The sequence below is a fragment of the Nocardia sp. NPDC003726 genome (assembly GCF_053586955.1).
On sequence record NZ_JBSFNF010000003.1, the window covers coordinates 1 to 55816 of the forward strand.

Annotated in this window: 57 protein-coding genes (1 of these 57 cut by a window edge); 21 read left to right on the top strand and 36 right to left on the bottom strand. The window is 70.5% G+C overall.

Annotated elements, in window-relative coordinates; all coding sequences use genetic code 11:
- Positions 1-35 precede the first annotated feature (35 nt).
- A complete protein-coding gene (locus ACWDMM_RS04725) occupies positions 36-1163 on the bottom strand; it encodes an NAD(P)H-dependent amine dehydrogenase family protein (protein WP_449936007.1) in 1128 nt (375 codons plus the stop codon).
- 276 nt (positions 1164-1439) lie between these two features.
- Between ACWDMM_RS04725 and ACWDMM_RS04730 the strand changes: the two genes are divergently transcribed.
- The 3 genes from ACWDMM_RS04730 (at position 1440) to ACWDMM_RS04740 (ending at position 5817) form a co-directional block, all read left to right on the top strand.
- A complete protein-coding gene (locus ACWDMM_RS04730) occupies positions 1440-3485 on the top strand; it encodes a hypothetical protein (RefSeq protein WP_449936009.1) in 2046 nt (681 codons plus the stop codon).
- 289 nt (positions 3486-3774) lie between these two features.
- Complete coding sequence (gene erm / locus ACWDMM_RS04735; RefSeq protein ID WP_449936011.1) at positions 3775-4587, top strand: 23S ribosomal RNA methyltransferase Erm; 813 nt, start codon at positions 3775-3777, stop codon at positions 4585-4587.
- 66 nt (positions 4588-4653) lie between these two features.
- Positions 4654-5817, top strand: a complete 1164-nt coding sequence (locus ACWDMM_RS04740) for a lactate 2-monooxygenase (protein WP_449936013.1) — start codon at positions 4654-4656, stop codon at positions 5815-5817.
- Between the two features lie 81 nt (positions 5818-5898).
- Here ACWDMM_RS04740 and thpD read toward each other — a convergent pair whose 3' ends face one another.
- The 7 genes from thpD to ACWDMM_RS04775 form a co-directional block, all read right to left on the bottom strand.
- On the bottom strand, positions 5899-6804 hold the full coding sequence (gene thpD / locus ACWDMM_RS04745; RefSeq protein ID WP_195079275.1) for an ectoine hydroxylase: 906 nt from the start codon (positions 6802-6804) through the stop codon (positions 5899-5901).
- An 8-nt stretch (positions 6805-6812) separates the two neighbouring features.
- The gene (locus tag ACWDMM_RS04750; protein WP_195079274.1) at positions 6813-7211 is read right to left on the bottom strand and encodes an ectoine synthase; all 399 of its coding nucleotides are present in this window, start codon (positions 7209-7211) and stop codon (positions 6813-6815) included.
- Positions 7208-8485, bottom strand: coding sequence for a diaminobutyrate--2-oxoglutarate transaminase (ectB, locus tag ACWDMM_RS04755; RefSeq protein WP_449936017.1), 1278 nt, complete (start codon positions 8483-8485; stop codon positions 7208-7210). The genes ACWDMM_RS04750 and ectB overlap by 4 nt, the downstream gene beginning before the upstream one ends.
- Positions 8482-9084, bottom strand: coding sequence for a diaminobutyrate acetyltransferase (ectA, locus tag ACWDMM_RS04760; RefSeq protein WP_195079272.1), 603 nt, complete (start codon positions 9082-9084; stop codon positions 8482-8484). The genes ectB and ectA overlap by 4 nt, the downstream gene beginning before the upstream one ends.
- A gap of 84 nt (positions 9085-9168) precedes the next feature.
- The gene (locus ACWDMM_RS04765; protein WP_449936020.1) at positions 9169-10299 is read right to left on the bottom strand and encodes a sensor histidine kinase; all 1131 of its coding nucleotides are present in this window, start codon (positions 10297-10299) and stop codon (positions 9169-9171) included.
- On the bottom strand, positions 10265-10975 hold the full coding sequence (locus ACWDMM_RS04770) for a response regulator transcription factor (RefSeq protein ID WP_195079271.1): 711 nt from the start codon (positions 10973-10975) through the stop codon (positions 10265-10267). Before ACWDMM_RS04770 ends, ACWDMM_RS04765 begins: the two co-directional genes overlap by 35 nt.
- A gap of 446 nt (positions 10976-11421) precedes the next feature.
- Positions 11422-11769 (bottom strand): hypothetical protein, encoded by a 348-nt coding sequence (locus ACWDMM_RS04775; RefSeq protein WP_449936023.1) that lies wholly within the window; start codon positions 11767-11769, stop codon positions 11422-11424.
- A gap of 204 nt (positions 11770-11973) precedes the next feature.
- On the opposite strand from ACWDMM_RS04775, the gene ACWDMM_RS04780 reads away from it, so the two are divergent.
- Positions 11974-12270, top strand: coding sequence for a hypothetical protein (locus ACWDMM_RS04780; RefSeq protein WP_195079270.1), 297 nt, complete (start codon positions 11974-11976; stop codon positions 12268-12270).
- Between the two features lie 11 nt (positions 12271-12281).
- Here the strand turns inward: ACWDMM_RS04780 and ACWDMM_RS04785 are convergent, their stop codons facing one another.
- From ACWDMM_RS04785 to ACWDMM_RS04800, 4 genes are all read right to left on the bottom strand, one after another.
- Positions 12282-13067, bottom strand: coding sequence for an RNA polymerase sigma factor SigF (locus ACWDMM_RS04785; protein ID WP_195079269.1), 786 nt, complete (start codon positions 13065-13067; stop codon positions 12282-12284).
- Positions 13057-13488, bottom strand: coding sequence for an ATP-binding protein (locus ACWDMM_RS04790; protein ID WP_195079268.1), 432 nt, complete (start codon positions 13486-13488; stop codon positions 13057-13059). The genes ACWDMM_RS04785 and ACWDMM_RS04790 overlap by 11 nt, the downstream gene beginning before the upstream one ends.
- Positions 13489-13629: 141 nt before the next feature.
- Positions 13630-14313 carry a PAS and ANTAR domain-containing protein gene (locus ACWDMM_RS04795; protein ID WP_195079267.1) on the bottom strand — a complete coding sequence of 228 codons (684 nt, stop codon included), beginning with the start codon at positions 14311-14313 and terminating at the stop codon, positions 13630-13632.
- Positions 14314-14407: 94 nt separating this feature from the next.
- On the bottom strand, positions 14408-14821 hold the full coding sequence (locus ACWDMM_RS04800) for an STAS domain-containing protein (RefSeq protein ID WP_195079266.1): 414 nt from the start codon (positions 14819-14821) through the stop codon (positions 14408-14410).
- Positions 14822-15212: 391 nt separating this feature from the next.
- Here ACWDMM_RS04800 and ACWDMM_RS04805 point away from each other — a divergent pair, with 391 nt between their 5' ends.
- A complete protein-coding gene (locus ACWDMM_RS04805; protein ID WP_195079265.1) occupies positions 15213-16424 on the top strand; it encodes a glycosyltransferase in 1212 nt (403 codons plus the stop codon).
- 15 nt (positions 16425-16439) lie between these two features.
- On the opposite strand, the gene ACWDMM_RS04810 is transcribed toward ACWDMM_RS04805, so the two are convergent.
- The gene (locus ACWDMM_RS04810; protein ID WP_449936029.1) at positions 16440-16952 is read right to left on the bottom strand and encodes a DUF6328 family protein; all 513 of its coding nucleotides are present in this window, start codon (positions 16950-16952) and stop codon (positions 16440-16442) included.
- On the bottom strand, positions 16939-17364 hold the full coding sequence (locus tag ACWDMM_RS04815) for a ChaB family protein (protein WP_449936030.1): 426 nt from the start codon (positions 17362-17364) through the stop codon (positions 16939-16941). Before ACWDMM_RS04815 ends, ACWDMM_RS04810 begins: the two co-directional genes overlap by 14 nt.
- 142 nt (positions 17365-17506) lie before the next feature.
- Here ACWDMM_RS04815 and ACWDMM_RS04820 point away from each other — a divergent pair, with 142 nt between their 5' ends.
- Genes ACWDMM_RS04820 through ACWDMM_RS04830 form a run of 3 tightly spaced genes read left to right on the top strand, consistent with a single transcriptional unit; the run spans position 17507 to position 19065 of the window.
- Positions 17507-18070 carry a nucleotidyltransferase gene (locus tag ACWDMM_RS04820; protein ID WP_323124063.1) on the top strand — a complete coding sequence of 188 codons (564 nt, stop codon included), beginning with the start codon at positions 17507-17509 and terminating at the stop codon, positions 18068-18070.
- Positions 18071-18340, top strand: a complete 270-nt coding sequence (locus ACWDMM_RS04825) for a BON domain-containing protein (RefSeq protein ID WP_323124064.1) — start codon at positions 18071-18073, stop codon at positions 18338-18340.
- Between the two features lie 5 nt (positions 18341-18345).
- Entirely contained in the window at positions 18346-19065 is a 720-nt protein-coding gene (locus ACWDMM_RS04830) for a metallophosphoesterase family protein (protein WP_195079263.1), read from the top strand.
- Positions 19066-19077: 12 nt separating this feature from the next.
- Here ACWDMM_RS04830 and ACWDMM_RS04835 read toward each other — a convergent pair whose 3' ends face one another.
- Positions 19078-19494, bottom strand: a complete 417-nt coding sequence (locus ACWDMM_RS04835) for a CBS domain-containing protein (protein WP_195079262.1) — start codon at positions 19492-19494, stop codon at positions 19078-19080.
- 195 nt (positions 19495-19689) lie between these two features.
- On the opposite strand from ACWDMM_RS04835, the gene ACWDMM_RS04840 reads away from it, so the two are divergent.
- The 5 genes from ACWDMM_RS04840 to ACWDMM_RS04860 are packed head-to-tail and all read left to right on the top strand — an operon-like array spanning position 19690 to position 23352.
- Positions 19690-20031 carry a hypothetical protein gene (locus ACWDMM_RS04840; RefSeq protein WP_323124065.1) on the top strand — a complete coding sequence of 114 codons (342 nt, stop codon included), beginning with the start codon at positions 19690-19692 and terminating at the stop codon, positions 20029-20031.
- 58 nt (positions 20032-20089) lie between these two features.
- Positions 20090-20548, top strand: coding sequence for a hypothetical protein (locus tag ACWDMM_RS04845; RefSeq protein ID WP_357102998.1), 459 nt, complete (start codon positions 20090-20092; stop codon positions 20546-20548).
- On the top strand, positions 20545-20862 hold the full coding sequence (locus ACWDMM_RS04850; protein WP_195079260.1) for a hypothetical protein: 318 nt from the start codon (positions 20545-20547) through the stop codon (positions 20860-20862). The genes ACWDMM_RS04845 and ACWDMM_RS04850 overlap by 4 nt, the downstream gene beginning before the upstream one ends.
- Positions 20859-21794 (top strand): glycosyltransferase family 9 protein, encoded by a 936-nt coding sequence (locus ACWDMM_RS04855; protein ID WP_449936034.1) that lies wholly within the window; start codon positions 20859-20861, stop codon positions 21792-21794. Before ACWDMM_RS04850 ends, ACWDMM_RS04855 begins: the two co-directional genes overlap by 4 nt.
- A 52-nt stretch (positions 21795-21846) precedes the next feature.
- Positions 21847-23352, top strand: coding sequence for an FAD-dependent oxidoreductase (locus tag ACWDMM_RS04860; protein WP_449936036.1), 1506 nt, complete (start codon positions 21847-21849; stop codon positions 23350-23352).
- A gap of 16 nt (positions 23353-23368) precedes the next feature.
- Here the strand turns inward: ACWDMM_RS04860 and ACWDMM_RS04865 are convergent, their stop codons facing one another.
- The 7 genes from ACWDMM_RS04865 to ACWDMM_RS04895 all read right to left on the bottom strand — a co-directional run bounded on the left by ACWDMM_RS04865 (position 23369) and on the right by ACWDMM_RS04895 (position 29745).
- On the bottom strand, positions 23369-23896 hold the full coding sequence (locus tag ACWDMM_RS04865; protein WP_357205627.1) for an AAA family ATPase: 528 nt from the start codon (positions 23894-23896) through the stop codon (positions 23369-23371).
- Between the two features lie 53 nt (positions 23897-23949).
- Positions 23950-24810 carry an SDR family oxidoreductase gene (locus tag ACWDMM_RS04870; RefSeq protein ID WP_195079256.1) on the bottom strand — a complete coding sequence of 287 codons (861 nt, stop codon included), beginning with the start codon at positions 24808-24810 and terminating at the stop codon, positions 23950-23952.
- Positions 24811-24845: 35 nt separating this feature from the next.
- Positions 24846-25868 carry a PP2C family protein-serine/threonine phosphatase gene (locus ACWDMM_RS04875; protein ID WP_195079255.1) on the bottom strand — a complete coding sequence of 341 codons (1023 nt, stop codon included), beginning with the start codon at positions 25866-25868 and terminating at the stop codon, positions 24846-24848.
- A 281-nt stretch (positions 25869-26149) separates the two neighbouring features.
- Positions 26150-27187, bottom strand: a complete 1038-nt coding sequence (locus tag ACWDMM_RS04880; RefSeq protein ID WP_449936038.1) for an AraC family transcriptional regulator — start codon at positions 27185-27187, stop codon at positions 26150-26152.
- Between the two features lie 169 nt (positions 27188-27356).
- The gene (locus ACWDMM_RS04885) at positions 27357-28001 is read right to left on the bottom strand and encodes a pentapeptide repeat-containing protein (protein ID WP_357103007.1); all 645 of its coding nucleotides are present in this window, start codon (positions 27999-28001) and stop codon (positions 27357-27359) included.
- 81 nt (positions 28002-28082) lie between these two features.
- A complete protein-coding gene (locus ACWDMM_RS04890) occupies positions 28083-29324 on the bottom strand; it encodes an RNA polymerase sigma factor (protein ID WP_449936040.1) in 1242 nt (413 codons plus the stop codon).
- Between the two features lie 7 nt (positions 29325-29331).
- A complete protein-coding gene (locus tag ACWDMM_RS04895) occupies positions 29332-29745 on the bottom strand; it encodes a YciI family protein (protein WP_195079251.1) in 414 nt (137 codons plus the stop codon).
- Positions 29746-29988: 243 nt separating this feature from the next.
- Here ACWDMM_RS04895 and ACWDMM_RS04900 point away from each other — a divergent pair, with 243 nt between their 5' ends.
- Positions 29989-30333, top strand: coding sequence for an ArsR/SmtB family transcription factor (locus ACWDMM_RS04900; RefSeq protein ID WP_195079250.1), 345 nt, complete (start codon positions 29989-29991; stop codon positions 30331-30333).
- On the opposite strand, the gene ACWDMM_RS04905 is transcribed toward ACWDMM_RS04900, so the two are convergent.
- Together ACWDMM_RS04905 and ACWDMM_RS04910 are read right to left on the bottom strand one after the other, a co-directional pair.
- Positions 30323-31534 carry a cytochrome P450 gene (locus tag ACWDMM_RS04905; protein ID WP_449936042.1) on the bottom strand — a complete coding sequence of 404 codons (1212 nt, stop codon included), beginning with the start codon at positions 31532-31534 and terminating at the stop codon, positions 30323-30325. The two genes, ACWDMM_RS04900 and ACWDMM_RS04905, sit on opposite strands and share 11 nt — an antisense overlap.
- Positions 31531-32859, bottom strand: coding sequence for an MFS transporter (locus ACWDMM_RS04910; protein WP_449936045.1), 1329 nt, complete (start codon positions 32857-32859; stop codon positions 31531-31533). Before ACWDMM_RS04910 ends, ACWDMM_RS04905 begins: the two co-directional genes overlap by 4 nt.
- A gap of 168 nt (positions 32860-33027) precedes the next feature.
- On the opposite strand from ACWDMM_RS04910, the gene ACWDMM_RS04915 reads away from it, so the two are divergent.
- The gene (locus tag ACWDMM_RS04915; protein WP_449936046.1) at positions 33028-34437 is read left to right on the top strand and encodes an FAD-dependent monooxygenase; all 1410 of its coding nucleotides are present in this window, start codon (positions 33028-33030) and stop codon (positions 34435-34437) included.
- Between the two features lie 8 nt (positions 34438-34445).
- Here ACWDMM_RS04915 and ACWDMM_RS04920 read toward each other — a convergent pair whose 3' ends face one another.
- The 7 genes from ACWDMM_RS04920 to ACWDMM_RS04950 are packed head-to-tail and all read right to left on the bottom strand — an operon-like array spanning position 34446 to position 42151.
- Positions 34446-35111, bottom strand: coding sequence for an HAD family hydrolase (locus ACWDMM_RS04920; RefSeq protein ID WP_195079246.1), 666 nt, complete (start codon positions 35109-35111; stop codon positions 34446-34448).
- On the bottom strand, positions 35108-36106 hold the full coding sequence (locus ACWDMM_RS04925) for a ScbA/BarX family gamma-butyrolactone biosynthesis protein (protein ID WP_449936049.1): 999 nt from the start codon (positions 36104-36106) through the stop codon (positions 35108-35110). The genes ACWDMM_RS04920 and ACWDMM_RS04925 overlap by 4 nt, the downstream gene beginning before the upstream one ends.
- Positions 36107-36146: 40 nt before the next feature.
- Positions 36147-37850, bottom strand: a complete 1704-nt coding sequence (locus ACWDMM_RS04930) for an ABC transporter substrate-binding protein (RefSeq protein ID WP_357205634.1) — start codon at positions 37848-37850, stop codon at positions 36147-36149.
- On the bottom strand, positions 37843-39456 hold the full coding sequence (locus ACWDMM_RS04935; protein WP_357103020.1) for an ABC transporter ATP-binding protein: 1614 nt from the start codon (positions 39454-39456) through the stop codon (positions 37843-37845). Before ACWDMM_RS04935 ends, ACWDMM_RS04930 begins: the two co-directional genes overlap by 8 nt.
- Positions 39453-40304: an ABC transporter permease gene (locus ACWDMM_RS04940; protein ID WP_357103023.1), complete on the bottom strand. Its 852-nt coding sequence runs from the start codon at positions 40302-40304 to the stop codon at positions 39453-39455. Before ACWDMM_RS04940 ends, ACWDMM_RS04935 begins: the two co-directional genes overlap by 4 nt.
- Positions 40301-41248: an ABC transporter permease gene (locus ACWDMM_RS04945; protein WP_449936052.1), complete on the bottom strand. Its 948-nt coding sequence runs from the start codon at positions 41246-41248 to the stop codon at positions 40301-40303. Before ACWDMM_RS04945 ends, ACWDMM_RS04940 begins: the two co-directional genes overlap by 4 nt.
- A 6-nt stretch (positions 41249-41254) precedes the next feature.
- Positions 41255-42151: a sulfurtransferase gene (locus ACWDMM_RS04950; RefSeq protein ID WP_195079241.1), complete on the bottom strand. Its 897-nt coding sequence runs from the start codon at positions 42149-42151 to the stop codon at positions 41255-41257.
- 173 nt (positions 42152-42324) lie between these two features.
- Between ACWDMM_RS04950 and ACWDMM_RS04955 the strand changes: the two genes are divergently transcribed.
- The 3 genes from ACWDMM_RS04955 to ACWDMM_RS04965 are packed head-to-tail and all read left to right on the top strand — an operon-like array spanning position 42325 to position 45478.
- Entirely contained in the window at positions 42325-43167 is an 843-nt protein-coding gene (locus ACWDMM_RS04955; RefSeq protein ID WP_195079240.1) for a sulfurtransferase, read from the top strand.
- Between the two features lie 14 nt (positions 43168-43181).
- Positions 43182-44486 (top strand): NtaA/DmoA family FMN-dependent monooxygenase, encoded by a 1305-nt coding sequence (locus ACWDMM_RS04960; RefSeq protein ID WP_195079239.1) that lies wholly within the window; start codon positions 43182-43184, stop codon positions 44484-44486.
- Positions 44483-45478 carry an LLM class flavin-dependent oxidoreductase gene (locus tag ACWDMM_RS04965; protein ID WP_195079238.1) on the top strand — a complete coding sequence of 332 codons (996 nt, stop codon included), beginning with the start codon at positions 44483-44485 and terminating at the stop codon, positions 45476-45478. Before ACWDMM_RS04960 ends, ACWDMM_RS04965 begins: the two co-directional genes overlap by 4 nt.
- Here ACWDMM_RS04965 and ACWDMM_RS04970 read toward each other — a convergent pair.
- Positions 45475-46827, bottom strand: coding sequence for an aminotransferase class I/II-fold pyridoxal phosphate-dependent enzyme (locus ACWDMM_RS04970; RefSeq protein ID WP_195079237.1), 1353 nt, complete (start codon positions 46825-46827; stop codon positions 45475-45477). The genes ACWDMM_RS04965 and ACWDMM_RS04970 overlap by 4 nt on opposite strands.
- A 347-nt stretch (positions 46828-47174) precedes the next feature.
- On the opposite strand from ACWDMM_RS04970, the gene ACWDMM_RS04975 reads away from it, so the two are divergent.
- On the top strand, positions 47175-48338 hold the full coding sequence (locus ACWDMM_RS04975) for a serine hydrolase domain-containing protein (protein WP_195079236.1): 1164 nt from the start codon (positions 47175-47177) through the stop codon (positions 48336-48338).
- 40 nt (positions 48339-48378) lie between these two features.
- On the opposite strand, the gene ACWDMM_RS04980 is transcribed toward ACWDMM_RS04975, so the two are convergent.
- From ACWDMM_RS04980 to ACWDMM_RS04990, 3 genes are all read right to left on the bottom strand, one after another.
- Positions 48379-48603 carry an acetolactate synthase small subunit gene (locus ACWDMM_RS04980; RefSeq protein ID WP_195079235.1) on the bottom strand — a complete coding sequence of 75 codons (225 nt, stop codon included), beginning with the start codon at positions 48601-48603 and terminating at the stop codon, positions 48379-48381.
- Positions 48600-50444, bottom strand: coding sequence for an acetolactate synthase large subunit (locus ACWDMM_RS04985; RefSeq protein ID WP_195079234.1), 1845 nt, complete (start codon positions 50442-50444; stop codon positions 48600-48602). Before ACWDMM_RS04985 ends, ACWDMM_RS04980 begins: the two co-directional genes overlap by 4 nt.
- A 301-nt stretch (positions 50445-50745) precedes the next feature.
- A complete protein-coding gene (locus ACWDMM_RS04990; protein ID WP_357103542.1) occupies positions 50746-53931 on the bottom strand; it encodes an acetyl-CoA carboxylase family protein in 3186 nt (1061 codons plus the stop codon).
- Positions 53932-53987: 56 nt separating this feature from the next.
- Between ACWDMM_RS04990 and ACWDMM_RS04995 the strand changes: the two genes are divergently transcribed.
- On the top strand, positions 53988-54596 hold the full coding sequence (locus ACWDMM_RS04995; protein WP_357103037.1) for a TetR/AcrR family transcriptional regulator: 609 nt from the start codon (positions 53988-53990) through the stop codon (positions 54594-54596).
- A 296-nt stretch (positions 54597-54892) separates the two neighbouring features.
- On the opposite strand, the gene ACWDMM_RS05000 is transcribed toward ACWDMM_RS04995, so the two are convergent.
- Positions 54893-55339, bottom strand: a complete 447-nt coding sequence (locus ACWDMM_RS05000) for a MarR family transcriptional regulator (protein ID WP_195079232.1) — start codon at positions 55337-55339, stop codon at positions 54893-54895.
- 129 nt (positions 55340-55468) lie between these two features.
- Between ACWDMM_RS05000 and ACWDMM_RS05005 the strand changes: the two genes are divergently transcribed.
- Positions 55469-55816, top strand: partial view of an SPW repeat protein gene (locus ACWDMM_RS05005; protein WP_195079231.1) — the 5' portion only. 156 nt of this gene lie beyond the right edge of the window; the window shows 348 of its 504 coding nt (coding positions 1-348); its start codon is at positions 55469-55471; its stop codon lies beyond the right edge, outside the window.

Below are 55816 nucleotides of genomic sequence, written 5' to 3' on the forward strand. Positions count from 1 at the left end.
TGTCCTGTGGGCACTGCTGCGCGACGGCCGCGAATTCAGCTTCGACACGCCGATACCGGTGGCCTCCGCGACTTGACACGGTCATTGAGAGTCCTTCCGAGTTTGCCGACCGCGGGACGCAGTGGGACATCCAGTGCGTCGTAGAGTCCCGGTTCCGCCGCCACCAGCCAGTCGATGGCGCCGACCAGGCGGCCGACGGCCGTGGCGTTTCCGCCCGCGGAGCGATTGCCGTCGTCGTCGGTCGCCTCGACGGTGACTTCGATGCGCGGGTGGCCCTCGATGATCACCCGGTGTGCCCCCGCGCCGCCGTCGGCGGGTGCGGGCCAGTCCGGCGCGCAGGACGGATGGATGCGGGTGACGTGCTCGACGATCAGCCTCGGCTGCCCCGCGACGATGCCCTGCACCTCGAACCGCACGGCGCCCTGGGTGCCGGCAGCGAACTGCCCCATGGAGGTCGTGGTCACGGTGGTGTCCAGGGCGCGCCGGTCCAGCGTCTCGCGGATCTCGTCGAGTTCGACGCCGAGCGCCCGTGCCATCAGCCGAATCTGCCCGCCCCACACCATGGTCGGCACCGACGGCGCGAGCATCGGCGGCTGGTAGTCCATCGACTGGCCCATGCCGACCAGGTAGCGCACCGAATCGGGCTGGTCGTAGGTGGAGTAGTCGAAGATCTCCTGGCAGCGGATCGCCTCTACCGTGCTGCCGAGCCCGCTGATCAGCAGTGGCAGCACGTCGTTGCCCCAACCGGGATCGATGCCGGAGACGAACAGCGATCCGCCGCCCTCGGCGATCGCTGCCAGCACCGGGTCGCGCACCTGCGGCGGTGCGTTGCGCGGATCGTAGAGGGCGTAGAGAGCGGGCGTGACGACCACCGCGCCGGCGCGCAGCGCGCGCACGATATCGGCGAGCGCCTCGTCGGGCCGGATGTCGCCGGACGCCGCGTAGACCACCGCGCCGGGGCGCGCGCCGAGAACGCCGTCGATGTCGCTGTCGGCGGCGACGCCGAGTTCCCGCCCGAGTCCGGCGAGTTCGCCCGCGTCGCGCCCGATCTTCGCGGGATCGCGCACCAGCACCCCGGTCAATCGCAGCGCGGGGTGAGCGTCGACGGCCCGGATGGCCGCCCGGCCGACGTTGCCGGTTCCCCAGACCACCGTGGAGATCATCGATCGAGCGTAGCAAGCGCTTGGTCGGCTGATCGGCGTTCCGGAAAAGCGGTCCCGTGCCCCGCCGGCACGCGCCGCTCGATTCCGTGCGGACGGTCCACGCCCCACTGCGCACCATTGGGAAATAGCGCGAACTCCCCGGTAGCGTTGGGGCTCGGGGCATTACCTACCGCCTCGGGATTGCGGCGCGGTTCCGGTTGGCGGCGAGTACGGTATACCCCGCCGCCCGGCGCGGGGGCGGCGGTCGGGATCGGGTGGAAAGGCAGGCGCGCGACAGTGAACGAGCGGTATTCGTCGTGGGCTGCCCGGAATACGCCCGAAGAGCTGCCGCTGGCCGCGCGTTATCAGAGCGCGGATCCGATCCGCTGGCACGGCAGCATGGTCTACCCGATGTACACCGAGCAGGTCGGCCCCGCGCCCACCACCGTCACCTTGACGATGATCTCCGCCGCACCGCCCGCCGGACTGCGCGGGCTCGGCATGGGACTCTCGGTCGTCGACGGCTATCTGGACCTGCACGGACGCTCGCTCGCCGGAGTCGACGCGTGGAGCGACGCGCTCGCCGCGGGCGTCAGCTTCGACGTCACGCCCACCGCGCCGGTGACCCTGGTGACCCTGACACCGGTCTGGGTGGACGAATTCGGCACGCAGAAGTCGTGGGCAGGCAACTACGGGATCGTCGTCGAACACCGGCCCAACGGTCACGTCGTGTTGTGGTGCAGCATCGGCGAGGGGCCGCCCAACTTCGCAAACCTGGTCGTGGAATTGTCCACCGCTCCCACGCCCGTCGCACCGCAGCCGCCCGCGACCGCCGCGCCGATCGGCACGAACCCGCCCACTGCGCATCCGGTCTCGTCGGCGGGCCCGCCCACCCTGCCGACCATGCCGGTTCCGCGTATCGACGCCGCGAGCCTACCCAGGGCTCGTGCCGAACGGCCCGCCGCGGATCCGTCCGCGGCCGTCGGTGGCGGTCAGGGCAAAACGACGCAGCACGCCCCGCCGCGCCGCGCCGGTAGTCTCTTCGTGAATTTGCAGTCGTCCCGCGCCGCACGCTCCACTCCGGAAACTCCGCATCCTGCTCCCGGCACCCGGACCCGGGACGGCGCGCACCCGGCGCCGAGTTCGCCCGCCGAGGAATTCGTGGCCAGCGCCGCGCACAGCGGGCACGATTCCCGCGCCGGTGACATCGCACCCGAAGCGAATGGCGGGTTCCCGTCGCCCGGATCGCAGCCGCGGGCCGAGATCTCCGCCCAGCATCTCGATCCCCGCCCCAGGACGGCGCCCGAACGGCCCGCGGCGGACTCGTACGGAACCTTCGGACCGCCGGTCGCGCACACGTATCCGCCCGAGGACCCGGCACGCTCCAGTACCGGCCGGCTGCTCGGCACTACGCACCCCGCATCGAGTGCTCCCCTCCCGGTGAACGGCCCGGGCACCGCATCCAGCCCGATCGTCGCGAACCCCTTGACCGCGGACCCGTACCGCGCGCTCGATGCCATCGGCACGCACACCCGGCCTCAGGCGGAACCTCCGCTTCCTCGATCCGGGTCCGTGCCGGTAGGCCCGCAAGCTACTCGAACTGTTCCGGGCCCCGCCGCGATTCCCCCGGCGGCGGACGGTCCGCGCTCCGCGTCGGGCGCGCAGGTCGCGAATTCGCGCGCCGCGCCGGAGCCGTATCGCGCCTTCGACCTCGCGGGCACGCACACCCCGCCCCCGGCGCAGACTCCGCCGTCGGATTCGGAGCCGAATCACACGGCGAGTGCATCGAACCTATCCGCCGGTGCACAAGTATCGCCGGCGCCACCCGCGGCTCGAGAACCCGTCCCTGAGGTGGACACGGCGGTCACCACCGGCAGCCCCGCGGCGAGTGCGCCGAGTACCGGAGCCCTCGATACCGCGTCGGCGCCGGAAGGAATTGCGCAATCCGCCGAACGCCCCGCCGCCCCGGCCGACGCGCCCACGCCTACCGGTGAGTCCGGGCAATCGGGCGACCCGGGCTATCGCGGGGCGCTCTACGACCTCGGTGTCGCGATGTACCGCCGCGGCGAGGAAGAGCAGGCGTGCGGGCTGTGGACGCAGGCCTCCGATGCCGGGCACGCCGGCGCCGCGTACGAACTCGGCATGGTACGGCTACGGCGCGGCGATCCCGTCGGGGCCGAATCCTGGTGGCGCACCGCTGCCGACCGCCGGGAGCCGCGCGCCATCGCCGAACTCGCCGATCTGCTCGACCAACTCGGCAAGCACGCGGAGGCCAAGTCGTGGCGGGTCTACGCCGCCGAGCAGCGAGACCAGGATGTGGTGGGTCAGTCGGCGGCGCGCTGACCCCGATCCGAAAACAAGTGGCGGGCAACCGCGCGGACGTCATACGGTGCCGGACATGTGCGGTAGTCCCGGGATGAGCGGAGCGTACGCGGTCGGCGCGTATTACATCCGGCTGCGTACGGGGGCTCGGGCTCTGCCGGCGCACCGTAGCGCTCCGATCATCTCCTGATCCCTTCGAGCGCGATGCATGCCTGCGACCGATAGCGGTCGCGGGATTCTTCGTGCCCTGGCATGGGTCCGGGCGAATCGACCTTTCCGATTCGACCACTACTCCGTTCGGAGGACACCCATGTCCCGCCATCGCTCCCTTTCGCGCGCCCACGGCGGCGAGAGCCACCCGGCGACCACGCGAAAGCGGCTGTCGCAGAACTTCCTCACCGACGCGCGCGCCGCCCGGCTGATCGTGCGCGCCTCCGGCGTCGCCGCCGGTGACCTCGTCCTCGAAGCCGGACCCGGTGACGGCATGCTGACCAGGCAATTACTGGGCGCGGGCAGCCGGGTCCGCGCCTACGAGAAGGATCGCCGCTACGTGGCGCTACTGCGCCGCCGATACGCGGACGAGCCGCGAATCCGGTTGTACCACCGCGATTTCCGCACTGTGCGCCCGCCGCGGGAGCCGTTCGCGGTCGTGGCCAACGTGCCGTTCGCCGTCACGACCGACATCGTGCGCTGGTGCCTGGCCGCCGACGGGCTCACCTCCGCGACTCTGCTCACCCAGCTCGAATTCGCCCGCAAGCACTCCGGCCACTACGGCCGGTGGACCAAGCTCACCGTGACCTATTGGCCCACGACCGCGATCGAACTCGGGGCGCGCGTCGGCAGGCGCAGCTTCCACCCGGTTCCCGGCGTCGATGCCGCCATCCTGCGATTTCGCACCCGGCCTTCGCCGCTGCTGCCACGCGAGCAGCTCGGCGCTTACCGCAGGCTGGTCGAGCTGGGATTCTCGGGGGTCGGAGGCAGCGTGGCCGCGTCGTTGCGGCGGGAGTTTTCCGCGCGTGCGGTGCGCAGCGCCTGCGGGGCGGCCGGGATATCGCTCGACCAGCCGGTCGGGCTGGTCGCCCCGGATCGCTGGGTCGCGCTGTTCCGCGCGCTGCCCGCCTGAGGAGAACCAACCCGCTACACGAACGTATCGGATACATTCATGCATCGAGACGAGGACAGGAGCAGCGTGACCAACTTCGGCGACTACCAGAACGAGATCTACTTCCAAGGGCTCGGGGGCGTGCTGCCCGATTTCCCCATGACGTACGCCGACCTGGAAGCCAAGGCACAGGCGGCGCTGCCACCGGGCATCTGGTCGTATGTCGCGGGCGGAGCGGGCGACGAACTCACCCAGCGTGCCAATGTGACGGCCTTCGAGAAACTGGGCCTGATCCCCCGCATGCTGCGCGCGAGCAAGACACGCGACCTTTCGATCGAGTTGTTCGGCATGACGCTGCCGACGCCGATCTTCCTGGCCCCGGTCGGTGTGATCGGAATTTGCGCCCAGGACGGGCACGGCGACATCGCCACCGCCAAGGCCGCGGCGCGCACGGGCGTGCCGATGATCGCCTCCACCCTCACCGTCGACCCGCTGGAGCAGGTGGCGGCGGAGTTCGGCGACACCCCCGGGATGTTCCAGCTCTACACCCCCACCGATCGGGATCTCGCGCAGAGCTTGGTGCAGCGGGCGGAGGCGGCGGGATTCAAGGCCATCGTGGTCACCTTGGACACCTGGGTGCCGGGCTGGCGTCCGCGCGATCTGTCCGTGTCCAACTTCCCCCAGCTGCGCGGCCACTGCCTGGCCAACTATTTCAGCGATCCGGTCTTCCGAGCCCTGCTGCCGAGCCCGCCCGAACAGGATCCCAAAACCGCCATCCTGACCTGGATCTCGCTCTTCGGCAATCCGTTGACCTGGGACGACCTGGCGTGGCTCCGGTCGCTGACCGATCTGCCGCTGGTCCTCAAGGGCATCTGCCATCCCGACGACGCGCGGCGCGCCAAGGACGCGGGCGTCGACGGCATCTACTGCTCCAATCACGGCGGCAGACAGGCCAACGGCGGCATCCCGGCGATCGAGCATCTGCCGGAGGTGGCGGCGGCCGCCGACGGCCTGCCGGTGCTGTTCGACTCCGGCGTCCGCACCGGCGCCGACATCGTCAAAGCGCTTGCGCTCGGCGCCACGGCCGTCGGCATCGGCCGCCCCTACCCCTACGGCCTGGCCCTCGGCGGTGTCGACGGCCTCGTGCACGTGGTGCGTTCGCTGCTCGCCGAAGCCGATCTGCTGATGGCGGTGGACGGCTACCCGACGATCGCCGACCTCGGCCCGGAAGCGATCCGGCGGCTGGCCTGAGCAACGGAGAACCCGCGAAAACGCCTCGTGCGGCCCGCCCCACGGAAGGGAGCGGGCCGCACGAGCGAGGCGGTCGGCGGATCAGGCCGACAGCGGCGTGAAGTCGCGGCTGCCGATGTACTCCGGTCGCGGCGCGGGCGCGGCGAACGGCTCGACCAGCGTGTTGTGCACGCTGTTGAACACTACGAAGATGTTCGAGCGCGGGAACGGCGTGATGTTGTTCGACGATCCGTGCATCAGGTTGGAGTCGAACAGCAGCGCCGAGCCGGCCCGGCCGGTGAACTGACTGATCCCGTACCGGTTCGCGAGGGCGGTGATGTCGTCGGTCGTCGGTACGCCGATCTCCTGTTCCTGCAACGACTCCCGGTAGTGCTCGGCCGGAGTGCTGCCCAGGCACGGCACGAAGGTGTGGTGCGAGCCCGGCATCACCATGAGACTGCCGTTGATCGGATAGTTGTCGGTCAGCGCGATCGACAGGCTCACCGCGCGCGGCGCCGGCATGCCGTCCTCGGCATGCCAGGTCTCGAAATCGGAGTGCCAGTAGAAACCGGCGCCGCGGAAGCCGGGCATGTAGTTCACCCGGCTCTGGTGCACGTACACCGGCGACCCCAGCACCTGCTCGGCCAGCCCGAGCACCCGCGGCTGACGCACCAGTTCGGCGACCGCCTCGCTCAGCTTGTGCACCTCGAAGACCGAACGCACCCGGTTCGACGACTTCTCCACGATGACACGGTCGTCGTCGCGCAGTGCCGGATCGTTCGCAAGCCTGCCGATCTCCTCGCTGTACTCGGCCACTTCCGCGGGAGTGAGCAGCTGATCCAGGATGGCGAACCCGTCGGCGTCGAACGACGCCAACTCGGGGCTCTCGATCTCCCCCCACACCGCGGGGTCGGCCCGTTCCAAGTGCGGAGCGGGCGCGCCGAGACGGGTCGGGTAGCGATCGTAGCGAGCCGTCTCGGGCGGTGTTTCGATGTGCTGCAGAACCATAGGTGTGCTCAACCTCCGATCGTCGCGGTGACCAGCGGGTAGACGCCGTTGCTGTCGTGAACCTCCTGCCCGGTGACCGGCGGGTTGAACACGCACATCATCCGCATCCTGGTGCGCGCCTCCAAGCGGTGCCGCTCGTGTCCGTCGAGCAGGTACATCGAGCCGGGCCCGAGTTCGTAGGTGACGTCGTTGTCCAGATCGGTGAGCGTGCCCTCGCCCTCGATGAGCCACACGGCCTCCACATGGTGCACGTAATGGAACACGTGCACCGTCCCGGCGTCGATGGTCGTCTCGTGGAAGGAGAAGCCGACGCCATCGCCCCCGAGGACGATGCGCTTGCTGCGCCAGCCTTCGCCCGCCACGTCGCGCTCGGTATCGGTGATCTCCGCGGTGGTGCGCACGATCATGCCAGCGCCCCCATCCCGCCGCACACCGACTCGACCGCGCCGGTGAGGATCTGCAGGCCCTGGTCGAGTTCGTCGTCGGTGACCGTCAACGGCGGCAGCAGCTTCACCACCTCGTCGGTCGAGCCGGAGGTCTCCACCAGCAGCCCGCGCTCGAAGGCGATCTGGCAGACCTTGCCCGCCTGCGAGGGATCATCGAACACCACGCCCTGCACCAAGCCGCGGCCACGGGTCGAGACGCCCGGGAAGTACTCGGCCAGTTCGCCCAGAGCGCGTGCGACCTTCTCACCCTTGGCCCGCGTCGCCGTCTGCAACGTGTCGTCGGACCAGTAGTGGCGCAGCGCGGTCGTCGCGGTGACGAACGCGGGGTTGTTGCCGCGGAAGGTTCCGTTGTGCTCGCCCGGCGACCATTCGTCCAGTTCCGGCTTGAACAGCACCAGCGCCATGGGCAGCCCGTAACCGCCGATCGACTTCGACAGCGTCACGATGTCGGGCGTGATGCCCGCGATCTCGAAGGAGAAGAACGGTCCGGTGCGGCCGCAGCCCATCTGCACGTCGTCGACGATCAGCAGGATCTCCCGCTCCGCGCACAGGCCGGCGAGGTGGCGCAGCCACTCGGCGCGGGCGACGTTGACGCCGCCTTCGCCCTGCACCGTCTCCACGATCACCGCGGCGGGACGGTCGAAGCCGGAGGAGGTGTCGTCGAGCACCTTCTCCATCCACTGGAAGTCGGCGGTGGTGCCGTCGAAGTAGCCGTCGTAGGGCATGTGCGCGGCGTGCACCAACGGCACACCGGCCCCCGCGCGCTTGGCGGCGTTGCCGGTGACCGACAGCGCGCCGAGGGTCATGCCGTGGAAAGCGTTGGTGAAGCTGACGATGGTCTCGCGACCGGTGACCTTACGGGCCAGCTTGAGCGCGGCCTCCACCGCGTTCGCACCGGTCGGTCCGGGGAATTGGACCTTGTAGTCCAGGCTGCGCGGGGTGAAGAGCGTGTCGCGCAGCGTCTCCAGCAGTTCCCGCTTGGCTCCGGTCGACATGTCCAGGCCGTGGGTGATGCCGTCGCTGGCGATGTACTCCAGCAGCGCGCTCTTGAGCACGTCGTTGTTGTGGCCGTAGTTCAGCGCGCCCGCGCCCGCGAAGAAGTCGAGGTAGTCCTTGCCTTCCTCGTCGCGCAGCCAGCTGCCCTTCGCGGTGGTGAACACGGTGGGCCAGGCGCGGCAGTAACCGCGCACGTTCGACTCCAGACTCTCGAAAACGGTGGTGTCCGCGTTGATCATCGGTGATCCTCCTCGGTGGTGCGGGCGGTCGGGGCGATGCGATACAGGTCTTCGGGTGCGTGGCTGTCGGGGAAGACGCCCGCGTCGAACAACGGGCGCTTGTGCACTTCGGCGCCGCGCGTCGCGGCCACCGACGTGAACAGCGCGACGGAACCGGCGTTGTCCGGCGAGATGGTCGTTTCGAGTACCGAAACCCCCTGAGCGGCAACACTGTTGAGCAACGTATTGAGTAGCTGGGCACCGATGCCGCGGCCGCGCAGCGCGCGGTCCACCGCGATCTGCCAGACGAAGACGGTGTCGGGCGCCTGCGGACGGACGAATCCGATCACGTATCCCACGACGCGCCCGTCCGACTCGGCGACCACCGAGGTGCCGGCGAAATCTCGGCACCACAGCAGGTACGCGTAGCTCGAATTGACGTCGAGCACCGCGGAATCCTTGGCGATCCGCCACATCTGAGCGCCGTCGGCCAAGCGAGGCGTGCGCAGGACCACGGCCGGTCCGGCCCCTTTCCGAGCCGGGGCGGCCCGGAGAGCGGCCGCGGCATTGCCGACGCGCGATCGCTCGATCTCCGCTGGGGACAGGGTTGGCGATGACATACAACTCCCTCGTCTGATCAGCACTACTTATCCAGGCTCGCCAAGCCACTTTGAGGTGAACCTGTCGAGTTCTTTACGGTCGTATTACGGATGGATGTCGCCGAGCCGGGGCAGGCGCACGACGAATCGCGCGCCGCCGCCGGGACGGTCGGTGCAGCGCACCCGGCCACCGTGCGTGGCGACCGTCTCGGCGACCAGCGCCAAGCCGATCCCCGTCCCGTCCGGTGAACGGCGCCCGCTGCGGGCGGTGGCGAATCGTTCGAAGATGCGCTCGCGGTCCGCGGCGGGCACACCGGGGCCCGCGTCGTCGACGGTGAGCACCGCGTCGGTGCCGTCGCGATCGACGGTGACCGCGACCACGCCGCCGCCGTGCCGGTCGGCGTTGTGCAGCAGGTTGGCCACCGCGCGCTCCAGCTCCACCTTGCGGCCGCGCACGGTGACGTCCTGACGCACCGTGAGCAGTTCGGCCGGATAGCGGCGGTCGGCGAGGGTGTGGACCAGCAGGTCGCGCACCGACAGCGGCTCGGCGTCACCGTGGTGCATGCCCGCTTCCACCCGCGCCAGGGCGAGCAGATCGTCCAGCAGCTTGCGCAGGTGCTCGACCTCGGCGGTGACCAGTCCCAGCGCCCGCTGCGAGCGTTCCGGCAGATCGCCCCGGTGCCGGTTGAGCACGCCGACGCCGGCCATCAGGGTGGTCAGCGGCGTGCGCAGCTCGTGGCTGACGTCGCCGAAGAGCCGGTGTTCGCGCTCGATGCGTCGTTGCAGCGAGTCGACCATGGTGTTGAACGACTCGACGGTGATCGCCAGATCCTGGTCCCCGGTCGCGGGCAGCCGCTGGTCGAGGTCGCCGGAGGCGATTCGCGCCGCGGTGCCCGCGAGCTGGTGCAGCGGCGTCAGCACCCGCCTGCTCGCCCACCAGCCGACCGCGGCGCCGATCGAGGTGACCACGACGGCGCAGCAGATGAGCACGTTGCGCAGCAGATCCAGATCGGCGTTGAGATCTCCCGGCGACTCGCTACCCGCGTGCGTTCGCTGCCCTTCCAGGTAGCCGCGGCTGATCACGAAGACCGAAACGACCAGGACCAGCGACATCAGCGCGGCGATGGTCGCGAAGGCGGCGGTCACCCTGGCGCGGAGGCTCCAGGCGTTCGGATTCCAGCGTTCGGCGTCGAGGCAGCGCTCAGCGGCGCACATCGAGGCGATAGCCGAGCCCACGCACCGTCACCACGACGCGCGGATCGGACGGATCCCGCTCGATCTTCGTGCGCAAGCGGCGCATGTGCACGTCCACGATGCGCTCGTCGCCGAAAAAGCCACGGTCCCATACCCGTTCGAGCAACACCGTCCGGCTGAGCACACGGCCTGGCGTCTCGGCCAGCTCACACAGCAGCCGGAACTCGGTGAGCGTGAGCCGGATCTCCTCGTCGCCGCGGCGCACCACCCCGCTGTCGCGGGCCAGGATCAGCGGCGCCGTGTCGTCGGCCTCGAGCACCATCTCTTGTGGCGTCTCCCGCTCGGCGGTCAGCCGGGCGCGGCGGCGCACGGCGCGCATGCGCGCGGTGATCTCCTTGATCTCGAACGGCTTGGTCACGAAATCGTCGGCGCCCGCTTCCAGCGCGGCCACCACGTCGTGGGTGTCGTCGCGAGCGCTGACCACGATGATCGGGACGTCATGGTCGCGGCGGATCTCCCGGATACATTCGAATCCGTCCATGCCGCCGAGCATCAGATCGACGATCATCACATCGGGAACACCATTGCTGCGCAGATGAGTGAGCGCGTCCTCGGCTTCCTCCGCCTCGTCGACGTCGTATCCCTCGTCTTCCATAGCGAGCCGTAACGCACCACGGACCCGGTCGTCGTCTTCCACGATCATCAGGTTTGCGCTCAAGACCTTATCCCTTGCAGACATGCGCAAGCGCGTCACGATGCGGACAACCGCATCCCCATACCGACGCGACTTTCCGCTTTTCGAGCAACCTTTGCTCGGCTACGAGTACCCCTGAGCCCGGCCGGTAAACATCCGGCAGACCGAGACGGGGCCTCGTGGTCGTTCCATCGACGCTATGCGGCCGCCCGATTCCGGCAGCATCGGGGCGGCAGCGCAGTTCGTCTTCCGCGCGCCATCGCATTACACGGAGAACGATTTCGATCGTGAAAGTCGCACGCCAACAGCCTATTTCGAAGGCCCGATCCTGACGGTCCGCACCGGAGCTAACCGCAGGCGCGGCAACGGGACTCGCAAGGCATTCATGTCGTGCGTCACATCGCTTCCGCTGCGCCGTTCACGAACGCGCGGCCGTGACCGGTCTCACGGCCGCGCCAGCGCCCGACCGGCTATCGCGGCGGCTCCAAACGGTTGAAGTTGCTCGGCGGATCCTCGGCATCGCGCTCCACATACCAGAAGCGCAGTTTTCTGGCATCGAACGTGGCGAACCACTCGTCCCACCCCACCCGGCGCAGCACGGCGCCCCCGTAGCCGGGAAAGTCGAATCGCAACACCCCCAGCCGCCCGTCCTGCTCGCTGCCCGGCACCGTCGCGGGCCGCGCTCCGCGCTGGGCGGCCCAGCGGCGGATGACGTCGTGGTTCCTGGTGACGGAGATCCCTCGGGACTGCGTCGACGCCCCCGGCCCACCCGGTCCGAACCGCGGATTCCGGGTGCCTGGGCGGCGCTGGTCGGTCATGACGAGCTCCTCGAGCCATCGGCATCTGTTGTCCGGCTCCTGTCTGACTACCCGTTGGCCAGGATCGGCAAACTGGTCGGCCGCACCGGCGCCGGGCGCGGACCGGTTGGCCCCGTGATCGGTGGGTAACCGGCCGATGATCGGCTGGTCGAGCGCGGTCGCCGACTTCGCGCGAGCCGGTCACCCGAACGAGGAGGAGTTCGCATGTCCACCGACAGCGCGGCACAACCGGTCCCGCCCACGCCCGAGCCGGATCCTGTTCCGCCGATCCCGGAACCCGATCCCGTGCCGCCGATTCCCGATCCCGACCCCATTCCGGAGCCGAGTCCCGTTCCGCCGGAACCCGATCCGTCTCCGCTGCCGCCGGTGCCCGGTCCCGCGCCGCGTCCGCCGGGCCCCGGCCCCACGCCGACCCCGCCGGTGCCGGATCCCGGCCGTCCCTCGCCGGACCCCGGTCTCCCGGGACCGTCACCGGACCCGGCTCCGCCGAATCCGGTGTAGCGGGTCTGCGCTCAGTCGCGCAGCGCCTGCTCGCGCAGCGAAGTCAGGGTCCGGGAAAGAATGCGCGAGACGTGCATCTGCGAGACCCCGAGCCGCTCGGCGATCTGGTTCTGGGTCAGCGACTCGAAGAATCGCATCGTCAGCACCTGACGCTCGCGTTCGGGAAGCTCGCCGAGCAGCGGCCCGACCGCCATCACGTCCTCGACCAGGTGATAGGAGGGCTCCTCGGCGCCGAGGCTGTCCAGGAGCGGCTGCGCGGCGCTCTCGGCGTCCTCGCCGGTGGCCGCGTCGATGGACGAGGACTGGTAGGCGTTGCCCGCGATCAGCGCTTGGGTCACCTCCACCAGGTCGACGTCCAGCTCCGCCGCGATCTCCCTGGCGCGCGGCATCCGGCCCAGTCGCTGCGACAGCGCCTCGACGGTCGGACCGATGCTCAGCTGGATCTCCTTGGTGCGGCGCGGCACCCGCACGGCCCAGGTGTTGTCCCGGAAGTGCCGCCGGACCTCGCCCATGATCGTCGGCACGGCGAAGGACAGGAACGACGACCCGCGCGTGACGTCGAAACGGTCGGCTGCCTGCACCAGCCCGAGGCGGGCGACCTGCAGCAGGTCGTCGAAGTTCTCGCCGCGGCCGGCGAACTTGCGCGCGATGTGCTCGGCCAGCGGCAGGCATCGTTCGATCAGTTCCCGACGCAACGGCTCGCGGCGCGCATCGCCGGGGTCCAGCGCGGCGATCTTCTCGAACAGCGGCTCGATGTTGTCGTAGGTGTCCCCGCGCGACCTCGGTTCACCCGCCATTCGGGGCACCTCGCACCCAGCTGAAGTCGATCACCGTCGGATACCCGCCGAGCACGCTGTCGTAGGAGCCCTGCGCGGCCGCGATCGAGTCGGTCAGCGTGCGCACGATGTGCCAGCCGAGCCCGGCGTGCCCGAGCACCGACTCGGTGACCGCCACCGACGAGACGTGCACGAACATCTTGCCGTCGTCGTAGCTGAACTCGCAGTCGATCGTCGAGCCGGGGGCGGCGTCGATGATGAGCGAGGTCGCCACCTCGTCCAGCGCGAGCCGGATGTCGGTCACCTCGTCCAAGGCGAAGTCCGCGATGAGGGCGACCGTCTCGGCGAGCGCGCGCAGCATGGTCAGCTGTTCCAGCCGGGCGGGCACCCGCACACCGACTGTCGTCGTGTCCGTCGAGGATCGGGAAGTCGACTCCCCCATTGGCCCATCACCACCTTGTCCTCACAGCCACTCCACTGTGGCCTGCGTACCGCACACCCTGGCGCCACGGACTGTGGAGCGGAAATATCGCCACGTTCCTCGTTCGGGGACGTACCCGCCGCGCTGGGATCGAAACGCCGGTCAGGCGTCGTCGATGCGCTCGTGAGCGGTGAGCAGCAGATGATCGAATTCGGTTCGCAGCCCTGCCGTCACGCCGGCCAGACCGGGGAGATCGGCGACCAGCCGCGCGGCCAATTCACGCAGTTTGACATTGGTTTCCTGCGATCGCCAGCTCAGTACCCGGAACGCCTGTTCGGGGCCGACGCCATAGATCAGCATGAGCGCGCCCTTCGCCTGCTCGATCACCGCGCGGGCCGCGTACAGCTCGGGCAGGGCGTCGTCCAGCGTTTCCTGCCGGTGCTCTGCGAGGGTGTCGGTGACGTCGATGTAGTAGCCGGAGGTGCCAACCACCAGCCCGGTGTCATCGATCATCCGGTCGGCGACCAGGATCACGTGGTGCACGGCGCCTGCGGTGTCGATGATGCGGTGGCGACTGGAGAACGGTTCCGCGTCGGCGATCGACCGCGCCAAGGCGCTGGCCACCGCTTCGCGATCGTCGGGGTGTTTGTGCTCGAGCAACAACTCCGTCGTCGGGGTGACCGCCCCGGGCGCGTAACCGTGCATCGATGCGACTTCGTCCGACCATTCCCACCGCTGGCCGGCGAACCAGAAACGAAAAATGCCGACACTCTGCGGCGTCCCGGTACCGATCACCCGGTCCAGCGCGAAGGCGTTCTCGGGCTGGACCGACCTGCTCTCACTCACTGCTGAAGTATCCGATGCCGGTGCGCCCGGTTTGACCGGATCGGCACGGGTCAGTCACACCGGCGAGCACGGCTTCGTGTGGGCGGCCTTCGGCTCAGGCGTCCAACGCTGTGCGCATGGACGGGTAGCGGGGGAACTGCGACCGTACGCCGGTCACTTCCAGTGCCCGCTCCACTCCCGGCCCGCCCGCGACGATCCGCAGATCCGGACGACCCAACCCCTCGCCGCGCAGCGCGCCGAGGCGCACGGCCGCGCGCAGACTCAGGAATCTCGCCCCGCGCAGATCGATCACGACCGCATCGCACGGTGACTGCAACGCACGCTCGACCGTCTCGAAGAATTCGGCCGACACGGCGGCGTCCAACTCGCCTTCGACCCGGACCACCACACATTCGCGACGGCGGTCCACCCGCTGTGCCCACAACCGGTTGTCCCGACGACGTCCCGGTCCCGAACCATTGAGATGCACGCCGTCGGCGTGGTCCCGTAGCAGAGAAATGGCAGACAAGTCGAACCTCCCGTGTAGGGGGTATCCAGTCCTCCGCGACGGCCGGGGAAGGGCGGCGCGAGCGCGAACCGGTTGCCGTGCCGTCCCATCGACCGGCTGCGCCGAATGCGTCGAACCGGGGTCGGCTGTGATCTCAACCTCCCTACAGTGTGGCACGACCGACCCGTTCCCGACAGCGTTCGGTAGGAGAACGTGACCCGCCGCCGAAGGGCCCGCGACCGGGACGAACCGACCGTTCGGCCCGATATCTGACCGCTGACGTGGGGTTTCATCGGGCGGCCTGCGGGCATATCCCGAACATATTCCCGAACGTCACGCGATGCCGGTCGTAGGGCAACCGCGCGTACTCGCGCGTCCGGATGCTGCCCGCGACGAGAGAACGGAGCACCCGGTGAAGATTGCCATGGTTTCCGAAGACGCCAGCCCGCTCGCCGAGGGCAGCCCCGCGGACGGGGGCGGCCGCGGCGCCTATGTAGCGGAATTGTCGGCGGCGTACGTCCGCCGCGGCCACGACGTGACGGTCTACACCCGGCGCATCAGTCCGCGCGCCCCCGCCGAGCTGCTGGCCGACGGCGGCTATCGCGTCGTCCACGTCCCGGCCGGACCGCCGACTCCCCTGCCGAGCGACCGCACGCTGCCCTACCTCGGCGACTTCGGCACGGTGCTGCGGCGGCACTGGAGCACCGAACGTCCGGACATCGCGCACGCGCACTACTGGAAGTCCGGGCTCGCCGCCGAGCTCGCCTCCCGCGCGCACGGCATCCCGGTGGTGCTGACCTTCCACGGGCTCGGCACCGTGCAGCGGCGTTGCGAGGGTCTCGCCGACCCGAGTCCGCGCTCGCGGATCAGGTTCGAGCGGCTCATCGCGACGCGGGCGGCGCACGTGGTGGCGACCTGCTCCGACGAGGTCGCGGAGCTGGCCAGGATGGGCGTGCCGCGTTTCCGGACCTCGATCGTGCCGCACGGGGTCGATCTCACGACGTTCACCCCGGAGGGCGCCGCCGCCGATCGGCACGCCACGCACCGGTTGCTGGCGGCCGGAGAGCTGGTGCGCCGCAGCGGATTCGACCCCGTGATCCGGGCGCTGCCGCAGCTGCCGGACACCGAGCTGGTTATCGTCGGCGGTCCGGCCGCCGACGACGAGGACGACGCCGAAGGCCGCAGGCTGCGCCGGATCGCGTCGGAACACGGTGTGCGGGAACGGCTCCGGTTGGCCGGCCCGGTGTCGCGGCCGATGCTGCCCCGGCTGTACCGCTCCGCCGACGTCGTGGTCTGCACGCCCTGGTACGAGCCGTTCGGCCGGGTGGCGCTGGAGGCGATGGCCTGCGGGAAGCCGGTGGTCGCCACGGCCGTCGGCGGTCTGCTGGACACCGTGGTCGACGGCGTCACGGGACGATTCGTCGCTCCGCCCGAACCCGATGCCATCGTGCGGGCGGTGCGCCCGCTGCTGGCGGACTCGACGTTGCGCGAAACCTGGGGCGCCGCAGGTTATCAGCGCGCCGCCAGCCGCAGTTCCTGGGATCGGGTCGCGGTCGAGACGCTCAGCGCCTATCACCGCGGCGCTCCCGCGCACGCGGGCGAGGTCGTCTCGTGGGCCCGGTGACCCGGTAGCGCCGGCTCAGTAGTGCTCGGCGCGGACGTCCTCGGACGCGCTGCGCCAGCGCCACGGCGCGATCAGCCAGGTGGACACGAACAGCGCGACGGCGGCGACACCGGTCACGATCGCCGCGGCCACGCCGGTCACGTAGTCGACCACGAGGATCACCGCGCCGATCAGCGCGACACCGAGCAGGGCGACGCCCGCCATCGCGCAGCGGTGGGCCGCCGCGACGACATTGCCGAGCCGGTGCCTGCGGAACAGGATCCGGTGCCAGGACACCGGCGCGATCAGGAACACGGTGGCGCCGAGCACAGCGGCCAACGTCGCCAGATACAGCGCTCGCATGCCCGGTGTCAGCGTGCCGAACGACGCCTGAAACGGCAGGACCAGCAGCGCGCCGAACAGGAATTGCACGCCCGTCTGCACCACGCGCAGTTCCTGGACCAGGCTCCCCCAGTTCCGGTCCAGTCGTTCCAGCTCGGTCTCACCGCGCGCACGGCGGGCCCAGCCGTCGTCCTCACTTCCGGGCACGCGCGGCCTCCTGGCGATTGCGCTTCTTGATCGCCTCGACGAGTTCGCCCTTGGTCATCCGCGAGCGCCCGGTGACCTCCAATCGCCGGGCGATGTCCAGCAGGTGCTCCTTCGACGCGTTGGCGTCGACGCCTTCGGCGGTCTCGCCCCGCGCGTCCGGCCCGTGCTGCCTTGCGCGTTCATCCGACGGACCGCGGCGCGCTTTGGGCTCCCAGTGGTCGCCGACTTTCTCGTAGCTGTGTTTCAGCGCGGCGTAGGCGACACGGTGGGCGCGCTGTTCGTTGCCGTCGTATTGCTCCAGCGCCGCGTCGTGCGCCTCGGCGAAGGTGCGCTGCGCCTTCTCCTCCGACCGTTCCAGCGTGCTCGGCAACTCGGACTTCTTCACCTCGCCGCGCGCTGTCGTCTTGGGCATGTGTCGCTCCCTTCCCTGCTCGCGAGATCGGTCCGAAGTGGTCCGGAAACCCGGGGCGGGGCCACACCGGGCCCTCCGGATATCCGGACGCATACCCGGTGAAACGTCGATTAACCCGGTGTCCGCCGGGTACCACCGCTGCATGGCCGTTACCACCGATCAGCTGCTGCATGCGCTCACCCGCACGGTGAACGCGCTGGCGGCGACAGATATCCGATTCGCGGTGGCGGGCGGCTGCGCGGTCTACGCCCGTGGCGGCCCGGCCTCCCAGCACGACGTCGACATCTTCGTCAAACCCGCCGACAGCGCCCGCGCGATCAACGCGCTGGCTCGTGCGGGCCTGCGGGTGTGCGACCCGCCGGAGAACTGGTTGCGCAAGGTCTACGCCGACGACGTGCTGGTCGATGTCATCCACCGCCCGAACGATCGCGAGGTGACCGACGAACTGCTGGAGCGGGCCACCGAGATGCGGATCGGACCGGCGAAGGCCCCGGTGATCAGCGGCACCGACCTGATGATCGACAAGATGCTCGTCTTCGACGCGCACCGCCTGGATCTCAGCCCGATCCTGCACATCGCGCGCGACCTGCGCGAACAGATCGACTGGGAGGTGGTGCGCGAACAGACCAAGGCCTCGCCCTACGCGCGGGCGTTCATGGGCCTGCTCGACGATCTCGGCATCACCCGCACCGGAAAGGTGGAGTAGATGGAGCAGCCGCAATACCTGGTCGCACGCTTGCGCCGGGCGCTGGCCGAGGATCCCCGCACTGCCGAACTCGGTGTGCAGGTGACCATTCGCGGCGACGTCGTGGTGCTGTGCGGCGAGGTGAGCAGCGAGAACTGCAAGCAGCAGATGGAAACCGTTGTCCGCGAGCAGCTTCCGCACGCGCGCGTCCACAACGACGTCCATGTCACCCGACCCACGGCACCCGTCGAGACCGAGACGCTGGAGCCCGACGTATCCGAAAGGAGTTGAGCCGCATGCGGATAGCCGCCGTCGGTGACGTACATCTCGGCGCGGACTCGCGCGGCCAGTGGCGGCCCGCGCTGGAGGGACTGTCCGAGCGGGCGGATGTGCTGCTGCTGGCGGGCGACCTGACCCGCCACGGCGCCGTCGAGGAGGGCCGGGTCGTCGCGGAGGAGTTCGCCGAGCTGGGGGTGCCGGTCGTCGCTGTTCTCGGTAACCACGACTATCACGGCGACGCCGACCAGGAGATCAGCGCCGTGCTGGCCGACCACGGCATCACGGTGCTGGAGGGCACCTCCGTGACGCTGAACGTCGACGGGAGCACGCTCGGGGTGGCGGGCGCGAAAGGGTTCGGCGGCGGCTTCGCGGGCAAATGCGCGAGCGTCTTCGGTGAACCCCTGATGCGCGAATTCGCCGGACACACCGTGGACGTGGCCGCCGCGCTCGGCGACGCGCTGGCCGATCTGAAGACCGATGTCACCGTCGCGCTCACGCACTACTCCCCGATCAGCGACACCCTGCACGGCGAGCCGAGGGAGATCTATCCCTTCCTCGGCTCCTACCTGCTCGGCGAGGCGATCGATGCGCACGGCGCCGACTTGGCGTTGCACGGTCACGCGCACGCGGGCACCGAGCGCGGCACCACCCCGGGCGGCATCCGGGTGCGCAATGTCGCCCAGCCGGTGATCCGAGCGGCCTACGCGGTCTACGACATGCACCCGGCCGCGGTGTGAGTGCCGCCGGACTCAGAAGTCGGTCGAGATCGCTTCCACCGTGCTGCCCGACTGGGCGTTCTCGACGGTGGTGGCGACGTCGGCCTGCGCGATGATGCCGACCAGCCTGCCGTTCTCCAGCACCGGCACCCGGCGCACCTGATGCTGCGACATCACCGACATCACCTTGCGTACGTCGTCATCGGCTTCGACGGTGACCAATTCGCCCCCGAGTTCGCCCGCGTCGACGCCGAGCGGGTCCTTACGCTGGGCGATCACTTTCACGACGATGTCGCGATCGGTGAGCATTCCTTTCAGCTTGTCGTCCTCACCGCAGATGGGCAGAGCGCCGACGTTCAACTCCGCCATGCGCTGCGCGGCCGCGACCACCGTGTCGCTGGAGCGAACGCACTCCACGTTCGGGGTCATGATCTCCCGTGCTGTTGTCATCGGGATCCTCCTGGAACTTCTCGCGGGTACGAGCGGCCGGGAACGGGGCCGCTCGCTGAGGTGCTACCCCCGTTTCGGACGCCATAACGCGGGCATTCGACCGGTACGGCCGCCCAGGACGGCCCGCGTCGAACACCGCGGGCCACGGGCTGCCCGCGCACCGAAATCGTTGCCGCTCAGCAGAAAGGACATCCGATGCTGCCAGCACCGAACGAGCCGACCGCGGGATCCGGCCCCGGAGAGCAGCACACGCCCCGGACCCACGGGTTCCCGGACGACACCCGCACCATTCGGACACATGCCGGAGAATCCATCGAGGACGCCCGCAACTGGCCGGGCATCATCCTGGTCGCCGTCGGGCTCGTGGCCATGGCGCTGACGCTCACCGCAGCCGGGTACGGGTTCGAGGGGTGGGCGGTGGTGGCGGGGATCGTCTGCGGCGTCTGCATCATCGCGGGCGTCTCGGTGATCGTCGCCGAGCACCGCCGGGTCAAGGCACGGGAAGGCAAGCGGCTGCGAGACGCCGCCGGTCACTGATCGAGCGCTCACATCCGCCCGCCGGGAACGCGCCTTCGCACTCCAGGAGAAAGAAAAGATGAGAAACCAGCCCAACCGGCCCTTGGGTCGCTTCACCCTGCTCGCCTGCGCCTTGGCCGCGGGCGCGGCGCTCACCGCCTGTTCGGTCGACGACGGCGATTCGGCGGCGGACACGCCCGCACCCGCGACCGTTTCGATCACCATGCCCGCGCCGAGTAGCCGCCAGGTGCCGAACACCGACCAGATCACCGCGGAAGCGGCGAAGCAACTGTGCGACATGATGGGTGCCGACATCGACACCTGGCGCGGCCAAGGCGCCACGGTGGCCAAAGTGACGTTCAACGGCACGGTGCACAACTGGGCGGCCCGTAACGGCGGGCTCAACGACGTGGTCGTCACCGATCGAGGCACGATCGACACCATCACCACCCAGACCTGCCCCGAGGTGCGCGAACAGGCGCTGCAGGCGCTCGGCGTGCCGGACCTGTCGTCGGCACTGGCGGGGTTCGGCCGATGAGCGCCGCGCGCCGGGTGGGCGTCGCCGTGCTGGCCGCGCTGGCGGTGTGCGCGGCAGGCTGCGGCGACGAGCCGGAGAAGATCGTGAACAAGGGCGGCGACACGCCGTGCAACGAATACGTCGCCCAGGACTCCGACAAACAGCGCATCACCACCGAGAAGTTCCTGGAAGAGGAGCGCGAGGGCAACGAGACGCCCGACGCCAGGACCGTCGACGCCGCGATCGCGGCGATCAAGCTGATGTGCGCGGCGCAGGCCAACCCGGACACCCCGATCCGCAAGGCCGACCTCACCGGCATCTTCGTGCCGAAATGACGGTCTTGCTCGCGCTGCGGGCGCACGGGTTGCGGGAACTGCTGACCGCGGTCCCCGCACTGCGTGCGCTGCGCGACGGGCGTCCGCGGCACCGGCTGGTCCTGGCCGCGCCGGGATGGCTGCGCCCGGTCGTGGAACTGGCCGCGTGCGCCGACGAGTTGCACGCGACGCCGATGGCGGGCGGGTTGCGCTGGAACGCCCCCGCGCCTGCCTTCGCCGTCAATCTGCACGACGCCGGAGCCGAGAGCATACGCGCGCTGCTCGCGACCGACCCGGAAAGCATCATCACGCACCGCCACAAGGACTTTCCCCGTGTACCCGGCCCGCTGTTGGAGCCCGGCCTGCCCGACACGGTGCGGTGGTGCAGGCTGCTGGAATGGGCGGGCATCCCGGCCGACCCGGCTCGACTGGACATCACACCGCCGCCGGAGTGCACCGGCGAGCGCCGCTCCATCGTCGTCTACCCGGGCGGGGCGCCGGCTCGGCGCTGGCCGGCCGACCGCTTCGCGGCGGTGGCCGCGGGCTTGCGCGAGTGGGGAGCGCCGGTGCGGATCGTGGGCAGCGCCGCGGACCGTCCGCTCGCGCGCAGCGTCGCCGAACAGGCCGGTCTCTCCGAGAACGATGTGCTGGCAGGCGAACTCACGCTGCGCCAACTCGCCGTGACGGTGGCCGACGCGTCCTTGGTGCTCAGCGGCGACACCGGCGTCGGGCATCTGGCCACGGCGTTCGGCACGCCGTCGGTGCTGATCTTCGGCCCCGATTCCCCCGCGGTCTGGGGACCGCCCGCGGAACGGGCGGCCCATGTCGCCCTGTGGGCCGGACACCCCGGCGACCCGCGGTCGGACACGCCCGCGCCCGGGCTGGCGATGATCAGCGCCGCCGAAGTGCTCGCCGCCGCCGATCGGCAACTCAGCAACCACGTGCGAGTGTGAGAAGGACGCCGCACGGGCGTTTCACCCCGTCGAGACCGGCTATCTCGGGCATATGACGTCCCTATGGTTGCACGGCGCGCAAGTTCCGGCGCGGTTGCGGTTGACGCCGGGATCGCGCTTCGACACGGTGGTGATCGGCGGCGGGCTCACCGGACTGGTGACCGCACTGCTGCTGGCCGAGAACGGCGTCGAGGTGGCCGTGGTCGAAGGAAGGCGCGTCGGTGCGGGCACCACCGGCGCGACCACCGGCAAAGTCAGCCTGCTGCAGGGGACGCGCGCTCAGCAGATCGCCCGGCACCACTCCGACGACGTCCTGCGCGACTACGTGGCGGCCAATCGCGAAGGGCAGGAATGGCTTCTGCGGTTCTGCGCGGCGCACGGCGTCACCGTCGAGCGGGCCGCGGCGTTGACCTACGCACAGGACGACGACGAATTGTCGGCCGTACGAGCCGAATACGCCGCGACACAGAAGGCGGGCCTGCCCACCGAACTGCTCCGCGAGGTGGACGCCCCTTTCCCGGTGCGCGGCGCGGTGCGCCTGGCCGATCAGGCCCAGCTCGATCCGATGGCGCTGCTGGCCGCGCTCGCGGCCGACGTGGAGTCGCACGGCGCTCCGATCTACGAATCCACCCTCGTGCGCGGCGTACATCACGGCGGCGGCGGTGAACTCGTCGTCGCGACCGAGCACGGCGGTCTCGGTGCGCGCCGGGTGGTGTTGGCCACCGGGACACCGATCCTCGATCGCGGCGGATTCTTCGCCCGCCTCACGCCGCAACGCTCCTACCTGACGGCCTTCCGCTTGGACCGCCCGGCTCCGCGCGATATGTACATCAGCGCGGGCAGCCCGACTCGTTCCCTGCGTCGCGCCCAGGGACCGGACGGCGAGTTGCTGCTGGTGGGCGGCAACGGTCACGTCGTCGGCCGCGGCGGTTCGACCCGGGAGAAGGTGGAGGATCTGGTGAACTGGGCTCACACCTGGTTCCCCGGCGCCGAGCTGACGCACCGCTGGTCGGCTCAGGACTACTCCCCCGTCGGGGAGCTTCCCTATGTCGGTCCGCTGCTGCCGGGGCAGAACGACATCCAGCTGGCCACCGGCTACGCCAAGTGGGGCTTGACCAACGGGGTCGCCGCGGCGATCGCGCTGGCCGGACGCCTCACCGGAGCGACGCCCCGATGGGCGGGCGCGCTGGCGAGCTGGCGTCCGGACGAGTTCAAGGCGCTGCCCGCGGCGACGAAGATCAACGGCGCCGTGGCGCAGAAACTCTCCGCGGGCTGGCTGCGGGTCGCGACCCGCCACGACGGCGCCGCTCCGGCCGAAGGCTGCGGCACCGTACTGCGCGAGGGCTTGCACCCGACGGCGGTGTGCACGGTCGACGGCGTCACCAACCGGGTCTCGGCGGTGTGCCCGCACCTGTACGGCATCCTCGATTGGAACGACGCCGAGCGCACCTGGGACTGCCCACTGCACGGCTCACGCTTCGCCGCCGACGGCACCCTGCTCGAGGGCCCGGCCACCAGCTCGCTGACTCCCCTGCACGTGCCGCGCGACAGCAGGTGAGGGGCGGACGGGCTGCTCAGTCCGCCAGCGGCGTGGCATCGGCGAGGATGCGATCGACCGTCTGCTCGACCGTCAGATCCGACGTGTCCAGCCAGAGCCCGATCCGGGGGGTGTCCTCGCGAAGCACTCGGTCCAATCCCGCGACGGTGAATGCGTCGTAGGCGTCTTTCGCGCGTCCGGCCTCTCGCGCAAGGACCACGTCGGGGCGCGGCGCCAGCACTACGACGTACAGCGGTCGCGTGACGATCAGCTCCGCGGTCCAGGGCAGGAATTCGCCCAAGACGACATCTTGCAGCACCGCTGTGAACCCGGCATCGGCGTAGGCGTCGGCCGTCGCGGCGGCCAGGGTGTGCCGTAGCCGCAGCTGGGCCAGCGCCTCCGGCGAGGGGTCCGCGCTCATCTCCGCGCGCCCGTTCACGACGAACCGCCGGAAGACGTCCCCGCGCACGTGCGCCGAGCGCGGCAGCCGTTCGGCCAGCGCTTGCGCGACGGTGGATTTGCCCGCGGCCTGGATGCCGGTGATCAGATAGACAGCCGATGCCATGACAACGATCATCGCGGCCCGCCGCACGGCCGGTTGCCGCGGCCCCGCCGCGCTCAGTTCGCGGGAGCGCCGGCCCGCTGCGCGACGTAGCGGTTCATCGCCCAGTTCAGTCCGCGCATCGCGACGTTGTACGCGGGCGGGAAATACCGCTGCGCCCAGAAACCCACCCGGATGTCCGGCGAGGTGAACACGAGATAGCGGTTGCGCTGGACACCGCGCACGATGGACCGCGCCGCCGCCTCGGGAGTGACCGCGTGCCGCATGAACAGCGCCATGCCCCGCTGCACCGCCTCGGCCGTCCGATCGACCCCCGCGATGTCGACGCTGTCGACCATGGGGGTGGCCATGGCGCCGGGACACACCAGGCTCACACCGATGCGGTGGCGCGCCAGATCGAAACGCAGCACCTCCGACACCCCGCGCAGGCCGAACTTGCCCGCGCTGTACGGCGCATGCCACGGCAGGCCGAACAGCCCGGCCGCCGAGGACACGTTGACCACGTGACCGCCGCGTCCGGCCGCGATCATCGCGGGAACGAACGCTTCGATCACGTGGATCGGGCCCATGAGGTCGATGTCGATGGTGCGCCGCCACTGCTCGTGGGTCAGCCGGTCGACGGTCCCCCAGGTCGCGATTCCGGCCACGTTCATGACGATGTCGACGCTGCCGACCACCTCGTGCACCTTCGCCGCCAGCGCGACGACCTCCTCGTAGTCGCTGACATCGGCCGCCTCGGCGAGGTGGACGGTCGCGCCTGCGGCGCGTGCGTCGGCCGCGGTCCGCGCCAGGCCGTCGGCGGCGATGTCGGTCAGCACGAGCGAAGCGCCTTCGGCCGCCGCCGCGAGCGCCGTGCTGCGGCCGAGACCGCTGGCCGCGCCGGTGATCAGACAGGTTTTGCCGGCGAACTTCGTCATAGTCGACGACCATACGCAACCATGAACACCGCTGTCTATGGAACCGAAGGGCTCTCCCCGGGAACGGGCGCGAGCGCGACCGTGATGTTGTCGCCGCCGCCGCACCGCAGCGCGAACTCCGCGAGCGCGCGGGCCGCCTCCGCGGGCGGCTTCCCCGCCACCTGCCCGGCCAGCGCGGACGGCGATGGCGAGTAGTTCCACAGTCCGTCGGAGCACAGCAGCAGCACGCCGGGGCCCGAGACGCGCACCGTCCGTACGCAGTTGTCCGCCCACGGCTTCGGCGGGCTGTCGGCCCCGAGCCAGCGGATCAGCGTATGCGCCCGCGGATCGGCCATCGCGGCGCGCTCGTCCATCGCGCCCGCCTCGACCAGCGCCTGCGCCCACGAGTCGTCGACGGTCAAGCGCTCGGCTCGCTCGTCCCCCTGGGTCGATGGCAGCCAGTAGGCACGGCTGTCGCCGACATTGGCCACGGTGATCTCGGTTTCCGCGCCGCGGTGGGCGAGGACGGCGGAGACGTAGGTGCACGAGGGCGCCGGGCCGTCGGGCACGTCCACGTCGCGCACCGCCTGCGCCGCCGCCGCCAGCCCGGCCATGATCGCCTCGGCCGCAGGCTGTCCGGTGGCGAGCGCGGCGGCGGTGGCGCCGACACCGGCCCGCACCGCCGCCCCGGAAGCCACCTGCGGCCGCGACGAGGTCGACACGCCGTCGCTCACCGCGATCACGACGGCCGTATCAACCTCCGCCATCACGTTCGGGAGCACCCCGGCCGCGACGGCGTCCTCGTTGCGCGCGTGGACGATGCCACGATCGGTGAGCACAGCGACCGCGCCGAGATCGGTGTCGAAGCGATCCCGCACCGGCCCGGACCGGCCACACCGCGCGCAGCGTCCGTCGGCGTAGAAGTGGTCACCCCCGCAATCGGCGCACGAGGTCGCCTCGGGACCGGGCAGCGCTACGTATCGATAGCCGAGTTCCGAACCGCAGGACGCGCACCGCTCGCTGTCGAGTCCGACAGCCGAGCATCCGGCGCAGCGTAGGTCGGCGCCTTCGTCGTTCATCGGACGGCTCCCCCGGCCGACGCCGCGGCGGCATGCTCCGGAAGTCGTTGGCCCAACCGTAACCACAGTGGCTCGTTGCTGGTGCGAACTTCCACACCCTCCTCCTTCATCTCCCCGGCAGGCCGACTCCGCTCGCGATAGTACGGGAGCGTTCGGGCCCGGGATTCCCGCGCCGGATCGACCTGCCCGCTGCCCGGCAGCACGATAGCCCACGGTCTGCCCGCGTCCACCGGGCACGGCACGCGGCACCGGGCGGTCGGCACGACAGCAGCGTGCGTCGCTCAGACCGGCTCGGGTGCCCGATACGAGCGCCGCCCCTGCGAGCGGAACGTCTGCGGCGGACGGCCCTGCCAGCGACGAAAGGCCCGGATGAAGGAGGCGGCCTCCGCGTACCCCAGCCGCGCGGCGACCTGTTCTGTGGTCATATCGGTATGCGCGAGCAGCAGCTCCGACATGGTCTGGCGCACCTCGTCCAGCAGCGCCCGGAACGAGGTGCCCTCCTCGTGCAACCGCCGCGACAGCGTGCGCGAACTCATGAACAGCCCGAGGGCGACCGTCGCCTGATCGGGGATCTCCCCCGGAGTGCGGACCAGCCGGTCGCGCACCGACGCCGCGACGCCGGTGCGCGAGCGGCGCCGGTCCAGCACGTCGCGGCACAGTTGCCCGCAGTTGTCCCGCGCGGCGGCGCTCGCCGGTGGCAGCGGCCGGTCCAGCAACCCGCGGTCGAAGACCACCGCGCTGGTCGGCGCGCCGAAAACCGGCACGACGCCGAAGACCTCGCGGTATCGCTTCATGTCGTGCGGGCACGCGTGCCGGAAACTGACGCGCCGCACCGGGACGCCGACGGCGAACAATTCGCGATCGAAGGCGGGCAACCCGGCCAAGGCCGCCTCGGCGAAGAACGCCTTCATCCCGGGCGGGATGCCGGTGTCCTCGAACACCAGCCGCGCTTCGCCGTCGGCTTCCTCGACGGCCAGTCGCCCGCACGGCACCGTGCGACCGACGTAGCGCGACCCCACCTCGATCAGCTCGCGCAGTGTCCGGCTGCCCAGCAGCGCGAGGCGCCACGGCCCGCGCGACCGCGGATCGTGGCGAACCGCCGCGAGACCGAGCCCCGGCTCGTCGCCGAACCGGCCGAGCACCGTGTGCGTGACCCGCAGTTCGTCCTGCACGGTGACCGTGGCGGACGGGTCGCCCAGCTCGGCGGGCGCCAGGGCCGTGCCTGCCAGGCACTCGGCGGCCGTCATGCCCCGCTCCGCGGCGATGCGGACGAGAGCGCGCACGCCGGCGGTACTGCGGAGGAGATCCGGATCGACCATGGCTCGTATCCTCGATGAAGCGGTACTGCGCGGTGTCGGCGCAATGTATCAATCGGGTGTCGCGCGTATCGGCGGTTCGCGCAAATGCCGTCACGACAACCCCTGGCAATCGGCTGTTTTCCCTCGCCGCACCGGTCGCGGTGTCCGGTATCGTGCGAGATCCGCGCACTCAATCCCGCACGGCGATACCGATGGAACGCGCGAAGGCGGGCGCGAGATCCATCAGCTGCGGAATGCTGATCGTGGCGCCGCGCAGACTGTCGAGCCCGTCGGTGATGTCGAGCGCCGTCGCGCCGCGCAGGTCCACCTTCGTCAGGCGGGCATTGCGCAACGAGAGCCGCGCCAGTGCCGAGCCGGGCATCGTGATCTCGGTCAGCGCCGCCTCGGCGAAGTCGCAATCGCGCAGCACGCAGTCGACGAAAGACACCTCGCGCAAGCGGGCGCGGCGGAAGTTGACCGCGTCGAACTTGCAGCCTTCGAACCGGACCCGCCGCAGGTTCGCCCCCGCGAAGTCGACGCCGGACAGCGCGCCGGCGACCATCTCCCCGTCGAGCCATGTCGTGTCGGCCAATTCGGTGCCGACCCAGCGGACGTGGCGCAGCCACACATCGGTGAACCGGCTGTAGCGCAGGGTTCCCCGGGTGAAGGTGTTCGAGACGAACGCCGACTCGTTGAAGCGCGCGTGCGGCACGTCGAGGTCCTCCAGTGCACCGCCGTCCAGCCGGACGCAGTCGTAGTCGCCCTCCGCCTCCAGGTCGCCGTCCAAGGCGGTGAGGTACCGCGCGTAGGGCAGGTCGTCGAGTTCGCGCGCCATGCACTCCTCCAGTTCGGCTCGAGGATCGGTCGGCGCCGAGTATTCCGGTGCGCTGTGACAAGTTCGGGCGCGCAGTGAGGATCACTCGGCGTCGGGCTCGAGCCGGGCGGCGCGGGACAGCAGGTAGCGCTGCTGCGGGATGCTCGTCGTCCGCCGCGCGGCGGTCAGATACGCCTCGCGGGCACGGGCGATGTCGCCGAGCAGCTCCAGCAGGTGCCCGCGCACGGCATGCAGCCGGTGGTCGTCGGCGAGACGGTCGCCGAGGTCCTCCGCCAGCTTCAGCCCCGCCGCGGGTCCAACGGCCATCGCCACCGCGACCGCGTGGTTCAGCGCGATCATCGGATTGTCGGCCGCCGCCAGCAGGCGTTCGTAGAGCAGTGCGATCTGCGGCCAGTCCGTGGCGGCGTAGCTGGGCGCCTCGTCGTGCAGTGCCGCGATCGCGGCCTGCAACTGGTACGGCCCCGGAATCCCCCGTGGCAGTGCGGCGGTGATCAGCGCGATGCCCTCCGCGATCGCATCGGCGTCCCACAGGCCGCGGTCCTGATCCTGCATCGGGATCAACTCGCCGCCGGGGCCCGTGCGCGCGGCGCGGCGGGCGTCGGTGAGCAGCATCAGCGCCAGCAGCCCCGCCACTTCGTTGTCCTCGGGCAGCAGGCGATGCACCAGGCGGGTGAGCCGGATCGCCTCGGCCGACAACTCGACTCGATGCAGACGGGGGCCGGAGGTGGCGGCGTAGCCCTCGGTGAAGATCAGATACAGCACATGCAGCACGGCGGCCAGCCGGTCGGCGCGGTCGGCCGCGGACGGAGGGGCGAACGGCACGCCGCTGGCGGAGATGGCGCGCTTGGCCCGGCCGATGCGTTTGGCCATGGTCGCCTCCGGGACCAGGAAGCACCGGGCGATCTCCGCGGTGGTGAGGCCGCCGACCGCGCGCAGTGTGAGCGCGACCTGCGAAGTGGGAGACAGCGCGGGGTGGCAGCACAGGAACAGCAGGATCAGCGTGTCGTCGGCGTCGCTGGGCTGCCGGTCGGCGGGCGGCGTCAGCCAGTCCTGCGGCAGCATCCACCGGGCCACGGTCTCTTCGCGTCGCCTGCGGGCCTGCTCGGCGCGCAACAGATCGGTGAGCCTGCGCGACGCGACGGTGATCAGCCAGGCCAGCGGCTTGGCCGGGACACCGTCGGCCGGCCACTGCGTCGCCGCGGCGAGCAGCGCCTCCTGCACCGCGTCCTCCGCGGTGTCGAAATGACCGTACCTGCGCACGAGCGCGGCGAGGACCTGCGGCGCCAGCGCGCGCAGCAGGTCCGTCGCCGCGGAATCGGGCACGCGTCGCTCAGCCGAGTTCGGGGGCGGCCTCGGCGATCGGGCGCACATCGGCGTAGACCGATTGGAGCACGTGCGCGGGCGCCGGGCACTTGTTCAGCTCGGAGGCGATTTCGGTGGCGCGGTCGAAGCTCTCGCATTCGACGATCCAGAATCCCGCGAGCACTTCCTGGGTCTCGGCGTAGGGGCCGTCGGTGACGAACGGTTTTCCGTCCTTGACGCCCAGCCTCCTGGTATGCACCGGCTCCACCAGGCCGCGGGTCTCCACGAGTTCGCCCGATTCCTCGAGCCTCTTGTTGAATTCGGTCATGAACTGGGCCATTGCCGCGAATTCTTCGGCGGTCCACGCGGGCTTGCCGGTGTCCTTGCCCACCATGCCGTCGTAGTCCCGCTGAGAGGCGTAGCTCAGGATCATGTATTTCATGGCGGTTCCTCTGCGTCGTCGGCGCCCTGGTGGCGCCGCTCGTCTGGAACGTCGGAGCCGCCGACCATTCTCGGACATCGCGGTGGACGCGCAGACCATTTCCGGGACGTGAGCTCGAGAAGAACCATGCGGACGAGCCGGGGCACCGCGACCCGGAGGGTCTGGAACCCGGTCGGATAGGTACTATTGTTCTCATACCTTCGGCAGTCGCTCGCGTGCCGATCCGGTGGAGAGGAGTGGGTCGTGGCCGATGCGGATGGGCATCCCGATATCGAGGAGTTCGACCTCTCCACGGTGCTGGCCGCGCTCGCCGACGACAATCGGCGCAGTGTGATCGCGCAACTCTATGCGGAGCCGGAGGGCACCGAGCAGTTCTGCAGCGTGTTCGGAATGCCATGGGCGCCGTCGACGCGCACGCATCATTTCCGGGTGCTGCGCAAGGCGGGGCTGATATGGCAGCGTGATGTCGGCAACGGCCGGATGACGAGGCTGCGACGCGAGGACATGGAAAAGGTGTTTCCAGGCCTGCTGGCGGCGATTCTCGCCGCCGACAGGGGTCGCCATCCGGCCGCGCCCGCTACCAGGTGACCGGCAGCGATGTCGGTCGGTGCACGAGAATGCCGGTCTCCCAGGGAATCCGGTCCTCGGGAACGGCCAGCCGCAGGGTCGGCAGCTCGGTGACGAGCCTGCGCAGCACCTCGGTGATCTCCATGCGCGCCATGGCCGCACCCATGCAGTGGTGCATGCCGTAACCGAATTGCAGGTGCCGCTTGCCGTTACGGGCCGGGTCGATCACCGCCGGGTCCGGGTACACCTCGGGATCACGGTTGGCCGAATGCGCGTCGGCGTAGACGATGTCGCCGGGATACAGCGTCCCCTGCGACAGCGCTAGTTCACGTGTGCTGACGCGCGGGAAGGTCGAGATCCGTCCCAGCGGAAGCAACCGCAGGAACTCCTCCACCGCGGTGGGGATGGCGTCCGGACTGTCCACCAGGTACCGCCACAGCTCCGGCCTGGCGAGGGCCACGTAGGCGATCTTGGTGATCACCGACAGGATGTTCTGATCGCCGCCGACCAGCGAGCCGAGCAGGATCGCCGCGTACTCCCCGTCGGTGACCGGCGGCGACACGGAATCGCGTGCCGCGAGCAGGTCGAGGATCAGGCCGGGCCGCAGCTCACGCCGCCCGGCGACGAGATCCTCGATGTAGTGGTACAAGGTCCAGAAATCGGCCAGCAGTTTGTCCACATCGCTGTCGTCGCCGAGTTGCATCTCCCGCGACAGATGCCGGAAATAGGCGAGGTCGGCGGTCGGGATGCCGAGGTAGTCGATGTTGACGCCGATGGTGACCGGATCCAGCAGCGCGCGAACGAGATCGGCCGATCCGCGCTCGTGCTGTGCGCGCAGGTCGGCGAGCGCGTCGTCGAGCACCCGGTGCACCGCAGGCACCCGCCGGGCCATGGTGGCGGCGCTGTAGGCGGAAGCCACGAAACCCTTGAGCCGCCCGTGATCGGGGTGGTCGAGGTTGAGCAGCATTTCCGTCGGCATGATGGTCGGCAGGAAGCTCGGGCCGTCCTCGACGTTGGTTTCGGCGCGCGCGAAGCTGAGGTCGGTCAGGACCGCGTGCACGTCGCGGTAGGCGGTGACGTGCACGGCGGTGTGACCGCTGGGGAGTTTCACCTGCGGAAATCCGCCGGCGGAACGCTGCGGTAGCGGTTCGATCATCAGGGGCGGCGCGATATTGGCGATGCCGTCGAGATCGACGCGGACCGCGTCGAGTGCGTGGGTCATGAGGTGACTCCTTCCGGGCTGGAACCGATGTCACGGTTCTCGGTGGCTCGTGTGGCGCCGCGCACCGCGACGATGAGGATGGTGAGCACCACGAGCAGGGCGATGAGGACGCCGACGGTGACGGTGAAGGCGCAGCGGTAGACGTCGGGGTGGCCGAACTGGCCCGCGGCGGTGTCGTCGGCGGCCTTCCCGCTGAGCCGGGTGCCGACGACCGTGGACAGCACGACGGCGTATCCGGCGACGAACAGCGCTTCGCTGCCGATGCGGAAGAAGTTCAGCAGACCCGCGGCGGTGCCGCCCCGTTCGGCGGGCACCACGGACAGCGCGTGGCCGTCGACGAGACCGATGGGCAGGCCGAAACCGAGGCCGAGCAACACCATCGGCACGATGATCCAGGCCACCGAACGGTCTTCGGAGAGCGCGAGCACACCGGCGTTGCCGAGGATCGCGGCGCCCAGCGCGAGGTAGACCACCCGGCCGACGGTCAGTGCGGGGAAGCGGGTGACGAGCTGTCCGACGGCCACCGGCGCGACGAAGACCGGAATGGTCATCGCGAGCATGAGCAGTCCGGAGGCGCCCGCCGAGAGGTCGGTGATGCCGCTCAGCGCCGAGGGCAGGTAGGTCAGCAGGGTGACGAAGCCGATCGATCCGGCGACCGGGACCAGGCACATGGCCAGGAATTCCCGGTTGCGCAGCAGGCCGAGATCGAGGATCGGACCATGTTCGGCCACAGCGGGTTTCACGGCGGGCAGCACCCGTGTGCCGACGCCTGCGGCCGCGAGGATCACCGCGTGCACCAGGAAGACGCCCCGCCAGTCCAGCAGTGCGATGAGGATGCCGGAGATGGTGGGACCGAGCGCGAGACCGAGGCCGTTCACGGTGCCGAAGACGGCGAACGCCTTGGCCCTGCGTGGTCCCTCGTAAGCCGCCGACAGCAGCGCGGTGGCGCCGGTCAGGATGGCCGCGGCGCCGATGCCCGCGACCACGCGCGCCAGGTCGAGGACGAACAGGTTCGGTGCGGCGACGCTGCCGACACTGCCCGCGACCACGAGCGCGGTGCCGATCCCGAAGGTGCGCCGATGTCCGATGCGGTCGCTGACCGCACCCCACAGCAGCGTGGTGAGGGCGAAGGCGACATTGAATCCGTTGACGACCCATTGCAGCGCGGCGGGATTCGATCCGAGGTCGCGCGAGATGAGCGGAAGCGCGATGGCGGTGCCCGCGATGGCCATCGGCGTGACGAACTGGGCGGCGAGCACCACGGGCAGTGTCGCACCGCTGGGCGGCGCGCCGCGGGTTTCGGTTTCGGTGGTGACGGTCGACATGGATACCCCCTGGGGCGGTGGTCGGGTGGACTCAGCACGGCGGGAGGACTTCGGAACGCGCGTGAGGTACCACCGGGCTGATAGGTACTATGATGTTAGTAGCTACGATAAACTTCGTACAACTGTGTTGCCCCGGACCAGATCCCGACCTCGCCCCAGGAGCATGTGATGAGCACGGCGCACCGGCCCGGACCGGATTTTCTCGACACCGATGTGCTGGTGGTCGGCGGTGGCCCGGTCGGCATGCTGGTCGCCGCCGAACTGGCGCTGCAGCGCGTCCGGGTCGTCGTGGCCGAGACCCGCACCGAACCGGACCCGCGCCCGCGGGCGGGCACGGTGCACGCCCGGTCGCTGTCGCTGCTGGCACGCCGCGGATACCTCCCATCCCTGGATCCCGAAGCGATACAGCGTGATCCGCACGGTGTGCGCCGGACCCCTTTCCAGTTCGCGGCGCAACCGGTGCTGACGATCAGCGCGCCCAGCGTCGAGCCCGGTCCGATCGCAGGCATCCCCCAGGCACGGCTGGAGGCGGCCTTCGAGGAGCGCGCGGGTGATCTCGGCGCACGAATCCTGCGCGGCCATACCGTCACCGGCCTCGAGGTCCGCGACGACGCGGTGGAGGCCCAGGTGGCCGTCGAGGACGAACATCGCTCGCTGCGCGTCCGCGCCCGCTACGCCGTCGGCGCCGACGGCGCCCGCAGCCTCGTCGCCCGAACCGGCGATTTCCCGGCGCAGGTGTACCCGGCGACCATGAACGCCATTGCCGGGCTGGCGATCACGGCCACCGACGGCGGGATTCCACCGGGCTGGCATTCGACGCCCACCGGATGGACCCTGCACAATCCGAATCCACACGGTCCCGCGCGGATCATCGCCATGGATTTCAGCGGCGCCATCGACCACCGACCCGAGCCCGGCGCGCGGGAGTACCGGCAACGGCTGGAATACGTGCTCGGCGCACCGCCCGCGCTGAGCGGGATCAGCCATCTCACCCGGTTCAGCGACCACGGCCGCTACTGCACCCGCCTGCGGGACGGGCGGCTGCTGCTGGCAGGCGATGCCGCGCACAGCCACTACCCCCTCGGCGGGCAGGGCCTCAACACCGGCATGCAGGACGCCTTCGCGCTGGGCTGGCGACTGGCTCGCGTCGTCGCCGGACACGACCGGCCCGCCGTCCTCGACGAGTACTCGCGCGAACGGGTCACCGTCGCGGCGGCGGTGGTCGCCAACACCGTGCTGCAATCGCGGATGATGAACCCCCGCGAGCCCGAGCTGCGCGCGGCGATGCTGGCCGTACTCGCGGTCCCGGCGGTCCACGACGCCGTCGCGCAGCTCATCAGCGGCCAGTTCCAGTCCGGATTCCAGCACGATCTGGTGGTCACCGAGGCAGGCGGCGGCGTGCGGACCCTCACCGAACTGCTGCGGGCGGGCCGGTTCGTGGCGATCCGGCCCGACGAGCACGTCCCGGTACCGCACGCCCCCGCCGACGCGATCACGGTGACCGGCAAGGTGTCTCCGGATCAGACGTGGACCTGCGCGCTGGTCCGTCCGGACGGCTACCTTGCCCGCGCCTGGTGAGCCGGCGCTCAGCCCGGCCATCGCTCCAGCACCTCGCGCACCTCGGCGATCGCCTGGCCGGCGGCACGGAACCGCACCGCCTGCCAGCCGGCTTCCCGTGCCGCGGCGCAGTTCTCCGCGAGGTCGTCGATGAGCAGGCACCGGCCTGCGTCGACGCCCGCCTGCTCGGCGGCGATGGCGAAGATCTCCGGATCGGGCTTGCGGAACCCGACCTTGCACGAATCGACCAGGGCGCTCAAAACCCCGTCCAGATCGATCATCTCGTGCCAGTAGGGCTCCCATTCGACGACATTGTTGCTGAGCACCCCGACCGGAATTCCGCTGTCGGCCAGCTCGATCGCGAAGTCGCGGACCACGCTGTTGGCTCGGTGGCCGGCGAACCACTGCCTGCCGAAATCGGGTTCGCTGCGGGAGAGGTCGAGCTCGGGTTGCTTGGCCCTGAGCACGGCGTGCAGCTTGCCGACCCACTCGCGTTCGTCGAGCAGCGCCAGTTCGATCGGGGCCAGCGGCGCGAGCCCGTATTCGGCGCCCACCTCGGCGATGGCGAATTTCAGCAGGTCGGGCGGAATGCCCGCGACCTCCTCGTAGCGCAGGAACAGGTCATCGAGCGGCGGGGAGAGCACCCCGCCGAAATCGAACCAGACGAACGGCCCCGCCGTCTTCGCGGCGGTCACTGGACCATCGTCCCGACGTCGGCCGGACGGAAGCGCAGCTCCACCTCACCGGCGGCGATCACGTCCGCGCCCTGGGTCAGGGCCACCTGCGCACGTACGCCGCCGCCGGCACCGGGAAGCGGGGCGACGGTGGCCCGTGCGATGGTCTCGCGCTCGAATTCACCGAACTTGGTGAACTCGATCCTGAGCCGCTGCATCACCATGCGGCTGGTGTCCAGGCCGAGGACGGCGTTCGCCGCGGCCATCGCGACCTGCCGGGCCGCTTCGAACTGCAACATGCCCGGGACGTGGTCGAGGGCGTGATCGAACAGGGAGGGATGGTTGGTGTCGATGATGGTCGACGCCGTCAGCTCGTGCTCGGCCGACAGCACCGGATTGGCCAGGATCGCGTTGCGCGGGTTGTGCCTGCCGACCGAACCAGGCCGCATCCGCGCGACCGGCACCTGCTGCGGGATCGCGTGCTGGGCGGGCAGGCCGAGCGCTTCGCGCCCGCGCACCCTGATCCGGTTCCACACCGCGGCGGGCATCCACTGGTAGACCATCACCTCCCGTGCGGCTTCCCTGCCCTCGATCTCGGCGACCATCTCGAGCGACAGGCCGATGACCTGATCGTCACGACGCTTCTCGCCGATCACCCGCGCCTCGATGACGCAGTGCCCAGGGCAGTTGCCGATCCGCAGGGTGTCGGGGTCGGCGATGGTGAAATCCGCCGATCCGAAGATGAACTTCTCCTCGCGGGCCACTCCGAGGAAGGTGTGCGCGTAGTAGATCGCGACCTGCCGGAACACCTCGATGAGCAGGAGGGGATCGTAGGTGGTCGATGTGCCACGGTGGTCGCTGAAATACGAGTGGTTGCGGGGCAATTGGGCGGCGAACACCGCGCCGTCGAGAATCGGTTGCGCGTCGGTGAGGAACACCTCGGCGATCGATTCCCGGTGCACGATGCCGCGCGGGATATTGCGATCGAAGGTCAGGGTTTGCGTTGCGGCGGTCATGATCGAGCCTTCCTGGAACTATGGGTTGGCGGCAGACTGGTCAGCGGACGGCGATGTCGTATGCCCAGGCGTTGACGGTGTTGCGGGGCGGGTCGAACAGCGAGGTCACGTTGTGGATCGCGGAACTCGCCGCGACACTGTTGCGGTCGGTGTAGAGCGGGATCGCGACGGCGTTGTCGAGCAGGTGCGCGGTGATGGTGTCGAACAGCCGCTTGCGCTGTTGCGGGTCGGTCGCCTTGGTCGCTTCGATGAGCCACCGGTCCACCTGGGGGTCGGCGAGTTTGGCGCCCGCGACGATGGAACCGAGGGTGATGCCGTCGATCTGGCCGTATTTCAGATCGGGGGTGGTGGAGCCGTAGGCGCGGTTGAACTGCAGCGACAGGTCCAGGCCGCCGACTTGGCGCGGGAACGCCTCGTACCGGTTGCGTGCCAACAGGTCGTAGACCTGGGCGTTCTCGACGAACTGCAACTCGACCCGGATACCGAGGTTCTGGCGCAGCTCGGCCTGCCATGCCTTCAGGAAATCGTCCTCCGGGTAGGTCGGCGTCGTGGCGAGCAGGCGGACGGTCAGGCGCTGTCCCGCCGTGTCGGTGCGGTAGCCGTCGGCGTCCTTGCCGGTCCAGCCCGCCTGATCGAGCAACGCGCGGGCGGCGGCGATATCGGGCTTGTTCGCGGTCTCGTACTTGGCGTCGTAGTAGGCACTGTCCGGAGAGATGAGGCTCCAGGCGCGCTTCTGGGAACCCTTGGTCAGACTGTCCACCACCGCGGCGATGTCGACGCCCCTGGCGATGGCGCGCCGCACCCGCACGTCCGTGGTCGGGCCGTTGGTGAGGTTGAGCATGATCACCGTGGGCGCGGCCGACGAGCCGATCTGTTCGTACTGGAATCGGTCGATTCCGTCGAACAGGGCGATGTCGGTGGCCTTCACCGTGCCGATCGCGTCGACCTCGCCGCTGCGCAGCAGGCCCGCGCGGGTGGAGGCCTCGGGGATGTACTTGACGACGAGATCGTCCACGTACGCGGCGCCCCGATGCGCGGCGGTGGCCGGACCCCACCGGTAGCCGGGATTGCGGTGGAACCTCAGTTCCTGCCCCTGCACCGCCTTGTCCAGGATGAACGGACCCGAGCCGACCAGCCCGGCCCCGCTGGTGAGGGCCTCCTTGTCGACGTTCAGCGTGCTGGGAGCCACGATGGCGCCGCTGAGTCCGGCGAGGGTGGACAGGAAGTCCGCGCGGGGTGTGCTCAGCGTGATCCGCACCTTGTAGGGGTCGACCACGTCCACCGCGCTGACGCTCGAGTACTGCAGCAGGCCGAGCACCGTCCAGGAGGGGGTGTCCGGATTCCTCAGCACATCGATGTTCGCCTTGACCGCGGCGGCGTCGAACTTCTCCCCGTTGTGGAACGTCACGTCCCGGCGCAGCGTGAATTCGTACACCGTGCCGTCGGGGGAAACGGTCCACTCGGAGGCGAGCCACGGGTGGAACTGTTCGTCGCGGTCCTCGGCGATGAGGCTGTCGTAGCTGTTGCGCAGCACCTGGGAGGCGTCGAAGGCCGCGCCGACATGGGGATTGAGCCCGCGTGTCGGATAGGACGGCAACGCGATGGTGAAGGTGCCGCCCGGTTGCGCGGGCGAGGTCGGTCCGCCCTTCACGCTGCCGGGTTCCGGGTCCGAGGCGCAGGCGCCCGCGGCGAGGGCGACGCCGACGGCCAGGGCGGTGAACAGTCGAGTGAGGCGATTACGCACGCGAAGGGCTTTCTGTGGTGTCCGCTACCGTGAGACGCGGCACGGAATCGAGCAGGGAACGGATGTACGGGGAAGTCGGCGCCGTGAAAACGTCGTCGCAGGAACCGGATTCGACGATCGCGCCGCCGTGCAGGACGAGGAGGCGGTGACAGATCTGCCGGACCACGGCGAGATCGTGGGAGATGAACAGGATGCCGACCCCGCGCTCGCGCGCGAGTTCGGCGATGAGCTCGAGGATCTGGGCCTGCACCGTGATGTCCAGGGCCGACACCGGCTCGTCGCAGACGACCAGCTCCGGCCTGCTGCCCAGCGCCCTGGCGATATTGACGCGCTGACGCTGTCCGCCCGACAGTTCGCGAGGGTGGCGATCGATGCTGGCTGCGGGCAGGTGCACCGCGTCGAGCAGATCCAGCACTTCGGCGCGCCGCTCGCGACGACCGACCCGCAGGGCGACGCTCTCGCCGATGATCTCCCCCACCCGGTAGCGGGGGTCGAAGGAGCCGGTCGAATCCTGCGCGACCAGCCCGATCCGGCCGGGACGGTGGGTGCGCGGCGTCAACGGCGCTCCGCCGAAACGCATCTCGCCGCCGTCCGGTTCGATCAGCCCGGTGACCATCTTCGCCACCGTCGACTTACCCGAACCAGATTCACCGACCACGCCGAGCACCTCACCGGCCCCGACCTCGAAGCCGATGCCGGCGACCGCCGGTACCGCACGGCCACGCACCCGATACGACTTGGTCAGCGCGCTCGCGGTGAAGATCGGTGCGCTCGCCCGGGACGGCGGTGCGCCCGCCCGGCCACGCGGTACCGCGGCGAGCAGTGCCTTGGTGTACTCGTGCCGCGGAGCACCGATGACCTGCGCCGCGAGCCCCTGCTCGACGACGCGCCCCGCTTGCATCACCAGGATGCGATCGGCCACCGAGGCCACCACCGCCAGATCGTGGCTGACCAGGATCATCGACCGTCCGCCCGCCACCTGCCGGACCAGCAGTTCGAGCACCTGCGCCTGGACCGTCACATCCAGCGCCGTGGTCGGTTCGTCGGCGATGAGGATGTCCGGGTCGCCCGCGAGGGCGGAGGCGATCAGCGCGCGCTGGCGCTGACCACCCGACAGCTGGAACGGCCGCTGCCGCTTGCGCACCTCGGGATCGGCGATCCCCACCGAGACCAGCAGCTCGTCGATGCGGGCCGCGCGCAGGGAACGCGGTGTGGCGCGTAATGCTTCGGCCATCTCGTCGGCGATGGTGCGCAGCGGATCGAGGGCGACGAGCGCGTCCTGGAACACCAATCCGATTCGCGCGCCACGGATCCGGCGCCACTGCCGTTCGCTCAGCCCGAGTGCCGGGGCGCCGAACAGGTCGAAACGGTCGGCGCGCACCCGGGCGCCCGCCCCCGCGAGGCCGACAAGGCTGCGTGTGGTCACCGATTTGCCCGACCCCGATTCGCCGACGATGGCGAGGATCTCGCCGCGCCGCAGGTCGAAGCCGACGCCCTCGACGACATCGCCCTCGGTCCCTGGGAAACCGACGCGCAGGTTCCGTACGCTCAGCACGGTCTCGGTCACGATGTCCGCGCTCGGCACGGCGGCGGCGGTGAGCGTCATGGCTGTGCCCTTCGTTCGAAACGGTGTCCCACGTGGCGGCCGAGCACCGTGGTGGCCAGGACCACGACCGTGACGGCGGCGCCGGGGAAGGCGACCGACCACCACGCGATACGCAGATCGCCGTGCGCCTCGGCGAGCATGGAACCCCACTCGGGGTCGGGGGGTTGCGGGCCGAAGCCGAGGAAACTGAGGGCGGCGGCGCCGAGAATGCTGGTCCCGAGGCCGAGGGTGACCACGACCGGCAGCGACCGCAACGCGTTGGGCAGGATGTGGCGAACGACGATCCGCGCGCGTGACCGGGTCAGCAGCCGCGCCTGCGCGACATGGTCGGCCGCGCGCACCGCTCGGGTTTCCGCCCGCATCACCCTGGCGAATCTCGGCGCCGCGGCGATGCCGAGGGCCGGAACGAGATTGGCGGTTCCGGTGCCGGTGAAGGTGATCAATACCAGGGCGAGCAGCACCTCGGGGAACGCGCCGAGCAGGTCGAAGGCCCGCGAGGCGACGGCGTCCACGACCCGGCCACCGATTCCGGCCACCAGTCCGGCGCTCACACCGAGCAGCACCGCGAGCGCCGTCGCCGACACCCCGATGAACAGCGACAACCGGGCGCCGTGCACGACACGGGTGAACACGTCACGGCCGAGTTGATCGGTGCCGAACGGATGCGACAGCGACGGCGGTCGATGCGCGGCCACCAGATCGGTCTGCAGTGGATCGCCGGAGGCCAGCAGGGTGGGTACGAGGGCCGCTGCCACCGCGAGAACGAGCACAGCGCCCGCGATCAGGACGGCGACGGGACGGTGCGGCACCGGGAAGGTGAAGCGTTGCCGCAGTAAGGCTGTCGTCATGCGGAGGCCTCCTGCAGGCGCGGATCGATCCAGAGATAGGCGATGTCGACGACGACCGTGACGATCAGATAGACCGCGGCCGACAGCACCGCGACACCCAGCACCACCGGAACGTCGGCATAGCCGACGGCCTCGACCGTCGCCCGTCCGACACCCGACCGGCCGAAGACCTCCTCGATGACGACGGTCCCGGTGAGCAATCCGCTCACGGCCCATCCGGCCAGGGTCGCGGCCGGGATCAGGGAGTGCCGCAGGCCGTGCCGCAGGCGCAGGCGGATAGCGCCGATGCCGCGCGATCGGGCCGTCAGCGCGAACGGCTGCTCGAGCGCGCGCTCGATCCCCTCCCGCATGACCTGGGCCAGCACCGCCGCGATGGGCAGGGCCAGGGTGACGGCCGGCAGGATCAGGCGCTGGAACTCGTTGCCCGCGGTCACCGGCAGCACCTTCAGCGTGAAGGCGAAGATCCAGATCAACAGCAGCCCGGTCCAGAAGGGCGGCGCGGAGGCGACCACGATCTCGGCCGTGGTGATCGACCGGCTCAGCACATCGCGCCTGCCCGCGGTGAGCACGGCCAGCAGTGGCGCGAGGACGAGCGCGAGGAGCAAGGCGAATCCGGCGAGCTCGGCGCTGCTGCCCAATTGTTCGCCGAACACGATGTCGGTCACGGGTTCGCCACGCACGTACGAGTAGCCGAGGTCGCCGTGCAGCAGCCGTCCGAGATGTCGCCCGTACTGCACGAGCAGCGGGCGATCCAGACCCCAGTCCTGTTCGATCCGCGCGCGCAGGGCCGGATCGCTGGACTCCCCCATGATCGCGGTGACCGGATCGCCGGGGGCGATGTGCACGGCCAGGAACGCCAGGGTGACCGCGGCCCACATCATCGCCACCGCGGACAGGACCACGCCCGCGATGCGGCCGAACACTGCGCGCCGGTGTGGATTCATCGCGGCTCAGTCCTCGATGGGCGCGCCGACCAGGCTGCCCCATTCGGTCCAGGATCCGTCGTAGACGCGGACCCGGTGATCGTCGAGCAGGTCGGTGAACACCAGCCAGCCCAGCGCGGCGCGATGGGAGAGCCTGCAGTAGGCGATGATCTGATCGGCATCATCGATGCCGAGCGCCGCCACCCGCTCCCGGAGTTCGGACACCGGCCGTAGCAGTCCTTGCTCGTCGAGCAGATCCTGCGCGGGCAAGCTCAGCGCGCCCGGAATCCGGCCCGCGCGTTCGGCACCGTGATCGATCGGCTCGGTGAGCGGGGACACCCGCTGTCCCGAATACTCCTGTGGCGAGCGCAGATCCAGGATCACGACGGGCGATCCGATGGCCGCGCGTACCTCGTCGCGGCCGACGACGATGTCCTCGTGGCACGGCGCGATCCGAGGCAGCGGTTCCGGCGTCTCGGCGGCCCGCGCAGCGGCAGTCTCCCCGGCCGCATCGGCGGCGCGCTCGATCGGTCCGGCAGAGGCGCTCGCGGCGGCTTCGGCCGCGCGCCACGCGGGCAAGCCGCCGTCCAGATAGCGCAGGTCACCACCGACCCCGACGGCCGCGGCCACCCAGATGGCGTACGCGGCGAACTGCGTCGGCTCGCCCGCGAAGACCACCGTCGACTCGGCGCCCGCGCCCAGTGCGCGCAGACGATCGATCAGGACCTGCGCCGAGGGGAATTCCCGGCGCGAATGGTGCCAGAGCAGATCCTTCCAGTACACGGTGCGCGCACCGGCGATGGCGTTGCGGTCCGGCTCGGCGCCCGGCGTGTTGGTCACCTCGATGACGACGACGCCGGGGTCCGAGAGACGGGTCCGCAACCATTCCGCGTCGACGACTCGGCTCGTCAGGACGTCTCCCACAGCAGCCCCTCCCGCTGATCTGTGCCGGGTCGGTCGACCTCGGCGCTGAAAACATATGAGCAGCACCGCGATACTGTGAACACAAAAAGTCACGAAGACCCGAATTATGTTTTCACCGCGTGGGGATACATATCCTCGGCACCGCCCGTCGTCCGCGCGTCGAAAGGATCGCGATGTCCGGTGCCCGTGCCGCCCACCTCATCTCGGCGAGCGAGTTGCGTGACGACCCACCGGAACGACTGGTGCTGCTCGACGTCCGCGTCGGCGCGACCGGGCCCGACCCGGGCGCATTCCGGCGCGGGCACCTGCCCGGAGCGCGGTTCGTCGACGTCGACGCCGACCTGGCGGGCACCGCCACCGCGGGCTCCGGCGCCCGCCCGCTTCCGGAAGCCGCGGCGCTCACCACCGCGCTCCGGCGCTGGGGCATCCGCGCCGACAGCGCCGTGGTGGTCTACGACGACTCCCGCTCGGTGCCCGCCGCCCGTGCCTGGTGGGTCCTGCGCTGGGCGGGACTGACCGACGTCCGGCTCCTCGACGGCGGGCTGCTGGCCTGGCGCGCGGCAGGCGGCCCCGTCGTCTCCGGCGCCGAAACCGTCGCGGCGGGAACCGCATCCGCGCGTCCGGGCGGACTTCCCGTGATCGGCACCGCCGCCGTGGCGACCCTGCCCGCACGCGGCATACTCCTGGATGCCCGCCCGCACAGCCACTATCGCGGCGAGGGCCCATTCGCCGGCCACATCCCCGATGCCGTGAGCGCGCCGGTCTTCGACGACTTCGACGAACACGGACTGCTGCGCGACGAACGCACCCTGCGTGCGCGCTATCACGGCCTCGGCCTCGGCCCCGCGACGCCCGCGGCCACCCACTGCGGCAGCGCGATGGCCGCGGCCCTGCAGGTCTTCGTCCTCGCCACGCTCGGCATCGAGATCGCCCTGTATCCCGGCTCGCTCTCGCAGTGGACCGCCGACCCGGCACGCCCCCTCGTCCGCGGCGACGCCCCCGTCCCGTCACTCTGACCCCGGAGACCCCCATGGCCGACCAACCCCGACATGTCATCCTCAACGCCAACCTGATACCCGGCGGCACCCTCGGCAGCCCGTGGCGGCGCGCCGAACAACCCGCGGCGCATTTCGTCGGGATCGAGCACTACCTCGACGTGGCACGCATCGCCGAACGCGGACGGCTCGATGCGGTTTTCCTGGCCGACTCACCGGACCTCCAGGCCAAGGACTGGAATGCGCCGAGCCGGCTGCTCGATCCGTTCATCGCCCAGTCCGTGCTGGCCGCGCACACCAGCCACATCGGACTGATCATCACCGCCACGACGTCCTACAACGACCCCTACAATCTGGCGCGCTCGTTCGCCGCGCTGTCGGCGGTGTCCGGTGGCCGGGTGGGCTGGAACTACGTCGTCACCGGCGGCGACGCCGCGGCCCGCAACTACTCCCTCGGCCGGGCCCTGCCGAAGTCCGAACGGTACGCCCGCGCCGCCGAGTTCCTCGACGTGGTGACCGCGCTGTGGGATTCGGTGCCCGCGGGCGCGCTCGTCGGCGACAAGGCCACCGGCCGCTATCTGGACCCGGCGGCGGTGCGGCCGATCGACCACGACGGCAAGTTCTTCCAGGTGGCCGGGCCGTTGAAGGCGCCGCCGCTGACCCACGGCAGGCCGGTGCTGATCCAGGCGGGCGCCTCCACCCACGGCGTGGAACTGGGTGCAAGGACAGCCGACGCCGTCTACTCCGCGCACGTCGATCCCGGGTCGGCGGCACAGCGTCGCAGCGAACTACGGCGCAGGGCCGTCGACGCCGGGCGCGCCCCCGACAGTGTGAAGCTGTTGCCGGGGTTGATCGTCGTGCTCGCCGATTCCGAATCCGCGGCCCGGCGACGTGAGCGCGAGCTCATCGACCTCATTCCCGACGAGGTCCAACTGGTCAATCTCGCCGATCGGCTCGGCGTCGAACCCGCCGATCTCGACCTGGACGCACCGTTGCCATGGGAGCGGATCCCCGACGAGAACACCGACGCGGGGTCGCGCGGACAGCGTGCGGTGCTGCTCGAGTACGTGCGCTCCAGTGGCGCGGACACGCGCGGCGCGGCGCGACTGCTGGCCTCGGGCAGTGTGCACGCCAAGGTGGTCGGCGGCCCGGAACAGGTGGCCGGATTCATCGCCGACTGGTTCGAGGCGGGCGCCGTCGACGGATTCAATGTGATGATCGACGAATTGCCCGGGGGCCTGGCCGATTTCGTCGACCATGTCGTGCCGCTGCTGCGCGGGCGCGGCCTCTTCCGCACCGAATACGACACCACCACCCTGAGAGGGCACTACCGGCTGTGATCACTTCGTCGTCACCAGCGGTGCTCACGGCACCGTCGCTGTTCGTGCAGTTGCGCAGCGGCCCGCCCGTCGCCGAGGTCTACCGGCACACCATCGACATCGGTGTGCGCGCCGAACGGCTCGGTTTCGGCGCCGTCTGGTTCGCGACCCGGCATTTCGAGGCCCATCACGCCGCGCTGCCCTCCGTGTTCCCGTTCGTCGCCGCGGTCGCCCAGCACACCAGCACGATCCGGCTCGGCACCGGCGTGGTCGCACTGCCGTTCGAACATCCGGTGCGGCTGGCCGAGGACGCGGTCGTCACCGACGCGCTCAGCGGCGGACGGCTCGAGCTCGGTGTCGGCAAGGGCCTCGGATTCGGCCACTCCGCCACCAGTTACAGCGGATTCGGTGTCCCCGACACCGACCGGGAGGCGCTGTACGCCGAGCGGCTGGCCGCGCTACAGCGTCTCCTGGCCGCCGGGCGCGTCACCGACGACATCGCCCTGTATCCGCCACCGGACACCTTGCGTTCCCGGATCTGGCAGTCCACCGGCAACAGCGACACCGCTCGGCGAGCGGGCGCGGCCGGCGACGGGCTGCTTCCGCACGGCAATTCGCAGGCGCGCGCGGGCGGCGACGTCGCCGAACTCGTCGACGCCTACCTGTCTTCCTGCCGCGGCACACCGCGCATCGGGTCGAGCGTCACCGTGCTGCCCGGTGACAGCGAACGCGATGCGCTCGACCTGCTCGACACCGACATCCGGCTGAGTCCGGCCTACTACCCGCAGCTGCGGGGCACCGCCGACCGGCGACGGTTCCTGGCGGACAACCGCATCCGGGCCGGAAGCGCCGAGCAGATCGTCGAACAGCTGCGCGAGGACCAGGGCCTGGCCGCCGCCACCGAGGTGCTGTTCCAGATCCCACTCGCGGTCGGTCATCCCCGATACGCGGAATGCCTGCACCGGGTAGGCGCCGAGATAGCACCGCGGCTGCATCCGCGGCCCGTCCGCTAGTCGAGGAATTCCCGATGCGTGGCACCGGCGGCCTCGGCGAGCAGGCGCGCGAGTTCGGCCAGCCCGGCCTCCGCATCGGGTAGTTGCGGCACCGCGACGCGCACCACGCCCGGACGCTGCGGCGTCACATACGATTTCGCACCCGAGCCGACGACGATCCCGTGCCGGGCCAGCCCGAGCAGCGCCGCCTGTTCGTCGGCGACCTCCACCCACACGACCAGGCTGTTCACCCCGGAACAGGCGGTCACGCCGCGCTGGCGCAATGCCGCGAGCAGCCCGTCCCTGCGGGCGGTGTAGCGAGCGCGGGCGGTGTCGATCAGCGCGGCGGTCGCGGGGTCGAGGATGAGGTGCGCCAGTGCGTTCTGCAGGATCCGGCTGTTGGCGGCGATACCGTGGACCCGTGCCCGGATGGCCCGGTCGACCAATTCGGCGCTGCCGCCGATGACGCAGGTCCGGATGTCCATGCCGTAGGCCTTGCAATAGCTGCGCACCCGCACGCTGTGGCGCGGGAACCAGCGGCCGAGCGAGGGCGCCTGGGCCACGGCCAGCGGCCCCACCGCATCGTCCTCGACGATCCACGGCACCCGCTCCGCCGCGGCGAGCACCGCGGCCAGTTCGGTGGCCCGGTCCTCCGACAGCGCGCCACCCGTGGCGTACCCGCCCTCCGGCTGGAGCACCACCACCGACGGCTGCCGTCGCAGCACCGCCGCCAGCGCCCCGGGCAGCGCGCCCTGTTCGTCGGATTCGATACCGAGCACCTCGTACCCGACCTCCGCCAGAGTGTCGAGGAAGCCCGGCATCACCGGCTCCTCCACGGCGACAAGAGAACCCGCGGGCGCGGCGGCGTCCACCGCGAGGAACAACCCCTCCGAACCGCCGCCCGCCGCGGCGAAGGCCTCGGCCGCGAACGGCCAGCTGTCGAGGACGGCGGCGCGGAGCCGATCGGTGATGTAGTCACGACCGGGCCGGTTGAGCTGATCGGTGTGCAACCCGGCCAGCATGGCGGGCGCCAGATCGGGTTGCAGCGCGTAGTCCGGACTTCCGGTGAGCAGGTCGCGGGCCGCGAGCGCACGGCCCACCGGGACCTCCGCGAGCGCGGCCACCACCGTGCCACCGCGTCGATTGGTCGCGATCAGGCCTTCCTCGCGCAGCGCGCTCCACGCGGCGACGACCGTGCGCGTACTCAGCCCGCAGCGCCGGGCGACCTCGCGAATGGTCGGCAAGCGCGCGCCCGCGGTGAGCGCGCCGTCCCGGATCAACCGGGCCGTCACCGCGCGGACCGACTCGGGGGTGTGCGAATCATCGGCCTGCAACGCCCGCACCAGCAGTGCAGAATCCAGCTCCGTCACTGACACTCCACTCGTCGTCGGCCATCCGTACGGAGGATATATGTATCCGGAGAACCAGTTTGTTCCCGGTTTCCGGATATATGTTTCCAGCCCGCCAGCGACCTCGGAGCGACCACCGGATCAGCCGACGGCGGGCCGCCGTGATCGGGGCATCGCTGTCGACCAGGACTACCAGGCGCTCAGCGGTTCCGTGATCGGGAATCCACGGTCGCCAGCGCATCTGTTCCGACCCGTCCGGCCGCACCGAATGCCCAACCGCGGAATGCGCGATCTCGCGGCGGAAGACTTCTCGATGGTGGTCACCGGACCGGATGCCCGCCCGGACGCGGCGTGACAAGCTGGCCGGCATGATCATCGAGGGAACGGCCGACGCGGGCTACCAGGCCGTGCGCGAGGCGTTCGCGGCGAATTTCACCGAGCACGGTGACATCGGCGCCGCGGTCTGCGTGTACCGGGACGGCCGGCCGGTGGTCGATCTGTGGGGCGGGACGGCCGATCCCGGCACCGGGCGAGGGTGGCAGCGCGACACGCTGCAGCTGGTCTACTCGGCGACGAAAGGCGTCGTCGCCACCATCGCGCACCTGCTGGCGCAACGGGGAGAACTCGACCTCGACGCTCCGGTGGCGCAGTACTGGCCGGAGTTCGCGGCGGCGGGCAAGGCCGACATCCCGGTGCGCTGGCTGCTGACCCACCGGGCGGGCGTGGCGGCGCTGGACGAACCGGTCGCGCTGAGCGAGGCATTGGCTTGGCAGCCGATGGTCGACGCGTTGGCCGCGCAGGCGCCGAATTGGCGCCCGGGCACCGCGTTCGGGTATCACGGCCGGACCTACGGCTGGCTGGTCGGCGAAGTGATCCGGCGTGTCTCCGGTCGCACGCCCGGCCGGTTTCTCGCCGAGGAGATCGCGGGTCCGCTCGGCATCGATTTCTTCATCGGCCTGCCTGCCTCCGAGCGGGCAAGAGTCAGCCGCTTGGTGTTCGCGCCCGCACCCGACTTGACCGCGGTGCCCGAGGAAGCCGTTCCCGAGCCGCTGCGTCCACTGCTCACGGCGATGCGTGATCCCTCGGCGCTGGTCAATCGGGCCTTCCAGATCACCGACCCGGCGGACATCGACTTCGATTCGCCTGCCGTCCAAGCCGCGGAGCTGCCCGCGAGCAACGGCATCGGCACCGCCCGCGGCCTGGCCCGGCTGTACGCGGCGCTCGTCGGTGAGGTCGACGGCACGCGCCTGCTCACCGCCGACACCCTCGCCGCGGCCACCCGGGAGCAGGTCGCGGGCACCGACCACGTGCTGATGCTGCCCGGCCGGTATGCCTCGGGGTACATGCTGCCCACCGCGCAAATGCCGCTCGGCGGGCGTTCCTCGTTCGGCCATCCCGGCCGCGGCGGCAGTCTGGCGTTCGCCGATCCCGAACGCCGTCTCGCCTTCGCCTACGTCACCAACCACATCGTCGAAGGCGCGCTCGACCTGCGCGCCCGAAGCCTGGTCGACGCGCTCGACGACGCGCGCTGACAGATCAGGGCGGCAGGCGCGTTCGCGCAGGGGCGAGCGCTCAACGCTCGATCACCCGCACGCCGACGAATCCGGCGACGCGGTCGGCGATCCGCGTGGTCGTCGCGTCGTCGCCGCCGAGCACCACGCGCATCCGCGCCGTGCCGGTCGCCGGGTCCGCGGTCACGGTCAATTCGCGTACGGCGCCGCCGAATCGGCGCGCCACCAGGGCCAGTCGAACCAAGGCGCCGGAGGCATCGTCGACGAGCAGGTCGAGCGTCCTCATCGGCCGTCCTGCGCAAGGCTGCCCGAGGCGGGCGGCTCGTCCGCGTCGTCGAACAACGGCCGCAGGTCCCTGGCCGCCATGATCAGGTCGTTGCCCGCCCCGGCCGCGATCATCGGCCACACCTGCGCGTCGGCGCCCACGACGAAGTCCACGACCACCGGACGGTCCCGCACCGCGCGAGCGGCCGCGATCACCCCCGCGACATCCTCCTTCCGCTCGCAGCGCAGGCCCACACAGCCCAGCGCCTCGGCCAGCGCCGCGAAATCCGGGACGCGCCGGGAGTGCGTGCGCAGATCGCTCTGCGAGTACCGCTGGTCGTAGAAAAGGTTCTGCCACTGCCGGATCATGCCCAGGTGCCCGTTGTCGATCACCGCGACCTTGATCGGGATGCCTTCCACCGCGGCGGTCGCCAACTCCCGGTTGGTCATCTGGAAACAACCGTCGCCATCGATCGCCCACACCTCCGCGTGCGGCGCGCCGAGCTTCGCGCCGATCGCCGCGGGCACGGCGTACCCCATCGTGCCTTGACCGCCGGAATTGAGCCAGCTGCGGGGCTTTTCGTAGTCGATGAACTGCGCCGCCCACATCTGATGCTGGCCGACGCCCGCGCAGAAGATCGCGTCGGGCCCCGCCGCACGGCCGATCTCCCGGATCACGAATTGCGGTGCCAGCGAGCCGTCCGCGGGCCACTGGTAGCCGAGCGGGTAGTCGGTGCGCAGACGTTCCAGCCGCGCCCACCACGACGACAGATCCGGCAGCGGCTGCGCGGCGACCGCGGCGAGCAACTGTTCCAGCACCTCGCGGCAGTCGCCGACGATGGGCACATCCGCGCGCCGGTTCTTGCCGATCTCGGCCGGATCGATGTCGGCGTGGATCACCGCGGCGCCGGGCGCGAACGTGCGCGGATCGCCGGTGACGCGATCGTCGAAGCGCGCGCCGAGCGCGATCAGCAGGTCCGCCTTCTGCAGCGCGGCCACCGCCGTCACGGTGCCGTGCATGCCCGGCATGCCCAGATGCTGCGGGTGACTGTCGGGAAACGCGCCGCGCGCCATCAGCGTTGTCACCACCGGCATCCCGGTGAGTTCGGCGAACGCGCGCAGCGCCCCGGCCGCCCCGGATTTGATCACTCCGCCGCCGACGTAGAGCACCGGTGTCCGCGCCGCGGTGATCAGGCGCGCCGCGGCGGTGATCTGCCGTGGATTCGGCGTCGTCACCGGCCGGTAGCCGGGCAGGCGCAACCGGGGCGGCCACTGGAAGATCGTCTGCGCGCGCAGCACGTCTTTCGGGATGTCGACCAGCACCGCGCCGGGTCGTCCCGTCGCGGCCAGATGGAACGCCTCCGCCAGGACTCTCGGAATGTCGGCGCCGCGGGTGACGAGCGCGTTGTGCTTCGTGATCGGCATCGTGATGCCGGTGATGTCGGCCTCCTGGAAGGCGTCGGTGCCCATCACCGGCGTGCCCACCTGACCGGTGATGGCGACCACCGGCACCGAGTCGGCCTGGGCGTCGGCGAGCGGGGTGACCAGGTTGGTCGCGCCCGGTCCCGAGGTCGCCATGCACACGCCGACTCTGCCGGTGGCCTGGGCGTAGCCGGTGGCGGCGTGCCCGGCGCCTTGCTCGTGGCGGACCAGGACGTGCCGGATCCGACGCGAATCCAGCAGCGGGTCGTAGACCGGGAGAATCGCTCCGCCCGGGATGCCGAACACCACTTCGACGCCGAGTTCCTCGAGCGCGCGGACCACGGCCTGCGCGCCGGTCATGCGCTCCGTGGTCGCGGGCGGGAACGCCGGTTCGGGATGCTGCGGGCGCGGCGCGGTCGGCCGCGCGAGGGATGAGCTCACGGGAAACTCCGTTCTGGTGCGTCGAGGCGCGCGGATACCGCTGCGGCAGTACGTATTTCGCGCAGGCTGACGCCGGTGATCGAGGAAGCGGCCGCGCCAGGAGCGACACACCGGCTGGTCGCGGCAGGTCTCTCTGCCGTGGGTGCGTCGCGGGCGTTGCCCGGCTCGCCGGTCCGCGATCCCGTGGTGAGGACGGACCGTCCTGGCACGACGCCTGATGGGGCGCGCGTGCGGATGACGATCTTAACCCGGCGGGCGTAGCGGGTCGCGCCGGATCCCCGGTCCGTGCCGAACGGCGGGGTCAGCGCAGGGTGCGGATCCAGCGGCGGGTGTCGGCCGGGTCGATGACGTCGTCGACTTCCAGGACGGTGGCGGCGGTCAGCGCCTTGCCGTTGGCGTAGGCGAGCTGGACCAGGTTGTCGAACGCTTGTTGCCGCTCGTCCGGATTCTCGATGGCGGCCAGTTCTTTGGCGAACCCGAGGCGGACCGCGCCCTCCAAGCCCATGCCGCCGATCTCCCCGGTCGGCCAGGCGACGACGAACCGGGGCGCGCGGAACGAGCCCGCCGCCATGGCCTGAGCGCCCAGACCGTAGCCCTTGCGCACGATGACGGTGCCCAGCGGCACCGAGAGCGCGGCGGAGTCGATGAACAGGCGGCTGAACTTCGTCACCGTGGCGTCCTTCTCCGCCTCCGGCCCCACCATGAAACCCGGTGTGTCGCAGAAGGACACGATCGGCAAGCCGTGCGCGTCGCACAGTCGCAGGAACATGCTGAGCTTGTCCGCGGCCGGAGCATCGATCGCGCCGCCGTGGTGGTGGCAGTCGTTGGCGATCAAGCCGAACGGCCTCCCCTCCACGCGGATCAGCGCGGTGACGATCCCGCCCGCCCAGTCGCGGCGCAACTCCAGCACCGAGCCGACATCGGCGACGGCTTCGATGGCGGCGCGAATGTCGAACGCGCGCAGGCGGTTCTCGGGGACCACATGCCGGGCCAGGCGCGGGTCCGGCGCGGTCCACTCCGCGATGTCGCCCCGGAAGTAGGCGAGATAGCGCCGCGCGGTGGCGACCGCCTCCGCCTCGTCCGCGGCGACGATGTGCACGACGCCGTTGCGGCGCTGCACGTCGATCGGGCCGATGTCCTCGGGGGCGTAGACGCCCAGGCCGCCGCCCTCGATCATGGCCGGACCGCCCATGCCGATATTCGCGTCGGGCGTGGCGATCACGACATCGCACATCCCGAGCAGCGCCGCGTTGCCCGCGAAGCAGCGCCCGGACACGATGCCGATCAGCGGCACCCGGCCCGACAGCGCGCCCATCGCGCGGAAGGTGGTCACGTCGAGGCCGGAGATGCCGGGATAGTCGGTGTCACCGGGTCGGCCGCCGCCGCCCTCGGTGAAGAACACCACCGGAAGTCCTTGCTCGCGCGCCAGTTCCAGCATGCGGTCGGTCTTGACGTGGTTGCGCATCCCTTGGGTGCCCGCGAGCACCGTGTAGTCGTAGGACAGCACCACCGCGCGGGACCGGTCCGGACCGAACCGCTCGGCGTCGATGGTGGCGACGCCCGCGATCAGCCCGTCCGCGGGCGTGTTCGCGATCAGATCCTCCGGACTGCGGCGCAGACGCTGGGCCGCGACCGCGAGCGCGCCGTACTCCACGAAGCTGTCCGCGTCGACCAGGTCGGTGATGTTCTCCCTTGCGGTGCGGCGACCGAGGCGGTGACGTTTGGCGACCGCCTCCGGCCGTGCTCGGTCGAGCACGACGCCGTGGCGAGCGTGGACTTCGGCGAGGTCGGCGCGCACCGAGTCCAGGTCTACCGCGGTGGAATCCAGCACCGCGCCGTCGTGCTCGGCGGGGACGAAGGTCAGCAGCGGCGCGTGCGGATCGACAACCGCGCCGACCGCCGCGACGTGACGGCGCACCCGCAAGTCCCGCTCGGCGCGCACCACGTGCTGCATCTTCATCGCTTCCAGCACCGCGACCTCGCCGCCCGCCGCGACCACCGCGCCGGGTTCGGTGAGAGCGACCACCGTGCCGCCCATGGGCGAGCGCACCACTTCTTCGTCGTCGGCCAGCGTCACTTCGGCCGGGGCGGTCTGTTCCCAGCCGGACACGGCGGACAGGGTGACGGCGAAATCGCCTGCGCGCTCGACCAATTGGTCGACATTCTGCTCGAACCACGTGGTCGGCACCACGCGGCCTTCCGAGAGGTCCGCCAGCACCGCGCGCAGCACGGCGACATTGGTGTCCACCCCGGTCACGACCGTCTCGGCCAGGGCGTCGGCGCACCGGCGCAGCGCAGCCGGATAGGACGGGCCGGAGGCGATGATCTTCGCCAGCAGGGAGTCGAAGCGCGCGTCCTGCCGCATCCCGGTGAACGCGGCGGTGTCGACCCGCACGCCGGCGCCGGTCGGCGGCGCGAACCGGGTCAGCGTGCCGGTGCCGGGCAGCACGTCGCCGCCCGCGGTGACGGTTTCGGCGTTCAGCCGCGCCTGCACCGCGTAGCCGCGCGCGGCACCGGGATCGGGCAGGGCGAGATCGGCCAGCGTGGCGCCGTGGGCGAGGTCGCATTGCACCGCGACCAGATCGATGCCGAGGACGGCTTCGGTGACGGTGTGCTCGACCTGCAGCCGCGGGTTGACCTCGAGGAACCAGGCCTCGTCGCCGCGGGCCAGGAACTCGACGGTGAGCACGCCCCGGCAGCCGACGGATTCGGCCAGCCGGGTCGCCCAGCGATGCAACCGCTCGCGCAACCCCGCGGGCAAGTCCGGTGCAGGCGCGACCTCGAGCAGCTTCTGCTGCCTGCGCTGCACGCTGCAATCGCGATCGCCGACGGCCGCCGCCACCGCGCCGTCGGTGACGATCTGGACCTCGATGTGGCGTGCTCCGGTGATCAGCGCCTCCGCGTAGACCGCGTCGTCGCCGAATCCGGCCAGCGCCTCGGCGCGGCAGCGTTCGAACACCTCCGGCAGACGGCTCGCCTCGCGCACCGCCCGCATGCCCCGCCCGCCACCGCCCGCGGCGGCCTTCACCATCACACCGTCGGGATGCGCGGCGAGCAGGGCCTCCGCTTCGGCGATGTCCGCGCCGCGGCGGGTCGCCGGGATCACCGGGACACCCGCGCGCTCGGCCGCCGCACGCGCCGCGGTCTTGTCGCCGAAGATCTCCAGCGCCGCCGGCGACGGACCGACGAACACGAGTTCGGCCGCCGCGCACGCCCGCGCGAATTCCGCGCTCTCGCTGAGGAATCCGTAGCCGGGATGCACCAGCGCGCCGGGGCCCGCCTTTCGCGCCGCCGCGACGACGGCCGCGACGTCGAGGTAGGCGGCGGCTCCGACGCCCGGCAGCGTCACCGCGTCGTCGGCCAGGCGGACGTGCAGCGCGTCCCGTTCCTCCGCGGTGTGCACCGCGAGGGTCCGCCAACCCAGTTCCCGGGCGGTGCGCAATACCCGCACCGCCACTTCTCCCCTGTTCGCCACGACGACCTGCATGCCGCACAGTCTCGTTGACATTGACGTCAACGTCAATATAGGCGACCATATCCGGCGTGACCCAGTCCACCTGGTCGGTGCGCGCCGCGCGCGAGCGTTCGCACACCTCCCGGCACCGCGCGCTGCTCGACGCCGCCGCCCGCGTGTTCGCCGAGCGCGGCTACGACAACACCACGGTCGCCGCCATCACCGCCGAGGCGGGCGTCTCCCGCGCGACGATGTACGTCTACTTCGCCTCCAAGGAGGAGATCTTCCTCGCCCTGGCCGAGCGGGTGCGCGACGACTTCCTCGCCGCGCAGGAGCCGGGCATAGAGGACGGCGATCCGCGAACGATGCTGCGCGCCACCATCGAGTCGTTCGCCGCCGCGGTCGCCGCGGCTGGACCTCTGCTGCGCCTGATCGACGAGCGCGGGGCAGTCGACCCGAAGGTGGCGGCCCTGGCCGAGGAGATCACCGAACGGCCGATCCGCCGCTTCACCCGCTACCTCCAGCGTCAACTCGACGCCGGCCGCGTCACCTCGGTGACGACGCCCCGGGTGATCGCGGAAACGATCGGCTACACCCTCACCGCGGGCATCCTCGCGCGCCGGACCGCCGACGAATCCGGCCTCGCGGAGTATCGCGACGCCATGGGGAAGGTCGCGGAGACCCTACTGGGTCTGTAGCAGCCCCCGCCTCGGCCCGACGTGCGTCATGTCCGCGACGGGCCGCGGTCCGGCAGGTTCTCGGCGACGCCGGTAGCTCGTCCGATGCCCCTCGGCGCGTGTCACGGCGGGGTCGTCGGCGTAGTGCCCCATGCGGGGAGCTCACGGATCACCTCGAGGCTGGGCAGGAGACCACAGCGCTCCGCCCAGCCGGACGCCCCGTCGAGCCACGGCGCGACGCAGGCAGGGGGGCGACGTGTCCGGCCAACCGGTGACTTGTTCCAGCGGGTCGGCGCGGCCACCGACTCCAGGAAGTCCTACCCGGCCTGCGGCACCAGCGCGGGGTCACCTAGCGCGCCGATCAGCGGAGTCAGGCGCCGCAGTTCTTCCAGATGCGCGGCACCGAGCAGGGCGAGGGTTTGCCTGCCCGCCTCGGTCAGCGCCAGCCGGACCACGCGGCGATCCTTGCCCCCTCCTCGCCTCCGGATGACCAGGCCCAGCTGCTCGGTGCGGTCGATCAGTTGCACCACGCTGTGATGGCGCGCGGACAGGTATCCGGCGATCTCCCCGATGCTGGGCCCGTCCGGGTCGGCATGTCCCCGGATCGCCAGCAGCAGTTGGTGCTGCAAGTCGGTGAGGCCCACTTCCGCCGCCCGGCGCTCACTCCACCGCAGCAGTTGGCGCAGCCCGGTCCGGAACGCCAGCAGCTTGGAGTACTCCTGGTCGCTGAGGTGGGCAGTCGAGGACGTCGCCCCTTCAATCATGGAGTGATATTATCACGGCATGATATATGAGTGAGCGGCGATGCGACGGCCGCGCTGCGGACCGATAGCCGGCCGCCCGAGCTCGAGAGAGCTTCGATTCGCCACTATGTCCGAGGAGTGGTGGAGAACATGAGTAGTGAAACCATGATGAGCCGGCATCCCGACATCGTGGAGTTGCGGGAGAAGTACGAGCGCGCCTCCGAAGCGCCGGACGCCCAGGCGGTCACCGGACTGCTGTTTCTGACCGGGTTGTATCTCGCGATCTCCCCGTGGGTCGTCGGGTTCAACGGGTTTTCGACCTTGACCGTCAACAATCTCGTCTGCGGTATCGCTCTGGCGATGCTGGCGCTCGGGTTCGCCTCGGTCTACGGACGGACGCACGGCATCGTCTGGGCCGCACCGCTGATCGGCCTGTGGACGATCCTCGCCCCGTGGATCGTCAGCGGGAACGTCGACACCAGGTCGACGATCTGGAAC

Coding starts and splice junctions, on each gene's coding strand:
- ACWDMM_RS04780 (WP_195079270.1), top strand. CDS start 11,974: ATGTCCACCGACAGCGCGGCACAACCGGTCCCGCCCACGCCCGAGCCG.
- ACWDMM_RS04835 (WP_195079262.1), bottom strand. CDS start 19,494: ATGACAACAGCACGGGAGATCATGACCCCGAACGTGGAGTGCGTTCGC.
- ACWDMM_RS05000 (WP_195079232.1), bottom strand. CDS start 55,339: ATGATTGAAGGGGCGACGTCCTCGACTGCCCACCTCAGCGACCAGGAG.
- ACWDMM_RS04845 (WP_357102998.1), top strand. CDS start 20,090: ATGAGAAACCAGCCCAACCGGCCCTTGGGTCGCTTCACCCTGCTCGCC.
- ectA (WP_195079272.1), bottom strand. CDS start 9,084: ATGTCATCGCCAACCCTGTCCCCAGCGGAGATCGAGCGATCGCGCGTC.
- thpD (WP_195079275.1), bottom strand. CDS start 6,804: ATGGTTCTGCAGCACATCGAAACACCGCCCGAGACGGCTCGCTACGAT.
- ACWDMM_RS04945 (WP_449936052.1), bottom strand. CDS start 41,248: ATGAATCCACACCGGCGCGCAGTGTTCGGCCGCATCGCGGGCGTGGTC.
- ACWDMM_RS04905 (WP_449936042.1), bottom strand. CDS start 31,534: ATGACCCACGCACTCGACGCGGTCCGCGTCGATCTCGACGGCATCGCC.
- ACWDMM_RS04825 (WP_323124064.1), top strand. CDS start 18,071: ATGGAGCAGCCGCAATACCTGGTCGCACGCTTGCGCCGGGCGCTGGCC.
- ACWDMM_RS04870 (WP_195079256.1), bottom strand. CDS start 24,810: ATGACGAAGTTCGCCGGCAAAACCTGTCTGATCACCGGCGCGGCCAGC.
- ACWDMM_RS04880 (WP_449936038.1), bottom strand. CDS start 27,187: ATGGTCGATCCGGATCTCCTCCGCAGTACCGCCGGCGTGCGCGCTCTC.
- ACWDMM_RS04850 (WP_195079260.1), top strand. CDS start 20,545: ATGAGCGCCGCGCGCCGGGTGGGCGTCGCCGTGCTGGCCGCGCTGGCG.
- ACWDMM_RS04915 (WP_449936046.1), top strand. CDS start 33,028: ATGAGCACGGCGCACCGGCCCGGACCGGATTTTCTCGACACCGATGTG.
- ACWDMM_RS04830 (WP_195079263.1), top strand. CDS start 18,346: ATGCGGATAGCCGCCGTCGGTGACGTACATCTCGGCGCGGACTCGCGC.
- ACWDMM_RS04955 (WP_195079240.1), top strand. CDS start 42,325: ATGTCCGGTGCCCGTGCCGCCCACCTCATCTCGGCGAGCGAGTTGCGT.
- ACWDMM_RS04960 (WP_195079239.1), top strand. CDS start 43,182: ATGGCCGACCAACCCCGACATGTCATCCTCAACGCCAACCTGATACCC.
- ACWDMM_RS04865 (WP_357205627.1), bottom strand. CDS start 23,896: ATGGCATCGGCTGTCTATCTGATCACCGGCATCCAGGCCGCGGGCAAA.
- ACWDMM_RS04895 (WP_195079251.1), bottom strand. CDS start 29,745: ATGAAATACATGATCCTGAGCTACGCCTCTCAGCGGGACTACGACGGC.
- ACWDMM_RS04855 (WP_449936034.1), top strand. CDS start 20,859: ATGACGGTCTTGCTCGCGCTGCGGGCGCACGGGTTGCGGGAACTGCTG.
- ACWDMM_RS04750 (WP_195079274.1), bottom strand. CDS start 7,211: ATGATCGTGCGCACCACCGCGGAGATCACCGATACCGAGCGCGACGTG.
- ectB (WP_449936017.1), bottom strand. CDS start 8,485: ATGATCAACGCGGACACCACCGTTTTCGAGAGTCTGGAGTCGAACGTG.
- ACWDMM_RS04910 (WP_449936045.1), bottom strand. CDS start 32,859: ATGTCGACCGTCACCACCGAAACCGAAACCCGCGGCGCGCCGCCCAGC.
- ACWDMM_RS04790 (WP_195079268.1), bottom strand. CDS start 13,488: ATGGGGGAGTCGACTTCCCGATCCTCGACGGACACGACGACAGTCGGT.
- ACWDMM_RS04815 (WP_449936030.1), bottom strand. CDS start 17,364: ATGCCCAAGACGACAGCGCGCGGCGAGGTGAAGAAGTCCGAGTTGCCG.
- ACWDMM_RS04840 (WP_323124065.1), top strand. CDS start 19,690: ATGCTGCCAGCACCGAACGAGCCGACCGCGGGATCCGGCCCCGGAGAG.
- ACWDMM_RS04925 (WP_449936049.1), bottom strand. CDS start 36,106: ATGACCGCCGCAACGCAAACCCTGACCTTCGATCGCAATATCCCGCGC.
- ACWDMM_RS04785 (WP_195079269.1), bottom strand. CDS start 13,067: ATGGCGGGTGAACCGAGGTCGCGCGGGGACACCTACGACAACATCGAG.
- ACWDMM_RS04725 (WP_449936007.1), bottom strand. CDS start 1,163: ATGATCTCCACGGTGGTCTGGGGAACCGGCAACGTCGGCCGGGCGGCC.
- ACWDMM_RS04940 (WP_357103023.1), bottom strand. CDS start 40,304: ATGACGACAGCCTTACTGCGGCAACGCTTCACCTTCCCGGTGCCGCAC.
- ACWDMM_RS04775 (WP_449936023.1), bottom strand. CDS start 11,769: ATGACCGACCAGCGCCGCCCAGGCACCCGGAATCCGCGGTTCGGACCG.
- ACWDMM_RS04860 (WP_449936036.1), top strand. CDS start 21,847: ATGACGTCCCTATGGTTGCACGGCGCGCAAGTTCCGGCGCGGTTGCGG.
- ACWDMM_RS04990 (WP_357103542.1), bottom strand. CDS start 53,931: ATGCAGGTCGTCGTGGCGAACAGGGGAGAAGTGGCGGTGCGGGTATTG.
- ACWDMM_RS04885 (WP_357103007.1), bottom strand. CDS start 28,001: ATGGCGCGCGAACTCGACGACCTGCCCTACGCGCGGTACCTCACCGCC.
- ACWDMM_RS04935 (WP_357103020.1), bottom strand. CDS start 39,456: ATGACGCTCACCGCCGCCGCCGTGCCGAGCGCGGACATCGTGACCGAG.
- ACWDMM_RS04820 (WP_323124063.1), top strand. CDS start 17,507: ATGGCCGTTACCACCGATCAGCTGCTGCATGCGCTCACCCGCACGGTG.
- erm (WP_449936011.1), top strand. CDS start 3,775: ATGTCCCGCCATCGCTCCCTTTCGCGCGCCCACGGCGGCGAGAGCCAC.
- ACWDMM_RS04975 (WP_195079236.1), top strand. CDS start 47,175: ATGATCATCGAGGGAACGGCCGACGCGGGCTACCAGGCCGTGCGCGAG.
- ACWDMM_RS04980 (WP_195079235.1), bottom strand. CDS start 48,603: ATGAGGACGCTCGACCTGCTCGTCGACGATGCCTCCGGCGCCTTGGTT.
- ACWDMM_RS04875 (WP_195079255.1), bottom strand. CDS start 25,868: ATGAACGACGAAGGCGCCGACCTACGCTGCGCCGGATGCTCGGCTGTC.